Source organism: Ferrovibrio sp. GW821-FHT12F09 (assembly GCF_058806775.1).
This window is the reverse complement of the sequence record NZ_JBXAPZ010000001.1, coordinates 2,465,507-2,522,002: the sequence shown is the minus strand read 5'-3', so window position 1 is coordinate 2,522,002 and position 56,496 is coordinate 2,465,507. Positions and strand designations below refer to the sequence as shown.

The window sequence follows — 56,496 nt, the reverse complement described above, 5'->3', positions numbered from 1 at the left end:
TTACCCGGGTATCATTGAAGACCAGCAGGTCGCCGGCCTTCAGCAGCCGCGGCAGGTCGGCCACCGTATAGGCCACAGGGTCGATGCCGCCAGCCACATGCAGCAGCCGCGCCGCCTCTCGCGGCACGGCCGGCCGCTCGGCGATCAGATGCGCCGGCAGGTCGAAGTCGAAATCGGAAACCAGCATGTCCCTGCCCTCACCCCCCAGAAATCCGGGGCGGGCCGCGATCAGTCGGCGTCGGTGGCGACGCGCATCGTGATGATCTTGTCGGGATCGGTCACGCTGCCATTGCGGGCCTGGTTGCCGCGCTTGATGGCGTCGACATGCTCCATGCCCTCGGTCACTTCGCCCCAGACGGTATACTGGCCATCGAGGAAGCGGGCGTCGGCGAAGCAGATGAAGAACTGGCTGTCGGCGCTGTTCGGATTCTGAGCGCGCGCCATCGAGCAGGTGCCGCGCACATGCGGCTCCTTGGAGAATTCCGCCTTCAGGTTCTCGCCCGAACCGCCGGTGCCATCGCCCCGCGGATCGCCGGTCTGCGCCATGAAGCCTTCGATCACGCGATGGAACTTGAGGCCATCGTAGAAATGCTGGCTCGCCAGCTCCTTGATGCGCTTCACATGGTTCGGCGCCAGATCGGGGCGCAGCTTGATGGTGACGCGACCGTCCTTCAGCTCGAGATAGAGGGTGTTGTCCAGGTCGTCACTCATGGGAAGTCCTTTTACTTGGCGTCGGCTGCAACGCGCAGGCGAACAATCTTGTCAGGGTCGTCGACGGCGCCGCTGCCCGGCGCGCCCTTCTTGATGCGGTCGACGAATTCCATGCCACTGACGACGCGGCCCCAGACGGTGTACTGGCCGTCCAGATGCGGGGCGTCGTCGAGGCAGATGAAGAACTGGCTGTCGGCGCTGTTCGGCTGGTTGGAACGCGCCATCGATACGGTGCCGCGCTTGTGCGGTTCGCGGCTGAATTCGGCATTCAGCTTCTGGCCGGAGCCGCCGGCACCGGTGCCGGTCGGATCGCCACCCTGGGCCATGAAACCGCGGATCACGCGATGGAAGACCGTACCGTCATAGAAATTCTTGCGGACCAGTTCCTTGATGCGCTTCACGTGGTTCGGCGCCAGGTCGGGGCGCATCGCGATCACCACCTGACCGAACTGCAGGTCGAGAAGCAGGGTGTTTTCCGGATCGGTCCGACCCTGCGCTCGGGCGGCGAATGGCCACGAGAGCGCGGCGGCCAGACCCAGACCGAGCGTGATGAACTGACGCCGCAGAAGACGATTGGGGATCATGCTTCGCCTTTTTCCTTGAGGGCCGCGATGCTCACCCGCATGCGTTCGGCCACGCGCGGCGATACGAACGGCGCGATGTCGCCACCCAGCATGGCGATCTCCTTGACCAGGCGGGATGCGATGAACTGATGATTGTCAGAGGCCATCAGGAAAACAGTCTCGATCTCGGAATTCAGCCGGGCATTCATGCCGACCATCTGGAATTCGTATTCGAAATCCGACACGGCGCGCAGGCCGCGGATGATCATCACTGCGCCCAGGTCCATGGCGAAATGCATCAGCAGGTTGGAAAACGGCTTGACCTCGAATTCGGTGGCGCCGGGCATCAGCGGGCCGATTTCCTCGCGCACCATATCGACGCGCTCTTCCATCGAGAACAGCGGGCCCTTGCCGACATTGACCGCGACGCCGACCACCAGCTTGTCGACCAGCTTGGCCGCGCGCTTGATGATGTCGTAATGACCCTTGGTAACCGGATCGAAAGTGCCCGGGTACAATCCGATCCGCTGCTTGGTCATTCGCTCTCCCCAGATTACTCCGGCGTATCACCCGCCGTGTCGCCCGTTTCCTCGGCCGGACCTTCGTCCTGGCCGGCTTCATTCGGGCCACTTTCCGGCAAATGGGCGACTGACGCAACCTTCTCGCCATCGCCCAGCTTGAAGATGATAACGCCCTGGGTGCTGCGGCCGGCAATGCGGATATCGTCGACCGGGCAACGGATCACCTGGCCGCCATCGGTGACCAGCATGATCTGGTCGTCATGCTCCACCGGGAAGGCGGCGGCCACATTGCCGTTCTTCGGCGTGGTCTCGATATTGATGATGCCCGAACCGCCGCGGCTGGTGATGCGATATTCGTAAGCCGAACTGCGCTTGCCGTAGCCCTTTTCGGTGGCGGTCAGGATGAACTGCTCGGCGGCCTGCAATTCGGTTATGCGCTGCATGGGCAGGTCGGACGCCAGCTCGACGCCGGTTTCGCCTTCGCGGATACGGCGCTGGGCCGTGGCATATTTGAGATAGGCCTCGCGTTCCTCGGCCGAGGTCTCGATATGGCGCAGCACCGACATCGAGATCACATGATCCTCGTCGGCCAGCTTCATGCCGCGCACGCCGGTGGAAGCACGGCTCTGGAAGGTGCGGACATCATCGACCGGGAAGCGCACGCATTTGCCGGCATAGGAGGCCAGCACGATATCGTCCTGCTCGGTGCAGGGCAGCACGCCGATCAGACGGTCATCGGCATCCTCGCCCTCGAACTTCATGGCGATCTTGCCATTGGCATTGATCGAAACGAAATCGCTCAAGTCATTGCGGCGGACATAGCCCTTGGCGGTGGCGAACATGACATGCAGCTCACCCCACTTCGCCTCGTCCTCAGGCAGCGGCAGCACCTGGGTGATCTTTTCGCCGTCAGCCAGCGGCAGCAGGTTCACAAAGGCCTTGCCGCGCGACTGCGGCGTGCCTTCCGGCAGGCGATAGACCTTCAGCTTGTAGACGCGGCCGATATTGGAGAAGAACAGCACCGGCGTATGGGTGCTGGCGACCAGCACACGGGTGACGAAATCCTCGTCCTTGGTGCTCATGCCGGTGCGGCCCTTGCCGCCGCGCTTCTGCAGGCGATAGGTCGACAGCGGCGTGCGCTTGACATAGCCGCCGAAGCTGACCGTCAGCACCATGTCTTCGCGCTGGATCAGGTCTTCGTCATCCTGCTCGAACTCCATCTCGGCGATCTGGGTCCGGCGCGGCACGGCAAAGCGCTCGCGCACCGAAACCAGCTCGGCCCGCAGAATGCCCATCAGCTTGTCGCGGTTGCCGAGAATGGAGAGATATTCGTTGATCTCGACGGCGAGCGTCTTCATCTCGTCGACGATCTCGTCGCGGCCGAGCGCAGTCAGGCGCTGCAGGCGCAGGTCGAGGATGGCGCGGGCCTGGGTTTCCGACAGCTTGTACTTGCCATCGATCACCTTGTGGCTCAGATCGTCGATCAGGCTGATCATGTCGGCCACGTCGGAGGCCGGCCATTCGCGGGTCATCAGCTGTTCGCGCGCGGTCTGCGGATCGGGCGCGGCGCGGATGGTCTTGATCACCTCGTCGATATTAGCCACCGCAATGGCCAGGCCAACGAGGACATGGGCGCGGTCGCGCGCCTTGTTCAGCAGGAATCGGGTGCGGCGCAGGATCACTTCCTCGCGGAAGTTCACGAAGGCGCCGATCAGCTGCTTGATGTTCAGCAGTTCCGGCTTGCCGGCATTCAGCGCCAGCATGTTGACGCCGAAGCTGCTCTGCAGCGGGGTGAAGCGGTAGAGCTGGTTCAGCACCACGTCGGCCATGGCGTCGCGCTTGATCTCGACCACCACACGCACGCCGTCGCGGTCGGACTCGTCGCGCAGGTCGGAGATGCCTTCGATCTTCTTGGCGCGCACCAGTTCGGCCATCTTTTCGATCATCGAGGCCTTGTTCACCTGGAACGGGATCTCGGTGATGATGATGGCTTCGCGGTCCTTGCGGATCTCCTCGAAATGCACCTTGCCGCGCACGATCACCGAGCCGCGGCCGGTCCACATGGCCGACTTGGCACCGGCCCGGCCCAGAATAATACCGCCGGTGGGGAAATCGGGCGCCGGCAGGATTTCCAGCAGCTGCTCCAGCGTGATGTCCGGATTGTCGACATAGGCGCAGCAGGCGTCGATCACCTCGCCCATGTTATGGGGCGGGATGTTGGTGGCCATGCCGACGGCGATGCCGTTGGCGCCATTCACCAGCAGATTGGGAAACTGGGCCGGCAGCACCGTGGGTTCGCGGGTGCTGTCGTCGTAGTTCGACTGATAATCGATGGTGTCCTTGTCAATATCCGTCAGCAGCGCTTCCGCCGCCTTTTCCAGACGGATTTCGGTGTAACGCATCGCGGCGGCCTTATCGCCGTCCATCGAACCGAAGTTGCCCTGGCCGTCGAGCAGCAGCTGGCTCATCGAAAACGGCTGCGCCATGCGCACCATGGCGTCGTAAATCGACTGGTCGCCATGGGGATGATATTTACCCATCACGTCACCGACCACGCGGGCCGATTTACGATAGGCCTTGTCGGAGGTGTAGCCGTTCTCGTGCATCGAGAACAGGATGCGCCGGTGCACCGGTTTCAGGCCATCGCGCGCATCGGGCAGCGCGCGCGACACGATCACGCTCATGGCGTAACCGAGGTATGAGCGCTGCATCTCCTCTTCGATGGAGATCGGCTGGATGTCCTGCGTCTTGGTCTGATCGGTCACGAAACGGGCGTCCGGAAATGAGAGTGCTGCGGGCGATTTTGCGGGCGAATCACACGGCCCGCACGGGCCGGATTCGGCCCTGGAATCAGGCCGGAAAAACTACCATGTCGGGGGGCGTTGCAGCAATGCCGCGGGGCCTGTTTCAGACCCCAAAATCAGGGGTCGAAAATACCGGTTTTCTGCCACATCCACTGGTCTTCGCCGCAGGCGGCCACCAGCGGGCTGATGAAGGGCTTGTCGGTGGCGCGATAGAAGCTGCCGTCGAGCCGTTTGGCGATGCCGCCGGCCTCTGAAATCAGCAGGCAGGCGACGCCGAATTGTGGCCGGCCTGCACCAGCAGGTCGCCGACCGCCTGCATGTCGATAGTGTTGGTCATCTAAAGAAGCATTCTGCTAAATCTTGCGGCGTATACATGCCCTCTGGCTGGTAGCTGCCATGAAAAATAAAACTGCAATAGTCGCCATAATATGCACTGCCGTTGTAACCGGCATTGGTGGGTTTTATCTGGCGCAGTTGGATGAAGCGAGCCAGCTGAATGCGGCCAAAAATGCTGCCAAAACCATTCTTGCTGAAAGGAATCTTCAGTATTCCGACTTCTTTGGCCCGCAGCTACAGAAAGCGGAAAAGTGGAATACATTTTCCTCATATTCTTGGATTAACAAATCCAACGCACCCAATTTGCTCTTAGATGTTAGCGTTAGCGGCCTTGCCTGCTTATATGAAGTCCAACCCGAAAGACTGAATCAAATACTCTGCCGCGAGCTATAGCAGATCAGGCGTCGAAGATGTCTTTCTTCAGCCAGCTCCACTGGTCTTCGCCGCAGGCGGCCACCAGCGGGCTGATGAAAGGCTTGTCGGCGGCGCGATAGTTGTCGCCGTTCAGGCGGCGAGCGATGCCGCCGGCCTCTGAAATCAGCAGGCAGCCGGCGGTGTGATCCCAGGGCATGGCGCGGTTGTAGACCGCGTAATGGAAATGGCCGTCCAGCATGGCGAGGTATTCCTGGCCGGCGCAGCGCAGGATCATCACGCCGGCGGTCTTGTCCATGCGATGGGCAATGCGCGCGGCAAAGTCGCGGTCGCCGTAGCGCAGATTGGGCGCGCCCGAGAGATGCGCCAGCGATGGCGGTTTCGGCATGTTGATCTTGCGTAGCGTGCCATCGGCCTCGCGGATCACGGTGCCCTTGCCCTTCTCGGCCATGGCGCAGATGTTGCGGATCGGATCATAGATCCAGGCGGCGACCGCATCGCCATCCTTCACTAGCGCCACCATCACGGCGAACAGCTGGCTGCCGACGGCGAAATTGGCGGTGCCGTCGATGGGATCGATCAGCCAGGCATATCCAGGGCGCCGCAAGGCATCCATGATGCCCTCGTCGGCGCTGCTGGCCTCCTCGCCCACTACGGTGGATCCGGGCACCAGGGCCTGCAGGCGCGGCGTGAGAAACGCTTCCGAGGCCTTGTCGGCCACGGTCACCACGTCATGGGGCCCGGCCTTCTGGTCGATATCGCCGGCCTTGAGCTTGCGGAAATGCGGCAGGATGGTGGTGCGCGCCGCCTCTTCCATCAGCAGCCGAACGGCGTCCATGTCGATCTGTACAGCCATTACACGGCTTTCCCTTCCTGGCGCTTGAGCCATTTGCCCGCTTCCGCCTGGCTCAGGGCGACCGAGAGCTTCAGATGGCCATCGGCCTCCTGCATGTCCAGCACCTCGCCATGGCGATGCAGCCAGGCGATGGCCGCGCCGTCACCGGCATTCAGCGTGACATCCAGTTCGACCCGGTCGCTGCCCAGCATGTCATCGATGCGTTGCAGCAGTGTGTCGCAGCCAGACCCGTCCAGCGCCGAGATCAGCACCACATCCTCCTGGCGGTCGGCCTGGTTCTGCAGGGTCTCGCGTTCATCCACCGGCAGCAGATCGGCCTTGTTCCAGGCTTCCAGCCGGCGATGGCCGCTGGTCTCGCCGATGCCCAGCGAAGTCAGCACATCCTGCACATCGGCGGCCTGGGCCTCCGTGTCAGGGTGCGACAGATCGCGCACATGCAGCACCACGTCAGCCGAGATCACCTCTTCCAGGGTGGCGCGGAAGGCGGCGACCAGATGGGTGGGCAGTTCGGAAATGAAACCGACTGTGTCGCTCAGGATGATGTTGCGCCCGGACGGCAGGCGCAGGTCGCGCATGGTGGGGTCCAGGGTGGCGAACAGCAGGTCCTTGGCAAAGACTTCGGATTGCGTCAGCCGGTTGAACAGCGTCGACTTGCCGGCATTGGTGTAGCCGACCAGCGCCACCACCGGATACGGGATTTTCTGGCGCGCGCGTCGGTGCAGCGAGCGGGTGTTCACCACCTGCGCCAGGTCTTCCTTGATACGGATGATACGGTCGCCGATCAGGCGACGGTCGATTTCGAGCTGGCTTTCACCGGGACCGCCGAGGAAGCCGAAACCGCCGCGCTGGCGTTCAAGGTGGGTCCAGGACCGCACCAGGCGCGAACGCTGGTAATTCAGATGCGCCAGTTCGACCTGCAGGCGGCCTTCCTTGGTGCGGGCGCGGGCACCAAAGATTTCGAGGATCAGCCCGGTGCGATCGATCACCTTGGCTTTCAGGCCGCGTTCCAGATTGCGCTGCTGTACCGGCGTAACCGCCGCATCGACGATCACCACATCGACCGGGTTCTCGACGATCCAGGCGGCCAGCTCTTCCACCTTGCCTGGCCCCATCAGGGTGCCTGGACGCCAGTTGGACAGCGGCACGGCATCGCTGCGCACGACATCCAGGTTGATGGCGGCTGCCAGGCCAACGGCCTCGTCCAGACGCGCCTCCGGACGGCGGCGCTGGCTGGCGGCCACGGCCTTGGCATGGGCGGACTTCAGAAACGGATGAAGGACGAGCGCGCGGCGGGCGCGCTCGTCTTCCAGAGTGTCATGATCAGACATCAGGCAAACTTACACGATGCACCGGCCCCAATGCACTAAGCTGGGGGCACCGTTCCGGGGGATAAAACCCGCCTGGGTCAGCCCTGTTCCCCGGCGCTGGTCTTTTCGCCGGCCGCGGCCGGGTCGAAGAGCTGGATCGGGCCCGACGGCATCACGGTCGAGATGGCATGCTTGTAGACCAGCTGCATGTGACCGTCGCGGCGCAGCAGCACCGAGAAGTTGTCGAACCAGCTGATGATGCCCTGCAGCTTGACGCCGTTGACGAGGAAGACGGTCACCGGGGTCTTGGTCTTGCGGATGTGATTGAGGAAAACGTCCTGGACGTTCTGAGGCTTGTCGGCGGCCATTGTTATGGACCTTTCTTTTCTTATGTTGTTGTATTTATTTTATTTTTTTACCAGTCGGCCCATACGCACCGAACCGGTCCTGCGGGGGCGGCGGCCGCTGCCCCTCACGCAGGAATTAAAGCACTATTCGGCGAAAGTGGCAAAAGAATGGCGTGCACTGCGGCATCGGGTCACGCCAGCCATGGATGGGCTGCGCACCACTTATACGGCCAATCTGCAGAGCAGAATTCAGGGGGCCAGGAAGGGTGCGTCCCAGTCGGCCTTGCCGCCGCCATGGCTCTCGGCATGAGCCTCGTAAAGGCTCCGCAGCTTCGATGCCACCACGCCCGGACCGCCATTACCGATCGGCTTGCCGTCCAGTGTCACGATGGGCATGACATAGGACGTGGTCGAGGACACGAACGCCTCTTTGGCATCCAGAGCCTCGGCCACCGTAAAGGCGCGTTCCTCGAATTTCAGCCCCTCGCGCTTCGCCAGTTCGATCACCGCGTTGCGGGTGATGCCGCCCAGGATGTTGGTGCCGAGCTTGCGGGTGACCAGCACATTGTCCCTGGTCACGATCCAGGCATTCGACGAACTGCCTTCGGTGACAAAGCCGTCGCGGTCAACCAGCCAAGCCTCATAGGCGCCGGCCTCTTTCGCGGCCTGCTTGGCCAGAGCCGCCGGCAGCAGCCCGACCGTCTTGATGTCACAGCGGCCCCAGCGGATATCGGGCTGCGTGATCGCCGCAACGCCCCTGGCAGCCTTCTCACCGGCTTTTTTCATATCGGCGTGGCGGCCGATGGCGATCAGGCTGGGCGGGGTGTCGACGGGGAAGCTGAATTCGCGCCGCGCCGCACCGCGGGTAACCTGCAGATAGACGCTGCCCTCGCGCACGCGATTGCGCCGCACGGTTTCGTTCAGCACCACCTTCAGCGGGCCGCGCGCCATCGGCCGGTCGATGCGCAATTCATCCAGGCTGCGGTCCAGCCGGTCCAGATGACCGGTGAGATCGACCAGACGGCCGTTGATCACGGCAATCACTTCATACACACCGTCGGCGAACTGGAACCCGCGGTCTTCCACATGAACGGCGGCCTGCCCGTAGGGCACATACTGGCCATTGACATAGACGACACGCGACATCCGTTGCTGCCTTTCGAAATCAGTTAGCGTTGCGATCCAGATTGACGACGCCAAGAGCCTTCAGCTTGCGATGCAGCGCCGAACGCTCCATGCCGATGAAGCTCGCGGTGCGCGAGACATTACCGCCGAAGCGGGTGATCTGTGCCAGCAGGTATTCGCGCTCGAACATCTCGCGCGCTTCGCGCAGCGGCAGCGCCATCACTTCCGTGGTGGTTTCCGGGCGCAGCGCCACCGGCGGCGTGGCGCCCAGATCGGCCGGCAGCATGTCGGCATGGATCATGCCCTTCTGCTCGGCCGGCAACATGATCAGCAGCCGCGCCACGGCATTGCGCAGTTCGCGCACATTGCCGGGCCATTCCGCCGACTGCATGGCCAGCAGCGCATCTTCCGCCAGCTCACGCGGCGGCACGCCCTGGCGCTGCGCCTCGACCTGAGTGAAATGCCGGACCAGCAGCGGGATATCCTCGCGGCGGTCGCGCAGGGCCGGCACTTTCAGCGGCACGACATTCAGGCGATGGAACAGATCCTGCCGGAACTGGCCCTGCCCCACCCGCGCGGTCAGGTCATGGGCCGTGCCCGACACGATACGCACATCGACCTGCACGCGGGTGCGGCCGCCAACGCGCTCGAAACTCTGTTCGGTCAACACGCGCAGCAGCTTGGCCTGCGCCTCGCCCGACATTTCGGCGACCTCGTCCAGGAACAGCGTGCCGCCATGGGCCTCTTCCAGCACGCCGATCTTGTGCTGCCGCTGGCCGTTCACCTGCTCCTCGATGCCGAACAACTCCTGCTCGAGGCGGTCTGGCGTCACGGTGGCAACATTGAAGACCACGAAAGCGGCCCCGGCCCGGCGCGAACGCTGGTGCAGCTGGCGGGCGATCATTTCCTTGCCGGCGCCCGGGGGACCGGAGATCAGCACGCGGCTGTTGGTCGGCGCCACGCGGTCGACAGCCTGGCGCAGTGCCGTGATTGCCGGCGATGCGCCGATCAGGTCGATTGCCGTGCCCGAGCGCTGGCGCAGGTCAAGATTCTCGCGCTTCAGCCGTGCCTGTTCCAGCGCACGCTCGACCAGCAGCAGCAGCCGGTCGCTCTTGAACGGCTTCTCGATATAGTCATAGGCCCCGCGCTTGATGGCGGAAACCGCGGTTTCGATATTGCCATGGCCGGAGATCATCACCACCGGCACGGTGCTGTGATCGCGGATGATGCGATCGAGAATCTCCAGGCCGTCCAGCTTGCTGCCCTGCAGCCAGATATCCAGGATCACCGCATTGGGCCGGCGTGCCTCGATCTCGCGCAGGGCGCCATCTGAATCACCGGCCATGCGTACTTCATAGCCTTCATCCTGCAGGATGCCGCCGACCAGATTGCGGATATCCGCCTCGTCATCAACAATAAGAATGTCACGCGCCATGACGATCCGAACCCAACAATCTGCGTAGCGTTTCCTGGCTCTTCAGCGGCCCGCCATTCTGACCGGCGCCATCGGCCTCTGCGGTATCGCCGATAATGACGCCCGGCAGCCTGATGCGCGCCAAGCTACCATTTTTGGCCGCCGGATCAAACAGGGCGGCATCGCTGAGCGAAATGGTGCCGCCATGCTCCTCGATGATCTTCTTGACGATGGCGAGGCCCAGGCCCGTGCCCTTGGTGCGCGTGGTGACATAGGGCTCGAACAGTCGGTCGCGGTTTTCGCTGGGCAGGCCGCGGCCATTGTCCATCACCGTGATATCGGCCGCCGTCTCATTGATCCGCAAACCGATTGAAATATGGCCCTGCGGCATTGTCACGCCAGCCGGCCGTTCGCGGCCATCGATCGCGTCGACGGCATTCTGCAGGATATTGGTCAGCACCTGCGCCACCTGCCGCGCATCACAGTTGATGCGCACCGGCGTGACCGGCAGATCGGTCTCGAAGCGGATATCGGGTCGCGCCACCTGCTGCAGGAAGACGCCCTGGCGCACCAGCTGTCCCAGGTCTTCCTCGCGATAGACCGGACGCGGCATGCGGGCGAAGGTGGAGAACTCATCAACCATGCGGCCGATATCGCCAACCTGACGGATGATGGTGTCGGTGCACTGGGCAAAGATCTCCGGATCGGTCTGCACTTCCTTCATGTATTTGCGCTTGAGCCGCTCGGCCGACAGCTGGATCGGCGTCAGCGGATTCTTGATTTCATGGGCGATGCGGCGGGCGATATCAGCCCAGGCCGCATTGCGCTGCGCCGCCACCAGTTCGCTGACATCGTCAAAGGTGACGACATAGCCCAGCAGCTCGTTGCCGGTGACCTCGCGGGCAATACGCACCAGCAGCGTGCGGGCGCCATCGGCACGCTGCACCACCACCTGGCCGCGCTCGACCGCCTCGGCCGGGCGATCGCTCAACTGCTGGAACAGCTCGGCCATCTCGGGCGCGGCCTCAGCAAAGGGACGGCCCACCATGTCATCGAAGCTCTTCTGCAGCATCGCCTGGGCCGACGGATTGGGCAGCGTCACCAGTCCCTGCGGATCGACGCCGATCACGCCGGCCGAAACGCCCGCCAGCACGGTTTCGGTGAAACGGCGTCGTTCATCGAGCTGGCGATTGGCCGCGATCAGTTCGGACTGCTGGGCGGCAAGCTGGCTGGTCATGCGGTTGAAGGTGCGGCCCAGCGTCGCCAGCTCGTCATCATCGGCGCGTTCAGTGACGCGCGCGGTCAGGTCGCCGCTGCGGATGCGCTCGGCCGCCGTCACCACTTCGCCGATCGGCGCGATCAGGCGGTTGGCGATCAGCAGACCGAACCAGATCGCGGCCAGCAACAGCAGCAGCGACACCAGCATGAACAGGATGGCGAAATTGATCTCCAGCGCCGAACGCGCCTGTTCCAGCCGGCTGTACTGGATCGCCGCGTTGCGGGCGCGCTCCAGATCGCTCAGCACCTTCGCATCGAGGAAGCGGCCGACATAGAGATAGGCATCCAGATAGCCATCCAGCCGCACCAGGGCGCGCACCCGGTCATCGGTCTCGGCCGTGATGATGACCACCTGGCCTTCATTGGCATCCTGGATCGCCCGCGTCGGGATACGGTCGAACTCCATCAGCAGGCTGAGCTCGTTGCGCGCCAGCAGCTCGCCGGTGGAGGTGAAGACAATAGCCTCGCCCAGGCCGCGCAGGCGCGAGAGCTGGCGCACCGCCTGCTGGAAGGCGAAGGGATTGCGGGTCAGGCGCGGCGCTTCGCGATTGAGGTCGACCGCCATGGCCAGCACATCGGCGCGGATGGTCTTGCGATGCTCCTGGATGTAGGCTTCGGCCACCGCGACCGAAGCCGTCACGGCTGTGTTCACGCGCTCGCTGAACCAGGTCTGCAGGCCGAGATTGAAGAACAGCACGGCAAACACCGTCATCATTACGGTGGGCAGCGCCGTAACCGCGGCGAACATCATCACCATGCGGGCATGCAGCCGCGAGCCGGCGACGCCACGCCGGCGCTGCATCCACAGCACCACCAGGCGGCGGGCAACCAGGCTGGTCAGGCTGAGCAGCACGATCAGGTCGCTGAGCAGCAGGACCTGCACCTCGCGCGGCGTCAGGTCGCGGTTGGCGCCCGGCGTCATCGCCAGATAGGTCAGGGTGCCGGCCACCACGGCGGCGACCGCCAGGGTGATTTCCAGATGCCGGATCAGGTTATGGCGCCGGAACCAGTCCTGGGCGCGCCGCCACAGCCGTACGCCCGGGGCAACGGGAGTTTCCGGGATCGTATCGTCGGTCATGGGGCGTGAATCGGTGCTGAGCCGGCCATCGGCCGATCATAGCTCAGCCGGCCCTCCGGGGCACCCCTCGGGGGCCGCCCGATTGGCCGGTCAAAGCCGGCCGGCCGGCCGCGCGCCGCAGTCTACTTCAGACCCCGGATGACCTGGATATTATGGTCGCGGATCTTTTTGCGCAGCGTGTTGCGGTTCAGGCCCAGCATATGCGCGGCCTTGATCTGGTTGCCGCGCGTGGCCGCCAGGCTGAGCGAGATCAGCGGGATTTCCAGCTCGCGCAGCATGCGGTCATACAGGCCGGGCGGCGGCAGATCGTCACCCTGGGCGGAGAAATACTTGGTCAGGTGCCGCTCGATGGCGCCGGTCAGCGTCTCTTCTTCGCTCGGCTCGGCGCTGCGCGGCGCCTGCGGCGGTTCGGCCAGCTCGTTGTCGATCACTTCGACGCCGATGACGTCATCGGCATACAGGGCCGCGAGGCGGCGCACCAGGTTTTCCAGTTCGCGCACGTTGCCCGGCCAGCGGTAGCGGCGCAGACGGTCCATCGCTTCGGAGGACACGGTCTTGAGCGGCAGGCCCTGCACGGATGCCTGGTTGAGGAAGTGGCGGACAAGGTCCTGGATATCGTCGCTGCGTTCGCGCAGCGGCGGCAGACGCAACGGCACGACATTCAGACGATAGAACAGATCTTCGCGGAACAGACCCTGGTTCACGGCCTGGCGCAGATCGCGATTGGTGGCGGCGACAATCCGCACGTCGGTACGGATCGGCGTGCGGCCGCCGACGGTGGTGTATTCGCCCTGCTGCAGGACGCGCAACAGACGCGTCTGCGCCTCGATCGGCATGTCGCCGATCTCGTCGAGAAACAGCGTGCCGCCTTCAGCCTGCTCGAAGCGGCCCGCATAGCGGCTGGCGGCGCCGGTGAAGGCGCCCTTCTCATGGCCGAACAGCTCGCTTTCGATCAGTTCGCGCGGAATGGCGGCCATGTTCAGCGCAACGAACGGTCCGTTGCGACGCTTGCCGTAATCGTGCAGCGCGCGCGCCACCAGCTCCTTGCCGGTGCCGGACTCGCCATAGATCAGCACGGTGAGATCCGTACCCATCAGACGCGCCATCACGCGGTAGATTTCCTGCATCGCCGGCGAGCGGCCGATCAGCGGCAGCTTTTCCTCGTCGGCGGCCTGCTCCTCGGCTTCCGACGGCATCGCCTTGGGCTGGCTCAGCGCACGTTCGACGACGCGCAGCAGTTCTTTCAGGTCAAACGGCTTGGGCAGGTAGTCATAGGCACCGCGTTCGGCGGCCTTGACGGCGGTGAGCAGCGTCTTCTGCGCGCTCATCACGATGATCGGCAGTTCCGGGCGGATACGCTTGATGCGCGGCAGCAGGTCCAGGCCATTCTCGTCGGGCATCACCACATCGGTGATGATCAGTTCACCCTCGCCTTCCGATGCCCAGCGCCACAAGGTTGCGGCATTGCCGGTCGAGCGCACCTGGTAGCCGACGCGGCCGAGCGCCTGATCCAGCACGGTGCGGATCGAGCGATCGTCGTCGGCGACGAGAATGGTGCCCTTATTACTCATTCTAACTCTCCGGATTCATCCGTCGCCGAGGTATGGACCGGCAGGCGGGCACTAAAGATGGTACGGCGGGGGCGACTGTCACACTCGATAACGCCCCCGTGATCGCCAATGATCTTGGCAACCAATGCAAGACCGAGGCCAGAGCCGCTGGCCTTGGTTGTCACGAACGGATCGAACAGATGGAGGCGGATATCCTCGGGCACGCCGGGACCGTTATCCTGCACCGTCACTTCCAGCGGCAAATGCAACCTGTCGCGCGAGCCGCGCACCGCGAGTCGCACGCCATGCCTGTAGGCCGTGGTCAGCACGATTTCGCCACCCGGATCGTCACCGATGGCTTCTGCTGCATTCTTCACCAGATTCAGGAAGATCTGGACCAGCTGGTCGCGGCTGCCATTCACCGGCGGCAGCGACGGATCGTAGCGCTCGACGAAACGCAGGTGCTTGGCAAAGCCAGCTTGGGCCACCTTGCGCACATGCTCCAGGACCTGGTGAATGTTCACCGGTCCGCGGTCGATGCGCTTGTCGGAAAAGACTTCCATGCTGTCGACCAGCGCGCAGATGCGGTCGGTCTCGTCGCAGATCAGACGGGTCAGCTCGCGGTCGGCCTGACTGCAATTGGCTTCCAGCAACTGCGCCGCGCCGCGAATGCCACTGAGCGGATTTTTCACTTCATGGGCAAGGATGGCGGCCATGCCAGTCACCGAACGCACCGCGCCGCGATGGGTCAGGGCGCGATCGATCTTGGCCGCCATGGTGCGCTCGTCGAAGCGCACGATCACATGATCCTCGGCTTCGGGCACCGGCGAAACCTGTACGTCGACCAGGCGCTCGCCCAGACGTGGCGAACCGAGATCGACATCGTATTCCGCCACGCTGTAGCGCTCGCGGAATACCTGAGCAAACAACTGCAGCACCGGGCTGCCGAAGGGCACGAGATCGCGCAGATTCTGGCGGCACAACACGGCGGCGCCGGAATCGAAGAACTGTTCGGCCGCCGGATTCACATAGGCGATATCGCCCTGCCGGCCGACGACGAGGATGGGATTGGGAATGGCGCCCAGGACCTGGGCCGCATCGATGCTGCTCATTTCAATTTCTATATTGTCAGCTGGCTGCATCAAGCCGCCATCCGGTCGAGCTGCGGCGCATAGAAATCGCGAATGGCCTGGCGCACCTGGCCCGGCTCCTCGATTTGCATGATGCGCGTGCGGAACTCGGCCGAACCCGGCAGACCCTTGGAATACCAGGCCACATGCTTGCGGCCGATCTTCACGCCGGTCTGCACGCCGTAATGCTCCAGCATGGCGTCATAATGTTCCAGCACGATGGCTTCCTGCTCATCCAGTGCCGGATCGGGCAGACGCACGCCGGTCTTCAGGAATTCGATGACCTGGCGCAGGAACCACGGGCGGCCATAGGCGCCGCGACCGATCATCACGCCATCGGCACCCGACTGCTCCAGCGCATCCTTCGCTTCATCCAGCGTGGTGATGTCGCCATTCACGATGACAGGCAGCGACACGGCTTCCTTCACCTTGCGCACGAAGCCCCAGTCGGCACGGCCATTGTAAAGCTGGTTGCGTGTGCGGCCATGGACGGTGAGCATCTTGATGCCTTCACCCTCGGCGATGCGCGCCAGTTCCGGCGCATTGCGATTGGCGTCGTCCCAGCCGGTGCGCATCTTCAGCGTGACGGGCAGCCTGACGGCCCTCACGGTGGCCGTGAGCAGGGTTTTCGCATGATCCAGATCGCGCATCAGCGCCGAGCCGGCATGGCCGTTGACCACCTTCTTCACCGGGCAGCCCATGTTGATATCGATCAGGGCAGCGCCGCCATCTTCATTGAGCTTCGCGGCCTCGGCCATCACATGGCCCTCGCAGCCGGCAAGCTGCACCGACATCGGGAATTCTTCCGGCAGGTTCTGCGCCATCTTCAGCGACTGACGCGAGCTGCGCACCATGGCTTCCGAGGCGATCATTTCAGACACGACCAGACCGGCGCCGCTGCGCTTCACAAGACGGCGAAATGGCAAGTCCGTGACACCTGACATGGGAGCCAGGATGACGGGTTCTGCGATAGAGACGGGACCGACGTTTATGCTCATTTTTTACACAATTCCCTGGAATGCCCAGTTGTTGGTCACGATAAAGGCTTTCCTACTGCGCTGCAACATACTTCCGCAGTCGGATCATATCCGGCTCTGCCGCCCGGCCTTTGCCTGATCCGGCAGCCTCGGGTAGGTTGCCGGATATGGAAAACGCCGCGCTGATCGTCGCGGCCGGTCGCGGCAGCCGCGCCGGCGGAGAAATACCTAAACAATACCAGATGCTTGGTGGAAAATCTCTGCTGCGGCACAGCATCGAGATATTCCTGCGCCACGGGGCAATAGCACGGGTCGTGGTCGTGATCCACCCCGATGATTCCGCCGCTTATGCCGCCGCGATACAAGGCCTGGAAAATGAGCGACGCCTGGGCCCGCCCTGCCTCGGCGGTGCCGCCCGGCAGGATAGCGTACGCCTGGGTCTTGAGGGTCTGGCTGTCGAAAAACCCGCTGCCGTGCTGATCCACGACGCAGCCCGCCCATTTTTACAGCACAAACACATCGATGCCCTGCTGAAAATGCTCAAACAAGCGCCAGGTGCCGTTCTTGCCATCCCGGTTGTCGATACCTTGAAACGCGACGACCAGGGCAAGGCCCGTAGCGGCGTTGAGCGCCAGGGTCTTTGGCGGGCCCAGACCCCGCAGGCCTTCCGCTTTCCCGATATCCTGACCGCCCATCGCCAGAGCGCCGGCCTGGCGCTGACCGACGACGCCGCCGTGGCCGAGCAGGCCGGGCTCGCCGTGCGGTTGGTGCCGGGCTCCGAGGAGAATTTCAAGGTGACCGAGCCCGAAGACTTCGCCCGCGCCGAGCGACAACTGATGATCCGGCGCAGCGACATCCGCACCGGCACCGGCTTCGACGTGCATGCCTTCAGCGACGAGCCCCACCGCAAGCTGACCATCGGCGGCATTGTCGTGCCGCATGATCGCGGCCTCGCCGGCCATTCCGATGCCGATGTAGCGCTGCATGCGCTGACCGATGCGATCCTCGGCGCTTTGGGCGATGGCGATATCGGCCAGCATTTCCCGCCATCCGACCCGCGCTGGAAGAATGCCGACAGCGCCGCCTTCCTGAAACATGCCGCCGATCTGGTGGCGCAACGCGATGGCATGATCGGCCATTGCGACATCACCATCATCTGCGAAGCGCCGAAGATCGGACCGCATCGCGAGGCGATGCGTCAGCGTATCGCCGCAATCATCGGCATCGGCCTCGACCGCGTCAGCGTGAAGGCAACGACAACAGAGCAGCTCGGATTCACCGGGCGGCGCGAAGGCATCGCGGCACAGGCCATCGCCACCATCCGGCTGCCGGGCTAGGACGCACAATCCCGCATGCTGTATTTCCTGCCCTTCATGATTTCCACCTTCTTCGGCGTCGGCAAGTTGCGTCCCGCCGCCGGCACCTGGGGCTCGGCGGCCGCCCTGCCCTTTGCCTGGGGCCTGCAGATGCTGGGTGGCCCATGGCTGCTGATCGCCGCCGCCGTGGCCGTTTCTGTTGTCGCACTCTGGGCGATCAGGCTCTTTCTTGTACGCTGGCCTGGCGACGATCCCGGCGAGATCGTGATCGATGAAGTCGCCGGCCAGTGGCTGACACTCGCCTTCGTGCCGCTCGATCTGTGGCATTATGCCGTCGGCTTCCTGGTCTTCCGCTTTTTCGACATCACGAAAATCTGGCCGGCCTCCTGGGCCGACCGCACGCTGAACGGTGCGCCGGGTGTGCTGGTCGACGATCTGTTCGCCGGCCTCTATGGCATGCTGGTGATGTTCGCGCTTTCCTACGTCTGGTGACCGCTATGGACGATACGCTGCTGCGCCTTGCCGAAGACCTGCTCGCCCGCTGCCGCGCCAAAGGCGCGATGCTGGCGACGGCGGAATCCTGCACTGGCGGTCTTATCGCTGCGACACTGACCGAGATCGCCGGCTCATCGGATGTGTTCGAGCGCGGCTATGTCACCTATTCCAACGAAGCCAAGACCTATGCCATCGGCGTACCGGCCGAGATCATCGCCGGCCATGGCGCCGTGTCGGAGCCGGTGGCACGCGCCATGGCGGAAGGTGCCTTGCGCAAGAGCAATGCCCATATCGCGATTGCCTGCACCGGCATTGCCGGGCCCGGTGGCGGTTCGCCCGCAAAGCCGGTGGGCCTGGTGCATATCGCCGTCGCTGGCCAGGGCCAGGAAACCATGCACCAGCGCATGACCTATGGCGAGATCGGCCGCAACGCCGTGCGCAGCGCCACGGTGGAAGACGCGCTGACGCTGGCTGGCGAGATGCTGGAACAGATGGCGGCGGCCGCCGAGAGCTAGAGCCCGGCCAGCCGTTTCACGTCTCCCGAGGCGGCAATCGTCCCGTCGCGCACGAGGCGTTCGTGATTCTGGTCGATATCGTCCAGGCGGTAGAGATAGTTCACCATCAGGCCGGCCGACTGCTTCATGCCGTTGCGCGAGCGGTCGCCCATCCAGTTCAGACGATGCACCTGGGAACCGTTGCTCAGGTGGAACCGCGCCACCGGATCGAGCGGTTTGCCCTTGTCGGTGCTCAGCAGATAGCGCGCAGCCAGCCGCGTCAGCACCGGCTTCAAGGCCTCGACCAGCGCGGCATTGTCGGCCCAGGCATGATCTTTCAGCAGCGCCGGCAGCATACCCTTGGAGAAGCGCTGCCCCAGGGCATGGCTCAGCTCTTCGCGCGCCTTGCTTTCGACCAGATCCGGCGTGCCTTCGGCCACCGCTTCTTCCAGCCATTTGCGAAAACCCGGGATCGGTGACAGCGTCGAGAACTGCTTCAGGTTCGGCAGGTCGCGCGTCAGGTCGTCGACCACGCGCTTAATCAGGAAGTTGCCAAACGAAATGCCGCGCAGGCCGACCTGGGTATTCGAGATCGAATAGAAGATCGCCGTATCGGCTTCGCGCGGGTCCAGCACCGGCGTGGCCTGATCGAGCAGCGCCTGCACATTGCCGGCAATGCCCTTGACCAGCGCGACCTCGACGAAGATCAGCGGCTCCAGCGGCATGCGCGGATGGAAGAAGGCATAGCAGCGCCGGTCGGCATCAAGCCGGTTGCGCAGGTCGTCCCAGCTTTCGATGGCATGCACGGCTTCATAGGCGATCAGCTTTTCCAGCAACGCCGCCGGGCTGTTCCAGCTGATGCGCTGCAGCTCCAGGAAGCCGATATCGAACCAGGCGACGCACAGGTCTTCCAGATCGGCATCGATGATCGCCAGTTCCGGCACTTCCTTGCGCAGACGCAGGGCATCGGCGCGCAGATCGACCAGGAATTTCACGCCCTGCGGCAAAGCCGTGAACTGGGTCAGCAGCCGCTGGCGCGGCGGCGTCAGCGCCATGCGCAGCTTGCGCTCCGCCTTGTGGCGGGCAATCGGCGCCTCGGCCTTCTGCAATTCGCGGATCGCGGTTTCCAGCGCCGCATCATCGGCAGCAAAATCGTTGGCCAGAACCTGCAGGAAGCTGCGCTTGCCGGCATCGTCGAGCGCCAGGTAGAGCCGGCCAAGAGCCGCTGCCCGCGCGCGCGCCGCCACCTCGCCGCCGCGCGCCTCCAGGCATTCGGCGAACAGGCCGCGCAGCCGTTCGACATCCTTGGCGTCCTTCAGGCCCTCGCGGACCAGATGGGCGGTCTCGTCGCCGCCGGCGATGCCGCGCCAGGCGCCGACCAGACTGCGCAGGCCACGCTCCAGCAGGGTGCCGGAAATCGACAGATTGGGAAGGGTTGGCAGGGCGACCATGCAGAACACTCCAGAAAAGGCTCAGGATAACGCCCGAACCGGGTCAGAGTGCCGTGATCGTAGCACCAGGCGCCAGGGATAATCCATTCTCGCCATAGAGCTGGCGCGCCCGCGTCTCGAAGGCGCCGACCATGCGCTTGACCGCTTCGTTGAACAGCAGCTCGATGGTTTTCTGCAGCAGCCTGGAGCGGAACTCGAAATCGACATAGAAGTCGATCTCGCAGCCGGTCGGGTGGGCCGAGAAGATCCAGTGGTTCTTCAGGTATTTGAACGGGCCGTCGGTATATTCCACATCGATCCGCCGGGCTTCGGGACTGAGCGTCACCCGGCTGGTGAAGCGTTCGCGGAATACCTTGAAGCCGATGATCAGGTCGGCCACCACGACGGTTTCGCTGCGCTCGCGGATACGCGCGCCGATGCACCAGGGCAGGAATTTCGGGTAATGCTCGATCCCGGCGACCAGCGCATAAAGCTGGTCGGGGCGATAGGGCAGGATGCGTTTTTCCGCGTGGGTGGGCACTAGACGGCTTTGGCGGCGAACTTGGCCTCGCGAGCCGCGCGCAGGCGGGCGAAATCGTCGCCGGCATGATGCGAGGAGCGGGTCAGCGGCGAGGCCGAGACCGTGAGGAAGCCCTTGGAATTGGCAATCGTCGCATAGGCGGCAAACTCGTCCGGCGTGACGAAGTGCTTCACTTCGGCATGCTTGCGGGTCGGCTGCAGATATTGCCCGATGGTAATAAAATCGACATCGGCGGCACGCATGTCGTCCATCACCTGCATGATCTCGATCTTTTCTTCACCAAGACCAACCATAAGCCCGGACTTGGTGAACATCTTCGGATCGAGTTCTTTCACCCGCGCCAGCAGCTGCAGCGAGGCGAAGTAGCGCGCGCCGGGACGGATGGTCGGGTAAAGCCGCGGCACGGTTTCCAGATTGTGGTTATACACATCGGGCCGTGCGGCCACGACCGCCTCGATGGCGCCGGGCTTGCGGATGAAATCGGGCGTCAGAATTTCGATGGTGGTGGTCGGCGAGGATTTGCGGATTTCCTCGATGGTGCGGACGAACTGCGACGCGCCGCCATCGGGCAGATCATCGCGGTCAACCGACGTAATGACAACATGATGCAGACCGAGCTTGCCCACGGCTTCGGCCACATGGGCCGGCTCATGGCGATCGACATCGCCGGGCTTGCCGGTGGCGACATTGCAGAAGGCGCAGGCGCGCGTGCAGACGGCGCCCAGGATCATCACGGTGGCATGCTTCTGCTTCCAGCATTCGCCCAGGTTCGGGCAGGCCGCTTCCTCGCAGACGGTGTTCAGGTTCAGCTCGCGCATCAGCCGGCGCGTCTCGGCCACCTCCGGCGAGGTCGGCGCCTTCACGCGAATCCAGTCCGGCTTGCGCAGCATCGGCGTGTCAGGCTTGTGGGCCTTCTCGGGATGGCGGACCGGGAGGGGATGAACGTTGATGACCACGGCAGTCTCTAATCCTGTTGGCGACCTCTGGGGCTGAGGTAGCGCAGGAGCAGTATACAGAAAAGCCCCTGCCCTCGCATCTGCCCGCAAAAGCCTAGAAATTCAGCGCCTTGCCATAGGCGTCCAGTACCGACTCATGCATCATTTCGCTGAGCGTCGGATGCGGGAAGATCGCGTGCATCAGCTCGACCTCGGTGGTCTCCAGGGTCTTGGCGATGCCGAAGCCCTGGATCAGCTCGGTGACTTCCGCGCCGATCATATGGGCGCCCAGCAGCTCGCCGGTCTTGGCGTCGAACACGGTCTTGACCAGGCCTTCCGGCTCGCCCAGCGCAATCGCCTTGCCGTTGGCGAGGAAGGGGTAGCGGCCGACCTTCACCGCATGGCCCTTGGCCTTGGCGGCGGCTTCCGTCAGGCCGACGCTGGCAACCTGCGGCGTGCAATAGGTGCAGCCCGGGATGTTGCTGACATTGAGCGGATGCACGTCCTTCTCGCCGGCGATCTTCTCGACGCAGATCACGCCCTCATGGCCGGCCTTGTGCGCCAGCCAGGGCGGACCGGTCAGGTCGCCGATGGCATAGATGCCCGGCTCCGCCGTCCGACTGTATTCATCCGTCACCACATGGGTCTTCTCGACCTTCACCTTGGTGGTCTCAAGTCCGATATTCTCGACATTGCCGACGATGCCGACAGCCAGGATCACGCGTTCGACGGTGATCTCGCTCTCCTTGCCGGCCTTGTCCTTCAGCACGGCGGTGACGGTGTCGCTGCCCTTCTTGAGCGCGGTGACCGTCGTGCCGAGATGAATCTTCATGCCCTGCTTCTCGAAAGCCTTCTTGGCCAGGCCGGAGATTTCCTCATCCTCGACCGGCAGCACGCGGTCCATCACTTCAACGACCGTGACCTCCGAGCCGAGCTGGCGGTAGAAGCTGGCGAATTCGATGCCGATGGCACCCGAGCCGATGACCAGCAGCGACTTCGGCAGCGCCGGCGGCACCATGGCTTCCTTGTAGGTCCAGACCAGCTTGCCGTCCGGCTCCAGGCCGGGCAGCGAACGCGCGCGTGCGCCGGTGGCGAGGATGATGTGCTTGGCGGTCAGGTCGGCGACGGCCTTGCCGTCCTTGCTCACCTTGACCTTACCGGGACCATTGAGCACGCCGACGCCGTCGAAGACGGTGATCTTGTGCTTCTTCATCAGGAACTTCACGCCATTGGACAGTTGCGCCGCCACTTTACGCGACCGCTCCACCACCTTGGCGGTGTCGATGGTGACCTTGCCCTCGACCTTGAAGCCATAGGCTTCGGCATGCTTGATGTTGGTGTAAATCTCGGCCGAACGCAGCAGCGCCTTGGTCGGGATGCAGCCCCAGTTCAGGCAGATGCCGCCCAGATGCTCGCGCTCGATGATCGCGGTCTTCATGCCGAGCTGGGCGCCACGGATGGCGGTGGTGTAGCCGCCCGGGCCGCTGCCGACCACGATCAGATCGAAACTGGTATCAGCCATGCTGGCCTCCTTAAATCAAACTGACCGCGTAATGCCGCCGTCGACGCGGATATTCTGTCCGGTGATGTAGCTCGCCTGCTCCGACAGCAGGAAGGACACCGTATCGCTGATCTCGCGCACCGTGCCGTAACGTTTCATCGGGATGCGGGCGATGCGCTCGTCCTTCGATGGCAGGCTGTCGATAAAGCCGGGCAGCACATTGTTCATGCGGATGCCCTGCGCCGCATACTGGTCGGCATAGACCTTGGAGAAGGCCGCCACCGCCGCGCGCACCGGACCCGAGATGGGGAAATCGCTTTCCGGCTCGAAAGTGGCATAGGTCAGCAGATTGACGAAGGCGCCACTGCCCTGCTTGAGCATCACCGGCGTCACCAGCCGCACCATGCGGATGACGGCCAGATGCACCAGCTCGAAACCGGTGGTCCAGGCGGCATCGTCCAGGTCGAGCAGCTTGCCCTTGGGCGGATGGCCGGTGTTGTTCACCACCGCATCGATGCGGCCGTACTTATCCAGCGTCAGGTCGACCAGCGCCTTGACGTCGTCTGCCTTGGCATTGGAGCCGGCCGTGCCGACGCCGCCGAGCGATTCGGCAAGTGTCTTGGCCGCACCCGAGGGCGACATGGCGGCAACGCGATAGCCATCGGCCGCCAGCTTTTTCAGAATCCCCGCACCCATGCCCTTGCCGGCACCGGTGACGATGGCAACCTTTGCTTCAGCCATCGTCAATGCCTCACAGCAGCATGGTCAGCGGGTCATCGATGAAGCCCTTGAAGGCCTGCAGGAACTGCGCGCCCACGGCGCCGTCCACGGCGCGATGATCGACCGACAGCGTGCAGGTCATGATGGTGGCCGGCACGATCTGGCCATTCTTCACGATTGGGCGCTGTTCGCCGGCACCGATGGCGAGGATGCAGCCCTGCGGCGGGTTGATCACCGCTTCGAACTGCTTCACGCCAAACATGCCGAGATTCGAGATCGAGAAGGTGCCGCCCTGGAATTCCTCCGGCTTCAGCTTGCCGTCCCGCGCCCGTGCAGCGAGATCTTTCATCTCGGTGGCAATCTGGGTCAGGCCCTTGCCTTCGGCCTGCTTGATGATCGGCGTGATCAGGCCGTTCGGGGTGGCCACGGCGACCGAGATATCGGCATGCTCGTAATACATCATGCCGCTGTCATCGAAGCTGGCATTGGCGGTCGGGACCTTCTTCAGCGCCAGCGCCACCGCGCGGATGACGAAGTCGTTGACGCTGATCTTGGCGTCGGTCTTGTCGTTCAGCCGCTTGCGAAGCGACAGCAGCTCGTCGATCTCGGTGTCGATGGTCAGGTAGAAATGCGGCACGGTCTGCTTGGACTCGGTCAGGCGGCGCGCGATGGTCTTGCGCATCCCTGACAGCGGCTCCAGCTTGTAGGGCATCTTGAGCAGGTCGGCGAGCTGGCGCGCGCCCGGGCCGCTGGCCACCGGCGCAGCCTTGCCGGCAGCAGTCGGAGCCGCAGCGCCTGCCTTGGCGCCCGCGGGCGCCTTCTCGATATCGGCCTTGACGATACGGCCATGCGGACCGCTGCCCGACACGGCCTTGAGGTCGATACCGGCCTGTTCGGCCATGCGGCGCGCCAGCGGCGAGGCGAAGACGCGATCACCGGACTTGACCGGCGCGGCGGTCGGAGCAGCGGCCGGCTTCGGCGCCGCTTCGGTTTTCGGCACTTCGGCTTTCTTCTCTTCCGGCTTCGCGGCAGGCTTGGCAACCGGCTTCGCATCCGAGGCGCTTTCGCCCTCTTCCAGCAGCACGGCAATCGGCGTGTTCACGGCCACGCCCTCGGTGCCCTCGGCCACCAGGATCTTGCCGATCTTGCCTTCATCGACAGCTTCGAATTCCATCGTCGCCTTGTCGGTCTCGATCTCGGCGATGATGTCGCCGGACTTGACCGCGTCGCCTTCCTTCTTGTGCCACTTCGCCAGCTTGCCCTCGGTCATCGTGGGCGAGAGCGCCGGCATCAGGATTTCGATCGGCATCCTTCAGGCCCTCCCTTACTTGCGGTAGCAGACGGCTTTCGCCGCCGCGACGATTTCCGGCACCGTGACCAGCGCCAGCTTTTCCAGGTTGGCGGCATAGGGCATCGGCACGTCCTTGCCATGCACGCGCACCACCGGCGCATCCAGGTAATCGAAGGCCTCTTCCATGATGACGGCCGCGATCTCAGACCCGATGCCGGACTGCGGGAAGCCTTCCTCGATGGTGACGAGGCGGTTGGTCTTCTTGACAGATTCGACAATGGTGGCGCGGTCCATCGGACGGATGGTGCGCAGGTCGATCACTTCGGCGTCGATGCCCTCTTCGGCCAGCTTTTCGGCCGCCGCCAGCGCATGGCCGACCGCAATCGAATAGCCCACCAGCGTCACATCCTTGCCCTTGCGGGCAATGCGCGCCTTGCCGATCGGCACGATGTAATCGTCCAGCTTCGGCACCTCGAAGCTGCGGCCATAGAGGATTTCGTTCTCCAGGAAGATCACCGGATTGGGATCGCGGATCGCCGCCTTGATCAGGCCCTTGAAATCGGCAGCGCTGTAGGGCGCCACCACCTTGAGACCCGGAATATGCGAATACCAGGCAGCGTAATCCTGGCTGTGCTGGGCGGCGACGCGCGCCGCCGCGCCGTTCGGACCACGGAAGACAATCGAGCTGCCCATCTGGCCGCCCGACATATAGAGCGTCTTGGCCGCCGAATTGACGATCTGGTCGATGGCCTGCATCGAGAAATTGAACGTCATGAATTCGACGATCGGCTTCAGGCCGTAGAAGGACGCGCCGACACCCAGGCCGGCAAAGCCCTGCTCGGTGATCGGCGTATCGATCACGCGGTCGGGGCCGAACTCGTCCAGCATGCCCTGGCTGATCTTGTAGGCGCCCTGGTACTGGGCGACTTCCTCGCCCATCAGGAAGACCTTCGGGTCGCGGCGCATCTCTTCCGACATGCCTTCGCGGATCGCCTCGCGCACGGTCATGCTGACGAACTGCGTGCCTTCGGGAATGGCCGGGTCCTTCAGCTCGGGTGCCGGAGTCTTGGCCGCGGTGACGGCAGACTCGACAGCCTTCTCTTCCTTGGGGGCTTCGGCCTTCGCAGCCGGCGCTTCCGCCTTCTTTGCCGGCGCCGCACCGGCCGCCTCGCCTTCGCCGCGCAAAGACGCGATCGGCGTGTTCACGGCGACGCCCTCGGTGCCTTCGGCGACCAGGATCTTCTCCAGCACGCCCTCGTCGACGGCTTCGAATTCCATCGTCGCCTTGTCGGTCTCGATCTCGGCGATGATATCGCCGGCCTTGACCTCTTCGCCTTCGCGCTTATGCCATTTGGCCAGCTTGCCTTCGGTCATCGTGGGCGACAGGGCAGGCATCAGAATCTCAATGGACATCGTTAAATCCTCCTGCCCGCTTCACGCTTCGACATAGACGTCGGTCCACAGCTCCGACGCATCGGGCTCGGGACTGCTCTGCGCGAAATCGGCAGACTTCTGCACGATGTCCTTGACCTCTTTGTCGATGGCCTTCAGCGCATCCTCGTCGGTCATCTTGTTGTTCAGCAGCAGCGCCCGCACCTGGTCGATCGGATCGTGCTCCGAGCGCATCTTGCTCACTTCGTCCTTCGAGCGGTATTTCGCCGGATCGGACATCGAATGGCCGCGATAACGGTAGGTCATCATTTCCAGGATGACCGGGCCCTTGCCGGCGCGGCAATGGGCGACGGCTTCCTCGCCGGCTTCCTTCACGGCCGTTACGCTCATGCCATCAACCTGACGGCCGGCGATGCCGAAGCTTTCGCCGCGCTTGTACAGCGCCGGCTGGGCCGAAGAGCGGGCCACCGAGGTGCCCATCGCATACTGGTTGTTCTCGATCACATAGATGACCGGCAGCTTCCACAGCTCGGCCATATTGAAGCTCTCGTAGACCTGGCCCTGATTGGACGAGCCGTCGCCGAAGTAGCAGAAGGTCACATTGTCGGTCTTGTTGTACTTCTGGGCGAAGGCCAGACCGGTGCCCAGCGGCACCTGGGCGCCGACGATGCCGTGGCCGCCATAGAAATGCTTCTCGCGGCTAAACATGTGCATCGAGCCGCCCTTGCCCTTGGAATAGCCGCCGGCGCGCCCGGTGAGTTCGGCCATCACGCCGTTCGGGTCCATGCCGGTGGCCAGCATATGGCCGTGATCCCGGTAGGAGGTGATGACGGCATCGCCGAGTTTGGCGCAGGCCTGCAGGCCGACGACCACCGCTTCCTGGCCGATATAGAGGTGGCAGAAGCCACCGATCAGGCCCATGCCGTAGAGCTGGCCGGCTTTTTCCTCAAAGCGGCGGATCAGCAGCATGTCGCGGTAATAGTTGAGCAGGTCCTTGGCAGGCGGCAGTTTGCCACCCTTGGCCGCATCCGCGGCCTTGCCCGGTTTCGCCATCGTTTCTCTCCCGACTGAAGCTCAGACGGCCCCTTTTACGCAGGGGCATTGGCCGGTACCGTAACACCGGCCGGGAGCGAAGATGACGGCTAAATTCAGTTAAAACAACGGCTTTTGGCTGATTAACTTGATTTCAGTTAATCAGCGCAATTCCGTTACCGGAAAGGGCCGTTTCAGCGTCCGAGAATTACCAGCTCGCCCGGGCGCAGCAGGCCCAGAACCCGTTTGCCCTGCTCGTCCAGCATGTCGGCATCCAGCTTGTCGGTGCGCAGCAGGGCAACCCGGCGCTCGATGGTCTTGCGCTCGGCCGTCACCTCGGCCAGCGCCGCCCTGGTGTCCTGGATCTGCAGGGTCAGCCGCGTATAGGCGTTGATGCCATGTTCGCCTTCCATCGCGTGGTAGGCGAAGTAACCAATGGCGGCAAAACAGATAACCGGCACAATGGCCGCCAGCGAATGGCGGCGTATTTCACGAACAGCGCTCATGATTCGAATCGAATCATATCCGAGTCGCCGGGTCAAACCTTTTCCGAGTCGAACTCAAGATTCTCACACAAGAATCAACAGATTAGGCTGAATTCCGGATCTTGGCCCCGAACTGCCTTCCCCGCTGCCGGGCAGAAGGTTATGCTGCGGTTATGCGCAAATCGAAAATGATCCGTCTGGCCCTGCTGGGCACCGTGGGTTTGGTCGGCCTCGCCGGCTGCGACAACAGCGACGATCCGCTGGCCGGTCATGACGTGCTGCGCGACCAGAAAGAATGCGCGACCAAGCCCGATCCCGATGGCTGCCGCACCGCCCTGGCTGACGCCCGGGCACAGCATCTGCAGACCGCGCCCCGCTTCACCACGCGCGAGGAGTGCGAGGCGCAGTTCGGCCTCAGCAACTGCGGCACCCCCAATCAGGTGCTGGCCGGCGGCAACGACGCCTTCTCGGCCGCCACCCCGGCCGGCGACCTCACCAATAGCACGTCCGGGCAGCCGGCGCCGCTGAACCAGCAGACGCAGCAGGCCAGTTCTGGCGGCATCTTCATGCCCATGCTGATGGGCTACATGATCGGCCGCACGCTGGGCGGCGGGTTCGGCGCCCAGCCGCTGTATCGCGATCCGTCCAACACCGCCTATTCCGGCGGCAAGCCGCTCGGCCAGCTCAGCGCCAACCGCTTCCCCGATGCGCCGGCGGCTTCGCCGAACTCTGTGTCGCGCGGCGGCTTCGGCCGCACCGGCAGCGCCATCTCCTCCTCCGCCGGCTCCTAACACCGATGGAGCGGCTGACGGTCGAGCCGCGCCCCGACTGGCGCGAGCGGGCCGAGAAGATCGGCTTCGAATTCCATACGATCAACGGCGAGCCCTACTGGTGCGAGGACGCCGCCTATCGCTTCACCGCGGCCGAGGTCGATGTGATCGACGATGCGGCCCAGCGGCTGGAGGATATGAGCCTCGAACTGCTCGATGGCATCATCGCCAGGGGCGACTACAGTGCGTTCGGGATTTCGGATCGCGCCTGCAGCCTGGTCGAGGACAGCTGGCGCCGCCAGGACAAGAATCTCTACGGCCGCTTCGACTTCGCCTGGTGCGGCACCAAACCTCCCAAGCTGCTCGAATACAATGCCGACACGCCGACCGCGCTCTATGAAGCCAGCGTCGTGCAGTGGGAATGGCTCGACAGCTACTGCAACCACTGCGACCAGTTCAACGGCATCCACGAGACCCTGATCGAGGCCTGGAAGCATTTCGGCCTCTGGGGCCATCGCGTGCATTTCACCTGCGTGCGCGACCATGCCGAAGACCTCGGCACCACCGAGTATCTGCGCGATACCGCCGTGCAGGCTGGGCTCGACACCGACCGACTGTTCATCGACGAGATCGGCTGGACCGGCAAGCGCTTCGTCGACCTCGCCGCCAAGCCGATCACCACGCTGTTCAAGCTCTACCCTTGGGAATGGCTGCTGCAGGAAGATTTTTCCGCCAACATCCAACCCAGCGGCGTCAAGATGATCGAGCCGGCCTGGAAGATGCTGCTCTCCACCAAGGCGATCCTGCCGCTGCTGTGGCAGGCGCATCCCGAGCATGAGAACCTGCTGCCGGCCAGCTTCGATGCGGCCGACATCAAGGGGCCGCGCATTGCAAAACCCTTCTGGGGCCGCGAGGGCGGCGGCATCACGCAGTATGACGCGGCCGGCCAGATCGTGGCGCAGACGCCGGCCAGCGGCGATCCGGCGCCCGAGAAGCTCGTGTATCAGCAGGCCATCGAGATGCCGGCATTCGACGGCTTCTATCCGGTGCTCGGCGTCTGGGTGATCGCCTCGCGCGCCTGCGGGCTCGGCATCCGCGAAGACAAGAGTCCGATCACCCGCAACACCAGCCGCTTCGTGCCGCATCTGTTTGAGTGAGAGAGATCATGACCGTCAGCCGCTACCTGATCACCCTGCCCGACTTCGCGCTCTACTTCGTCAGCGCGGTGCTCCTGCTCGCCCTGTTCCTGGCGATCTACACGCGCCTGACGCCACAGCATGAATGGACGCTGATCCGTCAGGGTAACACGGCGGCGGCCATCTCGCTGGGCGGCGCCCTGCTCGGCTTCGTGCTGCCGCTGGGCAGCGTGATCGTCGGTTCGCTCAGCCTGATCGACATGCTGGTCTGGGGCGCGGTGGCGCTGATCGTGCAGGTTCTGGTGTTCAGTGTACTGCGTTTGCTTCTGCCCAACCTGCCGGCCCGCATTACCAACAACGAGATGGCCGCCGGCACCATATCGGCAGTATTCTCGGTCGGCATCGGTGTGCTTAACGCCGCATGCATGACGTACTGAGGGGGAAAGCAATGAAAGCGATTGTCTGGATTCTGAAAGTCTTCGGCGTGCTTTATGTCGTCATCGCCCTGTTCAATCAGTTCAGCTACCTGATCGAGTCTCCGGCCCAGATGATGAGTACGGTATCGGGCATGCTCTCGGCCATTCTGCACGGTGTCGGCGCCATCGCGCTCGGCATTCTGCTGGAGCGTCACACCGCCAGCTGATCGGCCGGTCAGCGGCACCGCACCAGGCGGCGGTCGCTTTCGATGGTCTCGTCGAAAGCGACCAGCCGCGTCGGCGTGTAATCCAGGATCATCAGCGCCAGTTCGCGGTCGGGCTCGTCCTCGTCGATCAGGATGATGCGGTCGCGGCCGAGGCGGTATTTGCCCTCGCGGGTCTCGCGTTCGTCCAGGGTCGAATGGAACTTGCCATCGGCGCTGAATTCCAGCACCTCGTCCTCGCAGCGGCTCTGGCTCACCGCCCATTTGCCGACGATATTCATCGACTGGGCAAAAGAGTCCGCCGCCGCGCCGGCAATGCACAGCGCGGCGGCGAGTGCGATGATGATTACCCCCCGGCTCATCATCGACTGTCTGCTTAGCGGCCCTTGAGGGCCGAGAGGCCCGGATAGAAGGCTGCGCTGTCGAGCTGCTGCTCGATGCGGATCAGTTGGTTGTACTTGGCCATGCGGTCCGAACGGGCCAGCGAGCCGGTCTTGATCTGGCCGCAGTTGGTGGCGACCGCGAGATCGGCAATGGTGCTGTCCTCGGTTTCGCCCGAGCGATGCGACATCACGGCGCGATAGCCGTTCTTGTGCGCGAGCTCGACGGCTTCCAGCGTCTCCGACAGCGTGCCGATCTGGTTGACCTTCACGAGAATGGCGTTGCCGACACCCTGCTTGATGCCATCGGCCAGCCGCTTGGGGTTGGTGACGAACAGATCGTCGCCGACGAGCTGGCACTTGGCGCCGATCACGTCGGTCAGTTCCTTCCAGCCCTTCCAGTCGTCTTCGGCCATGCCGTCCTCGATCGAGACGATCGGATAGTCGCCGACCAGCTTGGCCCAGTATTTCACCATGTCAGACGGCGACAGCTTCAGGTTCTCGCCGTCGAGATGATACTGGCCGTCCTTGAAGAATTCGGTGCTGGCGGCATCCAGCGCGATCATCACGTCCTTGCCGGCCTTGTAACCGGCTGCCTCGATGGCCTGCATGATGAAGTCGAGCGCGCCGCGCGTGCTCGGCAGGTTCGGCGCGAAGCCGCCCTCGTCGCCCACATTGGTGTTGTGGCCGGCATCCTTCAGCTTCTTCTTCAGCGTATGGAACACCTCGGCACCCATGCGCACGGCATCGGCGATGCTCTCGGCCGCCACCGGCATGATCATGAATTCCTGCACGTCGATGGGATTGTCGGCATGAGCGCCGCCGTTGATGATGTTCATCATCGGCACCGGCAGCACATGGGCCGCAGCCCCGCCCACATAGCGATACAGCGGCAGATCGGCTTCGGCCGCCGCCGCCTTGGCCACGGCCATCGAGACGCCCAGAATGGCGTTGGCGCCGAGACGCGCCTTGTTCGGCGTGCCATCGAGGTCGATCATGGTACGGTCGATGCGCAGCTGCTCGCTGGCCTCGAAGCCGGCCAGCGCGTCATAGAGTTCGGTATTCACGGCTTCGACGGCCTTGAGCACGCCCTTGCCCAGGTAGCGCTTCTTGTCGCCGTCGCGCAGTTCGACGGCCTCATGGGCACCGGTTGAGGCGCCCGACGGCACGGCAGCGCGACCGAAAGCGCCGGATTCCAGCACGACGTCCACTTCCACAGTCGGGTTGCCACGGCTGTCGAGAATTTCGCGCGCCAGGATATCGGTGATGCCGCTCATGTCAGGGGGTCCTCTTAAGGGCCGGAAGGCAGGAAAAAGGTGGTCGCATGGATAGCCCGGCAGGGCGGTTCCGGCAAGGCCCGGACCGCCCGGAACCCGTGGCTAAACAGGAGCAAATGCTGTGGAAAACCGGGGTCGCGTGCTTGCGTCCGGCCGGTCACCGGCCGCGCTGTACCCGCGCGGTGAAACCGTCATGGCGTTCGGGGCCGGTATAGGCCTGCAGCCGGCAGGGGCGGTTCGCCGCCTCGGCAGCAGCCAGCACCGGCAGGAAATCCTTTGCGATCTCCTGCAGCGTCAGCCGCACCGCCTCGGCGAGCTTCGCCATCTCCTCCGCCGTCATGCTCTTTGCCTGCTCCTCCAACACCGACTGGCTGCCCGACATCATGGCGGCATACTGCCGGCGCGCTTCGTCCATGCGCCCCATCTGGATGTAGTTCAGCATCAGGTCGGTGCGGTTCTCCAGGAAATCGCCAACGCTCTGGCGCTCGTTGCGGCTGGCGATGCTGGAGAGGCCGAAGGCGAGGCGCTGCTCGTAATAGGCCGGAACGGCATCGCAGGCCTCGACATAACGGTCTTCGCGGCGGGTCAGCACCACAGGCACCAGCGGACCGCACTGGCCGCAACCGCGGTAGTAATTGCCCCAGCGGTCGTTGGACGCCACCATGACGAAACGGGTCTGTCCGGGCAGCCAGTCGGACAGGATCAGGCGGCCGTGCCCCTGCGGCGTGATCTCGGTCAGGTCGTCATCCAGCCGCAGGACGGACTGGCCGTAGCCGCTGTAGCCCGAACCGCCGGACCCGATATCGACGAACATCAGCCCAACGCCTTCGTTGAAGGGATCGGCGCCGCTCGGCTCGACGATCCGGACCATCCATTGGCTGGTGCTGGCAACGCGGTCGGCCTTCAGGGCTCCGCCGCTGCGGCTCAGACTGTAAACGACCAGATACTCGCGCCCCTCATCGGAATCCTCGACCTTCTCCATGTCCCATACGATGGCCAGATACTGCGGCTGGCCGTTGCGCTGGAACCAGGCCTGCTGCTGCAGCACCGCGCCCTTGGGCATGCCCGCCTGCAACTGCTGCAGGAGCGCGGCGCTGCCGGCCGGCAAGGCATTCATCGACAGGCGATAGGGATGCGGGCTTTGCGCCGCGACAGAGTCGCCCGAAACCTCGCCGAGATACTGCAGGCTGCGCGGATCGCGCGCCGCCGCCGGCGCGCTCATCACCAGACCCGCGGCCACCCCATACGCGGCCATGGCCGCCATCATGATCCGAAGCATTCCCCGTCCCCCGTCATGCCCGCCGCCCGCGGCAGGCCGTCTTCTGCCTGACGCTATTTAGACACGAGGATCGTGGCGGGATGAAGGCGTTCCATGCATCGCCAACGCATTCTCCTTGTCATGCCCGGGCTTAACCCGGGCATCCACGCCTACTGTCTCCGCCTGCGCCCTTTATGGTCCGTCGGCTCCATACCCGCCAGTTCCAGAAACAGTAGACCGAGATCGAGATAGCTGCCGGGCTCGGGGCTCCACCGATCAACAACGTGGTAAGCCTCACCGCGCCGGCCCTCGACAATCCACCGAGTTCCATCTGGACCGAGGCGGTCGTCAATCACGGGTAGCTTCCAGAATTTGCTATCCGCAAGCGCGTCCTCCAGACGGCGCCACTCCGCACCAGATAATGTGCGCTTGACTTGGCTCAATACTTCACCGGGGTCATAGCCACCGGCACCGGATAATTCGATGACTTCCAGCTCCGCACGCCCCTCATGACGTGTCGCCCGAATAACCACCGGCCGTCCCCAAGTTCGCAACCACAGAAAGCGATATACTTCACCGACAACCACATCGCAGGAAATCGATGGCTCGCCCATGGCCGCCAAATGCCGCGAATACCAAGACCGAACGAAAGCATCGTGCCCCGGGTAAAGGCCCGCAAATGTGTCACGCGGGAAGAAATACTCGTCACTTACCGGTGGACACGAGCGTGGTTCAGTAGCCCAAGCCACTCCACTCTGCACAACAGTTCCAAAGAACATAACCAAAATCGCGGCAAACTGAAAAACGTGGATGGCCGGGACAAGCCCGGCCATGAAAATTCGCAGAAATGAGCCAGCATGCATCATTCGCTGGCACTAGCCTGAACGCCCAAGAGGACCGCCAATTGCGCAGCCAGGTGCGGCACATCGCCAAGCATCAGCAGTATCGATGCATCCTGCTCGGGCGATGTACGGCCATCGAGAATGGCTGAGATATAGCCGACGATACGGTGCACCATCTCGTTGCTGTGACGCAGCATCTCCTGCTGATCTGGTGCATCATAGGCATCGCGAGCCTGTATCGTCTCAGTGTGCACGAGGCGCGTCAGCAATGCCACTTTAGCAATGGGCGACAGCGCGGAGAATTTCTCCGATGTCGTCATGCCTCAATGTCCCTGCTTCGCCAGCCGGTCGAATTCGAGCAACTGCTCCAGCACGCCTTCCATCTGGTCGAAGGGCACCATGTTGGGGCCGTCGGACGGCGCGCTGTCCGGGTCCTTGTGCGTCTCCATGAATACGGCGGCGACGCCGATCGCCACGGCGCCGCGCGCCAGGATCGGCACGAAGCGGCGGTCGCCGCCCGAGCTGGAGCCCTTGCCGCCCGGCTGCTGCACTGAATGCGTGGCGTCGAACACAACAGGGCAGCCGGTCTCGGCCATGATCGGCAGCGCCCGCATGTCGTTGACCAGCGTATTGTACCCAAAAGAGACGCCGCGTTCGCAGAGCAGCACGTTCGGATTGCCGGCATGGTCGAATTTCTCGACGATGTTCTTCATGTCCCAGGGCGCCAGGAACTGGCCCTTTTTCACATTCACCGCCTTGCCGGTCGCCGCCGCGGCCAGCAGCAGGTCGGTCTGACGGCTCAGGAAGGCCGGAATCTGCAGCATGTCGACGCTGTCGGAGACCAGCAGGCACTGTTCCTCGGTATGCACATCGGTCACCACCGGCAGGCCGAGCACGGTGCGGATTTCATCGAAGACCGGCAGCGCATTCTCCAGCCCAAAGCCGCGGTTGCTGCGGATCGAGGTGCGGTTCGCCTTGTCGAACGACGACTTGTAGATGAAGTTGATGCCGAGCTTTCCGGTCAGTTCCTTCAGCGAGCCGGCCATATCGATGGCATGGTCATGACTTTCCATGGCGCAGGGCCCGGCCAACAGCGTGAACGGCAGGTCGTTGCCGATCTCGAAATTGCCGATCCTGATATGGCGGATGGGATTGGGGGCTTCGCTCACGGCCAAAGGCTCCATGACTTAAATAACAACTGTCATGCCCGGGCTTGTCTCGGGCATCCACGCCTTACTTAGGGTCGTTCCATTACAAAGACGTGGATGGCCGGAATAAATCCGGCCATGACACTCTATGGTCAGACCAGTCGCGACTGCTTCAGCGCAGCTTCGATGAAGCTGGCGAACAGCGGATGCGGCTCGAACGGCTTCGACTTCAGCTCCGGATGATACTGCACGCCGATGAACCAGGGGTGGTTGGGGAATTCCACGATCTCGGGCAGCAGGCCGTCGGGCGACATGCCGGAAAAGACCAGGCCGCAGCCTTCCAGCTTGCCGCGATACTTGGTGTTCACTTCATACCGGTGACGATGTCGTTCCGACACGGTCGTGTTGCCATAGACCTCAGCCACGCGGCTGCCGGGCTTCAGCGCTGCATCGTAGGCGCCGAGCCGCATGGTGCCGCCCAGATCGCCGGCCTGGCTGCGCTGCTCCAGTTCGTTGCCGCGCATCCATTCGGTCATCATGCCCACGAGAGGTTCTTTCGCGGGTCCGAATTCGGTGCTGCTGGCGTCTTTCAGGCCGGCGAGATTGCGCGCCGCCTCGATCACCGCCATCTGCATGCCGAAGCAGATGCCGAAATAGGGAATGCGGCGCTCGCGCGCGAAGGTGACGGCGCGGATCTTGCCTTCCGAGCCGCGTTCGCCGAAGCCGCCGGGCACCAGGATGGCATGCACGCCCTCCAGCGCCTGCAGCGCGGTCTCATCTTTCTCGAATATCTCGGACTCGATCCATTCGATATCGACGCGGGCGTTGTTGGCGATGCCGCCATGCACCAGCGCCTCGGCCAGCGACTTATACGCATCCTTCAGGCCGGTATACTTGCCGACGATGGCGACCTTGACCTTGTTCTCGGGCGCGATCACGCGCTGCACGACATTCTGCCAGCCGCTCAGGTCCGGCGCCTTGCCGGCATCGATGCCAAAGGCTTTCAGCACCTGCACGTCCAGCCCGGCCTCGTGATAGGACAGCGGCGCGGCATAGATGGTGCTGACGTCCAGCGCCTCGATCACGGCCTCTTCGCGCACATTGCAGAACAGCGCCATCTTGCGGCGGTCGCCCTGCGGAATCTCGCGGTCGGCACGGCAGAGCAGGATATCGGGCTGGATGCCGATGGAGCGCAGCTCCTTCACCGAATGCTGGGTCGGCTTGGTCTTCAGCTCGCCGCTGGCGGCAATGAACGGCACCAGCGTGCAATGGATATAAACCGCCTGGCCGCGGCCGGCTTCCAGGCCGAACTGGCGGATGGCTTCCAGGAAGGGCAGGCTTTCGATATCGCCCACCGTGCCGCCGACTTCGACCAGCATGAAGTCAACGCCTTCGCGGTCGTCGGCGATGAAGTCCTTGATGGCGTCGGTGATATGCGGGATCACCTGCACGGTGCCGCCCAGATAGTCGCCGCGGCGTTCCTTGGCGATCACGGTCTGGTAGATGCGGCCGGTGGTGATGTTGTCGGTCTTGCGGCCGGGCACGCCGGTGAAGCGCTCGTAATGGCCGAGATCGAGATCGGTCTCGGCGCCGTCATCGGTGACGAAGACCTCGCCATGCTGATACGGGCTCATGGTGCCCGGATCGACGTTGATATAGGGGTCGAGCTTGCGCAGGCGGACGGTATAGCCGCGCGCCTGCAGCAGGGCGCCGAGCGCCGCCGAAGCGAGACCTTTTCCGAGGGAGGAGACCACGCCGCCGGTGATGAAGATGTACCGCGTCATGGGAGACCTGTCTAACCTATCCATCCGACACAAAAAAGGGTCCGTTCGCGCCGACTCGCGCGATTTCACAAAGACGAAAAGAGTCTTTCAGTTCAGGCGATTAGAAACGCTTACTGCGACAGCGGCACGGCCGGCTTGGGGGCTTCGGCCGGGGCCGAGGTGGCCGGCGCGTCGAGAATCGAGCGCGGCTTGGAGTGACCGCCGGCGAGAATCGCCAGCGTGATGCTGGTGATGAAGAACAGCACCGCCAGAATCGCCGTGGTACGGGTCAGCAGGTTGGCCGAGCCGCGCGCGGTCATGAACCCGCCGCCGCCACCGCCGCCCATGCCCAGCGCGCCGCCTTCCGACCGCTGCACCAGAATGACGCCGATCAGCGCCAGGGCCAGCAGGATATGCACCACCAGAAGGAAGGTCATCATGGGTCGAATCTCTCCAAAGTCCGGGGGCTTTTACACCCTCCCCTCAGATAGGGAAAGACCCTGCCGACGCAAAGGGATCGGGGAATTGACTTTGGGCAAATGTTCCCATAATGTTCACGATTGCCTTGTCCCTGTCGATCCACCGCCCGGTCCTACAACGCCTTGAGGCGCAATGGAGAAGTATTGGCCGGGCCTGACGCCTCAATCGGATTGAAGCGGCCCGCACGAAATAAGACCGAATAAGCCGCAATAAGGATCGAATAAGCCCGGATAAGACTCAAATAAGGAGAAATAAGACTCGAATAAGCGCGAATAGCGCCAGCCAAGACTGCTTCAGCGGGCGGTTCAGCGCTCCGGGAGGCCCGGATCGTCATACGCGTGTGTGCAGCCCCAGGGGTCGGTGACCTGCCAGGACCCATCCGCCTGCGGCTCGATATATGCCGGCCCGACCGGCACTTTGCCGTGCCCGCCGGGGATGTCGAGGATATAGGTCGGCTGCAGCAGGCCCGAAGTATGGCCGCGCAGCCGGCGCATCAGCTGCTGGCCCTCTTCCAGGCTGAGCCGGAAATGGCTGGTGCCGCGCGCCAGGTCGCCGTGATGCAGGTAATGCGGCTTGATGCGGTTGGCGACCATGGCGCGGAACAGGTCGGTCAGCGCCGCCGGGCTGTCGTTGACGCCGCGCAGCAGTACGGATTGCCCCAGCATCGGCACACCGGCCTCGACCAGTTTGCGGATCGCACCCCTGGCCTCGCTGACGAATTCGCGCGCATGGTTGGCATGCAGCAGCAGCCACACGGCCTTGTCGCTGCTTTTCAGCGCGTCGATCATCGCGTCGTTGATGCGGGCGGGATCGACCACCGGCACGCGGCTGTGGATGCGGATGACGCCCAGATGCGGGATCGCGTTGAGTTTGGCGATCACCTCTTTCAGGCGGCGCGGCGCCACGATCAGCGGATCGCCGCCGGTGAGGATGACCTCCCAGATGGCGGGATGCTGCGCGATATAGTCGATGGCGGCATCGAGCTGGTCGGTGTTCAGGCCCTTCGAGCCTGGCCCCACCATCTCGCGGCGGAAACAGAAGCGGCAGTAGACCGGACAGACATTGACCAGCTTGAGCAGCACGCGGTCGGGATAGCGATGCACGATGCCGGCCACCGGGCTGTGGGCGTCATCGCCGATGGGATCGCCGCGCTCGTGGTCGTGAATCGCCAGCTCGGCCGCATCGGGCAGGAACTGCCGCGCGATCGGGTCCTTCGGATCGGAAGCGTCGATTAAAGACTGAATATGCGGCGTGACGGCCACGGCGAACTGTTCGGCCACCTGTTTCAGGGCCGCGATCTGTCCGTCGCTGTCGCGTTCCACCTTGCCCATGAGGGTTTACTTGAAGCCTTTCGCCTCGATGATCGGCCAGAAATCCGCGGCCTTCAGGCTGGCGCCGCCGACCAGCGCGCCGTCGACATCGGCCACGGCCATCAGGGCCTTCGCATTGTCGGGCTTGACCGAGCCCCCGTAGAGCAGGCGGAAACCGTCGCCGCTATCGAAGCGCGCCTTCAGATGCTGGCGCATCGCCGCATGCACCTCGGCCACCTGGGCCTCGGTCGGCGTGCGGCCGGTACCGATGGCCCAGACCGGCTCGTAGGCGATCACGGTATTCGCAGCCGTGGCGCCATCGGGCAGCGAGCCATGCAGCTGCGCCGAAACCACCTTCAGCGTCTCGCCCGCGTCGCGCTGCGCCAGCGTCTCGCCCAGGCAGATGATGGCCACCAGGCCGGCACGATGGACGGCCTCGGCCTTGGCCCGCACCTGGGCATCGGTCTCGCCATGATCGGCGCGGCGTTCGGAATGGCCGACGATCACCAGACTGGCGCCGGCATCCTTCAGCATCTCGGCGCTGATATCGCCGGTATGGGCGCCGCCGGATTTGGCGTGGCAGTCCTGGCCGCCGACCATGATGCCGGACTCTTTCGCCGCCGCCGCCGCCATCGCCGCCACCAGGGTCGCCGGCGGGCAGAGGCCCAGTTCGGCCTGCGGCGCCTGTGCCTTGATGCGGCCGGCCAGAGCGGCGACCTCGCCAAGACTGGCGGCCAGGCCGTTCATTTTCCAGTTGCCGACGATCAGGGGGCGTCGCGCCACCATGGGGGACCTCGTATGCCGCTAAAAGGATGCAGGGTGAAAAGCCCGGGTTTCGTAGCAAGTTCCGACCGGAAAGGCAAAGCCGGCGCCTTGCCGCCCCCGGGCCCGGGCTTTAGTATGCGCGCCCACCCGCCCGGGGTCATGTGATCTGGCGGGAGCCTTTGTTTCGCTTCACTTTTTTGGGTGTTTTATGCTGCAGCAGATGCGTTCCGGCGCGGCCTCCTGGATTGCCAAGGGTCTGATGGTGCTCCTTATCTTCAGCTTCGGCATCTGGGGCGTGGCCGACTATGTCGGCGGCTTCGGCGGCAGCGGCGATGTCGCCAAGGTCGGCAGCACCGCCATCGGCCAGGGCGAATTCGCCGAGGCCTTCCGCCGTGAGGTGAGCAATCTGCGGCGCCGCTTCGGCAACGCCTTCTCCGCCGACCAGGCCCGCCAGCTCGGCCTCGACGAGACCGTGCTGAACCGTCTGGTGGAAGACAAGCTCTATGTGCAGGCGGCCAAGGGCATGGGTATCCAGGTCACCGACCAGCAGGTGCGCGAGATGATCATCGCCGCGCCGGCCTTCAAGGGCATGGCCGGCCAGTTCGACCGCATGGCGTTCGAGACCTATCTGCGCAACGAAGGCTACAGCGAAGGCATGCTGGTGGCGCTGCTGCGCGACGACATCGCGCGCACCCAGCTGGTCGGCAGCCTGTTCGGCAGCGTGACCACCGTGCCAAAGCCGATGGTCGACGCCGTGCTCGCCTATCGCCTGGAACGCCGCCTGGCCGAATATGCCGTGATCGACGCCGCCAAGCTGCCGGCCCCGCCGGTGCCGACCGATGCCCAGGTGGACGAATACTATAAGGCCAATCCCGTCGCCTATACCGCAGCCGAGCGCCGCAGCGTGAGCTGGATTGCCCTCGATGCCGCTCAGCGCGCCAGCCAGATGGCGGTGAGCGACGCCGAGATCCGCGAAGAATACGATGCCAACAGCCGCGCCTATGTCACGGCGGAAAAGCGCGCCGTCGAGCAGGTGGTGTTCGCCACCGAAGCCGAGGCGAAAGCCGCCGCCGAGGCCATCGCCAAGGGCGAGAGCTTTGCCGCCATGGCCGAACGGCTGCTGAAGCTGAAGCCCGATGATCTCAAGCTTGGCACGGTCACGCGCGAAGAGCTGCCGGCCGGCATCGCCAATGCCGCTTTCGCCCTGCCCAAGGACAAGGTGAGCGACCCGGTGCAGTCGGCCTTCGGCTTCCATCTGCTGCGCATCACCGACATCCAGCCCGGCAGCACCCGCAGCCTGGATGAAGCCAAGGCTGAGCTGCAGCAGCAGATCGCCCTGCGCAAGGCGCTTGAAGGCATGGTCAAGCTGCGCCAGCAGATCGACGACCAGATCGCCGGCGGCGCCACGCTGGAGGAAATCGCCAAGGCGCAGAGCCTGACGCTGCAGCAGGCGGCCGATATCGACAACCAGGGCCAGGATATGGCCGGCAAGCCGGTGGCCGCCCTGCCCAAGCTGCCGGCCTTCTTCACCGATGCTTTTGAACTGGGCCCGGATGCCGAACCGCATATTCTGGACAGCGAAACCGGCCTGATCGTGCTGAAGGTGACCGAGGTCAAGCCGGCCGCCCTGAAGCCGCTGGATGCCGTGAAGGCTGATGTGGTTGCGGCCCTGGAGCAGCGCGCCCGCAGCACTGCAGCCGAAGACCGCGCCAAGCAGATCGCCGAACGCCTGCGCGCCGGCGGTGACCTGGCCAAGGAAGCCGCCGGCATCGGCGCCACCGTGCAGCTGAGCGCGCCGCTGACCCGGGGCCAGCCGGCAGAACGCAATTTCTCGCCGGTGATCAATGGCGCGCTGTTCAACGCCAAGGTCGGCGAGGTCGTCACTGGTCCGGCCGCGACAGCTGGCCCTAGCGGCGGGGCCAATGCCATCGTCGCCCGCCTCACCCGTATCGAGCCGGCCGATGCGGCCTCGATTGCACGGCAGCAGGACCAGACGGCACAGCAGCTCGCCGGCGGCGTTGCGCAGGACCTGGTGCAGCAGTATCGCCTGACCCTGCAGAAAGAGATCGGCGTGACCGTGAATGCCGCGGCCCGCGCCCGCGCGATCAGTGCCGGCGAGCAGTAAACCCCAGACAGCGTCATGAAGATCACGCCCGACTATGCCAGCTTCGCCCAGCGCTACATGGCGGGCGAAGCCCAGGTGCTGTCGACCCAGCTGGTCGCCGACCTGGAGACGCCGGTTTCCGCCTTCCTGAAACTGGCCGACCGGCCGTGGTCCTGCCTGCTGGAATCGATCGAGGGCGGCGCGGTGCGTGGCCGCTATTCGATCATCGGGCTGAAGCCTGACCTGCTGTGGCGCTGCCACGGCCAGAAGGCCGAGATCAACCGCAAGGCGCGCTTCGACACCACCGCCTTCGAGCCCTGCAAGGAGCCGACGCTTGAGTCGCTGCGCGCCCTGCTGGCCGAAAGCCATATCGACCTGCCGGTGAACCTGCCGCCGATGGCCGCCGGCATCGTCGGCTTCATCGGCTATGACATGGTGCGGCTGGTCGAACCGAAGGTGCCGGATTCCAACCCCGATACGCTCGGACTACCGGACGGCCTGCTGATGCGGCCGACCGTGATGGCGATTTTCGATTCCGTGCTCGACATGATCACGCTGGTGACGCCGGTGCGGCCGCAGAGCGGCATGGATGCGCGGGCGGCCTATGCGATGGCGAGCGAGCGGCTGTCCGATATCGTCGCTGATCTCGACCGCCCGCTGGGTGCGGTGCGCGACCAGATCGCCGATCTGGATGCCCTGCCCGAGCCGCAGTCGAACATGTCGCCCGAGGATTACATGGCGATGGTGCTGAAGGCGAAAGAGTACATCGCCGCCGGTGACATCTTCCAGGTCGTTGTGGGCCAACGCTTCAGCCTGCCGTTCCGTCTGCCGCCATTTGCGCTCTATCGCGCGCTCCGCCGCACCAACCCCTCGCCCTTCATGTTCTATCTCAATCTCGGCGGTCCCTGTCTCGTCGGTTCGTCACCTGAGATTCTGGTGCGCCTGCGCGACGACACAGTGACCATCCGGCCGATTGCCGGTACGCGCAAGCGCGGCGCCACCCCGGCCGAGGACCAGGCGCTGGCCGATGACCTGCTGAGCGATCCGAAGGAACTGGCCGAGCATCTGATGCTGCTCGATCTCGGCCGCAACGATGTCGGCCGCGTGGCGCAGATCGGCACGGTGAAGGTGACCGAGCGCAACCTGATCGAACGTTACAGCCACGTCATGCATATCGTCTCGAATGTCGAGGGCAAGATCCGCCCCGATCTCGATGCGCTGGACGCCATGTTCGCTGGCTTCCCGGCCGGTACGGTCTCGGGGGCACCCAAGGTGCGGGCGATGGAAGTGATCGACGAGCTGGAATCCGTGCGCCGCAGCTTCTATGCCGGCGGCGTCGGCTATTTCTCCGCCAACGGCACCATGGATACCTGCATCACGCTGCGCACCGCGCTGGTGAAGGACGGCACCATGTATGTGCAGGCCGGCGCCGGCATCGTCGCCGACAGCGACCCGATGTCCGAGCATGTCGAATGCGTCAACAAGGCGAAAGCGCTGATCCGCGCCGCCGAGGAAGCCGAACGCTACGCCAGCCGCACAGGCCGCGGGCAGTAGACCTTACGCAGCGATCCGGTTCGCCAGCGGGAACTGCAGGGTGATCGCCGTGCCGACCTCGGGACCGGTGGCGATGCTGAGCGCGCCGCCATGCATCTCCACCAGCTTCTTGACGATCGGCAGCCCGAGCCCGAGCCCGGCACTGTGATCGGCCAGCATCGACTGGCCGCTGCCGAAGGGTTCAAACAGATGCGACAGCTTGTCGGGCCGGATACCCGGACCGCGATCCTGCACGCTGAGTGTCAACCCGCCCTCGGTCACCCGTCCCACGACCGTCACCACCTGACCCGGCGGGCTGAATTTCAGCGCATTGGAAATCAGGTTCAGCAGCATCTGTCGCAGCATCATCGGATCGGCCAGCAGGTGGCGGGCATCCGGGTCGATCTCGAAACGGACGCTGTTATCCCTCGCATCGGCCAGCGGCCGCAGAATTGCCGTCACCTCTTCGGCCATGACGTCCAGATCGACCGGCCCCGGTTCCACCTTCAGGGCGCCAGCTTCGATGCGGGTGATATCCAGCACCTGGTTGATCATCCCCAGCAGATGATCGCCGCTGCGATGGATGTCGCGTCCGTAATCCTGATAGGTCTTGGCCAGCGGCCCGACCATGGCGCCCGAGATCAGCTCAGAAAACCCGAGGATGGCGTTCAGCGGCGTGCGCAGTTCATGACTCATGCGCGCCATGAAATCGCGCTTGGCCTGGTTGGCTGCATCCAGTTCGGCCAGCGCCTCGGTCACGCGTTTCATGGCAGCATCACGTCGTACCATCAGCACAGACAGCCAGCCCGTTAGCAGTGCAATCACAAGCGAACCGAACGACATGCCGACCAGCTTGGGCCAAGCCTGCGCGTGCCAGGCCATTTGCAGCGATTCTTCACGCAACGCCGCGGCAACGATAATCGGATACGGCGTTACCGGCGCATAGCTGGCCTTGATGCGAAGACCCAGATCACCCGTACGGTCCTGTCTGAAGGCCGTCACCGGCTGGTACTGCCGGCTGAGCGCATCGAGATCGAAACCCGCCAGTATCTTGCCGATCCGCTCTTTCGGATCGGGCGTCAGATGCAGCACCAGCCCATCCTTGCGCAGCAGGCCGATGGCCGAGGGCGCCGAGATCAGCAGATCGCGATAGGCCTCCTCGAAGCTGGCCACCGGTATGGCGGCGAGAATGACCCCGATATCAGAAGGGTTCTTGCGTGCTTTCATCACCATCGGGATAACGGCACGGCCACTGGTGCGGCTCGACAGGGGCTCACCCATATGCAGCGTACCAGGTGTCGCATCGCGAATGGCCGCCATATATTCGCGGTCGCCGACAAAGACATTGCCGCCGCCGCCTTCGATGCGGATCAGCCGCTCGCGGCCGTCGATAATGGCAATGCCGATCGGATCATCATCGCTGCTCTGCATCCTGAGCGCCAGTTCGCTCAGGCGATGCAAGCTGACATCCTCTACATCCGCCTGCAGGGCCTCGTCGATCGCCACCAGAATTGCATGGGCCGTATCCAGGCTCCGCCGGGCATGGATTCGCAACACCGGGATGGCGCCGGTCAGTTCAGCCTCGGCCGACTGATAGATGCGCTTGCGGTCTTCCACGATCAGCGCAATCGTGACGGCCCAGGCGACGATCAGAACGAATGCCATCAGGACAAGAAGGAGTCTGTGTGGAGATCGAATGGCTCTCCCCATCCAGCCGACACCAGGTATGACTTTCGAGTCCAAGGTCTGAGCACCGATAACAGATGACATGCTGTCAGGCAGAAAGTATGGTCAGGAACAATTATCTGCGACAACTAAAAATTCGTCAGTCTACCCCGCTATTCGAAGTCCAGACCGCCATCATGCCGACCGCCTTCAAAACCATTCGCGCCCGCGCGGAAAAGCGCAAAGGCGGCCCGGCCGCCCTCAAAAAACTGCTGCCGGCAGTGCCGGACCAGAAGGCGCTGCTGAAGCTGAAGGACGATCGCGCGTTGGCCGAGATGGCGAAGCGGGTCTTCTCGGCTGGCTTTGTCTGGAGCGTCATCGAGAACAAGTGGGACGGCTTCGAGACCGCCTTCCAGAAGTTCGAGCCGCGCAAGCTGGCGCACAAGCCGGATGAATTCTGGGAGAAGCTCGCCTCCGACAAGCGCATCGTGCGCAATCCGCAGAAAATCCGCAGCGTGCGCGACAACGCCCAGTTTGTGGTCGACATCGCCGCCGAATACGGCAGCTTCGGCAAACTGCTCGCCACCTGGCCGAAGGACGATCAGGTCGGCCTGCTGGAGCTGCTGGCCAAGCGCGGATCGCGACTCGGCGGCAATACCGGCCAGTATCTGATCCGCTTCCTTGGCCGCGACAGCTTCATCGCCTCGCGCGACGTGATCCTGTGCCTGCGCGATGCCGGCGTCGCGCTGACCGACAAGGCCGCCTCGAAAGGCGACATGAAAAAAATCCAGGCGCAGTTCAATATCTGGGCGAAGGAAAGCGGCCTGCCGCTGATGCATATTTCGCGGATTTGCGCGATGTCGATCGGCGAAAACTACGAAGCCGAGCGGCTCAAGCGCGCGATGGGCGAGGCCGAGTAAGACATAATCCTGCCGGTTATGGTTATCGACCCGTAAACGCCGCTGCAAATAAACTCAATTATATCGTTGGTCCGGATACGGCATCCGCCGCTAGCTTGGCCTGATGCAACACGATCTTTCACTCGACGCCGTCAGCTGGGAACAGCGCGGCATCCAGGCCCGCGACGCTGGCCAGCATGCGGAAGCGGAAGCCTGCTTCGCGCAGGCCGTGGCGCGTGACGAACGGCCGCTGTCCTGGCTTGGCCTCGCCCTTTGCCAGATCGATCAGAAGCGCCCCGACGACGCCGTGAGCAGCCTGCGCCGGGCGCAGGTCCTGTCGCCCAAATCCGGTGTCGTGCGCCACCTGCTCGACTCCCTGACCGGCACCAATACGCTGCGCGCACCCGATACCTATGTCACCTGGCTGTTCAACACCTATGCCAGCGAATTCGATGCGCATCTCACACGGCTCGGCTATCAGGGTCCGCAGATGCTGCACAGCCTGGCCGAACGCGCGCAGTGGCCGGTGCAGCCGACCGCCCGCATTCTCGACCTGGGTTGCGGCACCGGCATGAGCGGCCAGCCCTTCCGCCCCTATGCCGCCCGGCTGGACGGCATGGACCTGTCGCCCGGCATGCTGCGCCAGGCTGGCAATCGGGGCATCTACGACACGCTGCAGCTCGGCGAAGTGCATGAGCTGCTGCGCCAGGCGCCGGAAGCGGCCTATGACATGGTGATAGCCGCCGACACGCTGATCTATATCGGCGATGTGGCCGATCTTTTCCGTCTGGTGACTCGCGCGCTGAAACCCGGCGGCAGTTTCCTGTTCACCGTGGAAACCGGTGAGGCCGGCTTTGCACTGACCGCCAGCGGCCGCTACAGCCATGCCGATGCCTATCTGCGCCGCTGTGCCGACCGGCTGCTGCGCCATGCCGACTGCGTGGACGGCGTCATCCGCATCGAGGCCGGCAAAATCACGCCGGCACGCGCCTACCGCTTCGTCAAGACCGTCAACTGATCCGGTAAATTGTAAGGTTCAGCGTTCCTGCTGCTGACGACGCAGCAGCACCGTGCTGACCGGCACCAGGCTGAAGCCGCGCTCTTTCGCCGTCGCAATCCAGTTTTCCATAGCGGTCAGCGTGGCGGCATGGGGATGCCCGATGGCGATGACATCGCCGCGCGCCCTGGCGATGCGTTCCATCGCCGCCAGTTCATGGCCGATGCCCGGCGAGCGCTCATCATCGAGGAAGAGATCCCGTTCGGCCGCATCCAGACCGCGCTGGCGCGCCAGCGCCGGGCCGGCCGAGCTGGGACCCGACAGGCTGTCGAGCCAGAAGACCTGACGACGGTTCAGTTCGTTCAGCACCGCGCCCATGCCGGCGGCATTGGCCGTGAAGCGGCTGCCCATGTGGTTGTTCACGCCGACATAGTCGCTGAAGCGATCCAGATGCCAGGCGATCCGGCGCTGCAGCTCAGCCTCGTCGAGGCCGACATACAGCGCATTGGGACCGGGATTGTTGCGTCGGGCATCCAGCGGCTCCATCGGCAGATGCAGCATCACCTCATGGCCGGCAGCACGCGCCGCCGCACTCTGCTCCGACAGATCGTTCGCGTAGCTCATGAACGACAGCGTCACCGGCCCCTGCAGCCTGGTGGCGCGCTGGGTACCTTTGCGGTCGAGGCCGGCATCGTCGATCAGGAAAGCCACGAAGGGCGGCTTGGCCACAGCAGGCGGCGCCACGGCGCGCGCGCGCCAGGCAGGCGCTTCGCCGGGATTGCGCGGAGCAAGCGACGGCGGCGGCGCGGGCGCAGCCGTCAACTGGACCGGTTTATCGCTGGCCGGTGCCTTTTTGGCCACCGCCGGAACAGCAGCCTGAGTCACCGGAGCCGGGAGTGGCGATGCCGGATTTGCCGGCACGGCAGCAGGCGCGGCCGGAGCCGCAGCGATCTCAGGCTTTGGCTCGGGCTTCACGGGTTCGGTGACCGTCGCCGGTGCGCTGGCCATGATGGCCGGCGTCGGCACCGGATCGACCTTGATCGGTTCAGGCAGCGGCGGCATGACGGCGGCCTGCTGGGCGAATTCGGAAATCGGACGCCAGCCCCGTTCGGGGCGAATCTCGGGCGCAGCCGTGGGAGCAACGGGCGCAGCTTCTGCCGGTTGCGGCTGCAGCGGCGCCACGGCGGCGACGGCAACGGGCTGCGGTCGCGGCGCGTGGCCCACCGCCATGCCCATGGCCACACCGCCAGCCAGCAGCGCGGCTGCGGCTGTCATCAGCGGCCAGTTGACCGCCAGGAAACCACGGGTCTTCTGCGGAGGAGTTGCAGCCGCCGGAGCAGCAGCCGGGATCGGGTGGCCCGGGACGCTACGCGTCTGCATGGCGCCATAGGCACCGGCGGCAGCCTGTGCCGAAGCGGTGCGGCGCGTCTTCAATCTGAGGGCGGCAGGATCGCTCATCTGACCCGGTTAAAGGATTGCGGCGGACACGGCAAGGGCGGTGTGCAACGCGTTGCCGTCATTGTCGTTTCGGCATGGTTAGCGAAGCGTAAAGACAGCCCTGCCCGTCGACTCGGAAAGGCATTAAACTTTGGCTATGGGCGAGGCAGCAAAGATCGACATTGTTACCGGCGACATCACGCGTCTGGAGGTCGACGCCATCGTCAATGCCGCCAACGAAAGCCTGCTGGGCGGTGGCGGCGTCGATGGCGCCATCCACCGCGCGGCCGGACCGGGACTGCTGGCGGAATGCCGCGCCATTGGCGGCTGCCCCACCGGCGAGGCTCGCATCACGGCGGGCTACACTCTGCCGGCCCGCTATGTGATCCATACCGTCGGGCCGGTCTGGCATGGCGGCAGGCGCAACGAAGCGGCACTGCTGGCACGCTGTTATCGCAACAGCCCAGCCCTGGCGGCGGAATACCGGCTGGCGGCGATTGCCTTTCCCGCGATCTCGACCGGCATCTACGGCTACCCGCTGCAGCCGGCCACCACGATTGCCGTGGCCGAGACCCGACAGCACCTGCAGGGCAACAACTGGCCGCAGCGGGTGATCTTCTGCTGTTTCTCCGCAGAGGCGGCGGCCGTCTATTCGGCCGCCCTGGCCAGCGGCTCCTGATCGAGCCGGAAGAAGGTGATCGAGGTGGCCAGTTCGCGCGCCTGATCGGCCAGCGACTGGGCCGAAGCCGTGGTCTGCTCGACGAGGGCGCCGTTGCGCTGGGTCATCTCGTCCATCTGCGTCACGGAATCGTTGATCTCGTCCAGTCCTGACGCCTGCTCCTGGCTGGCGATCGAAATCTCCTCGATGATGCCGGCGACCCGCTTCACGGCATCGACGATACCGGTGAGGCTGCCGCCCGCCTCGTTGACCAGCGCAGCACCAGATTTCACCTGCGCATTCGAGGCCGAGATCAGACCCTTGATCTGCTTGCTGGCATCGGCCGAGCGCTGGGCCAATGTACGCACCTCCTGCGCCACCACGGCGAAGCCCTTGCCGGACTCGCCTGCCCGGGCGGCCTCGACGCTGGCATTCAGCGCCAGAAGATTCGTCTGGAAGGCGATCTCGTCGATCAGGCCGACGATATCGACGATCTTGCGGGCGCTCTCCTCGATCTCGCGCATCGCCTCGACGGCACGACCGACCACGGTGCCGCCGCGATCGGCGGTGTCGCGCGCCGTGACGGCCAGCTGGCTGGCCTGACGCGCATTGTCTGCGTTATGCCGCACGGTGGCGGTGATCTCTTCCATCGACGAGGCAGTGCGCTGCAGGTTGGCGGCCTGCTGCTCGGTGCGCTGGGCCAGATCGCCGCTGCCGACCGAGATTTCGGCCGAGGCATCCCGCACATTGCCGGCGGTCTGCGACAGGCGGCCAACGATATCGGCCAGCTTTTCCGCCAGCGTATTGGCGTCATCGGAGAGTTGTTCGAACACGCCACGATGGCCGCCGGCGATGCGATGCGTCAGATCGCCCTGGGCCAGCGCCCCCAGCATGCTGCCCAGATCGGCCAGCGCCTTGTCGACGGTGCCCAGCAGATCGTTCATGCCCAGACCCAGGCGCTGCATCACGCCCTGCAACGCGTCAGCGTCGATACGGCGCGTCAGGTCGCCGGCGGTGGCCGAGGCGACGATCTGGCCGATGGCGTCTTCCAGCAGCTTTTCCTGTGTCTTACGCTCGGCCTCGAAATTCTCGCGGTCGCGCTCGACCTGCTGCTGCAGCTTTTCATTCTCCTGGCCGTTGGTCTTCAGCACCTCGACGGCGCGCGCCATCTCGCCGATCTCGTCCGAGCGGCCGGTCTCCTGCAGTTCGACCGACCAGTCGCGGTCGGCCAGACGCCGGGTCACCGCGGTCATGCGCAGGATCGGCGCCACGATCTGCGGCCCGATGAACATCAGCCCGATCAGCAGCGCGATGACCAGGCAGATCACGGTGATCGCCACCAGCACCAGCTGCGCCGTGGTCGCCTGCCCGGCTGCCGAAGCGGACGCGGCATCGGCTGCTGCGGTGGCGGCTGCCACCAGTGCCCCGACCTTGGTGCCGAGTTCGGCAGCGGCATCGCGCGCCTGCGTCAATGCCAGGCCGGCTGTGGTCATGGTGCGGATCTCGCCGCGCCGGATCTGGAAGATGCTTTCCGAACCCTGCCCGTAGCCCAGCAGCTTGTTAGTGGTGTTCTGCAGTTCGATGACGTCGAACTTCTTGCTGGCCCAGTCGAGCTCTTCAAGCGCGCTACTGTTCAGCTTGACGAATTCGCTGAACAGCTTGTCGAGCTCAGGGTTGCTTGGCGCCTGCGCTGCCACCGCCATCACCGCCACCAGCTGGTTCACCGCATTGCCGGCGGCGATCAGGGCATTGGCCGCATCGGCGGCCTCCGATTTCGCATTGGGCTGGCGCAGTTCGTAGATGGCGCGGTCCAGCGCCGGCTGCATCAGCGACTGGAAGGTGATGTAGTCGGCGCTCATCCTGGTCTGCAGCTCTTCACGCTGCTTCACATAGCCCAGCCGCGCATTCACCGAACGGTTGATCTGCGCCACCATGGTGTTGAGGAAATCGACCGATTTCTCGATCGCCTCGATCTGCTCGGTCTGGCCGGCCGGCGCCGCCACCTTCACGGTTTCCACCGACTGCTTGAGCTTGGCCTGCTTGGCCCTGAGCGCGGTGAGCGCCTTTTCGCGATCCTCGTCGCTGGTGGCATTGGCCAGCACCGGCGCGCCGGCCGCGAGGTCGGCGCTGGTGCCCGAAAGCTCCAGCGCCGTGATCACCGCTGGCAGGTTGGTGGTGGTGATGCCGGCATAGCTGTTCTCGACGCGGCCGAAGAACAGGCCGCCGATGACATTCGAGACCAGCGTCAGCGCCGCAAGGACGCCAATGGCCAGATAAAGCTTCTGACGGATACCCATACTTTCCTCCCCCTGCGGACGTCCTTCTGGGCGTCCGGCTCTGAAGCCATGCCGGCTTTTCTTGCTTACCGACATACTTTCCCACTGGAGCCATCGCCGTAAAGGGGGAGAGAGATACGGGTGTATGTTCGGCGACAACTCAACCTATAGGAAGCTCTTTTCGTTCTCCTACTAGATGTGGGCCCTAGCCTGTGGAAAAATACTTGACCCGAATACAGAACCTCATTAGAACATTTCGTGGGTTTCATGTTCGTTCTGGTTTGTCGCCGGCCTGTCCCACTCCCCGGCCCCGACCGCCCAGGACCTTAAATCGAGGAGGCTTCCATGCTGACCCGGAAACAGCACGACCTGCTGCTCTTTATTCACGACAAGCTGGAGAATTCCGGCGTGTCGCCGTCCTTCGAGGAAATGAAGGAGGCGATGAAGCTGAAATCCAAGTCGGGCATCCATCGCCTAGTGACCGGCCTGGAAGAGCGCGGCTTCATCCGCCGTCTCGCCCATCGCGCCCGCGCCCTGGAAGTGCTGCGCCTGCCCGATTCGGCCGTGCCGGTTCGCGGCGGCGTCGGGGCCCCGGCCCGCAGCGCCACCCCGCGCAACCGCCTGATGCCGCGCGCCATCGAAGGCGGGGCCGGCGGCAACAGCCCCATGGCCGGCACGCCGGTGAACGTCAATCCCTATAACGCCCGCGACATCGTCACCCTGCCGCTCTACGGCCGCATCGCCGCCGGCACGCCGATCGAGGCGCTGCGCGACATGAGCACGCAGATCGATGTGCCGATCGGCCTGCTGGGCAATGGCGAACACTACGCCCTGGAAGTCGCAGGCGATTCGATGGTCGATGCCGGCATCATGGATGGCGACACCGTCATCATCCAGCGCAGTGACAATGCCGAAAACGGCACCGTCGTCGTCGCCCTGGTCGACGATCAGGAAGTGACGCTGAAGCGCCTGCGCCGCAAAGGCAACTCGGTGGCGCTCGAAGCCGCCAACCCGGCCTACGAAACGCGCATCTTCGGCCCCGACCGGGTCAAGGTGCAGGGTCGCCTGGTCGGCCTGCTGCGCCGCTACTGAGTTTCAGCGGATTGAATACCAAACGGGGCGCCCTTCGGCGCCCTGTTTTTTATGAGCCGCGCTCGGGCCCGTGCCCCTTGGGCACGACCCAGGGCCGGCGACCGCGCTGCTGTGCCACGGTGAGCAGGCGGATGGCCCCGGTTTCGCGCGCCAGGAATAGCGCATGCGTGCCGCCACGCCACAGGTCGTTGCGATCGATGACGATTCTTGCGGCCGGACAGCGATAGCGGATCGGCATCTGGGCCGCGATCACCACATCGGCATGTTTGCAGTCTTCGGTGATCGCCTTCGGCTGCCGCGGCAGCGCCACCAGAAAACCGTCACGCCGCCAGGAGCAACCCTCCGGATCGCAGCGCAAGCTGCCATCGACGCCGGATCGGCCTTCGGTGTCGTTGCGTCTGAGCGTCGGCCAGGGATAAAGCGGTGGCGCCCCCAGCCGCTCCCACCAGGTTTCGGCGGCAAAGCCGCGCGGCGGCGTGGAGGTCAGATAATACCGGTCATCCTGCGCCCGGGCTGCAATCAGGCGACCATCGCCGCTGACCAGAAGATCGGGCTGCGGCACCAGCCAGGGTGAAGCCGTACCGATCAGGAGACCGGCCAGCCCGAGCCAGCGCCAGCGCTGCTGCCACAGGCATAACCACAGACCGCCACCGGCAATGGCACCCAGGCCCCATAATGGCATCGCCGGTACCACGCCAACGGCATCGGGCCAGCCGGCCACCCATTGCGCCAGCGCGATCAGCAGATCGATGCACCAGACCATCGGCACCAGCGCGAGGGCTTCGAGGCCCAGCGGCATCAGCAGGAAGGCCAGCACGATCAGCGGCATGATCAGGAAATCCACCAGCGGCGCGGCCAGCAGGTTGGCGATCAGGGCATAATCGGCGACGCGATTGAAATGATAGGCGGCGAAAAAGGACGAACCCAGCCCGGCCACGAAGCTGGCCGCCATGGTGCCGAGCAGCCAGAGCATGGCGATCTTTACTGGTCCCGCCTCGCTGCGCCAGCGCGTCAGTCGCGGTGCGAATTGCTCGAATGCCGCCACCAGCGCGGTGACGGCGGCAAAGGACATCTGGAATCCGGGATCGAGCAGACTGTCGGGCCAGAGCACCAGCAGCAGCAAGGCTGCCCAGGCCACCGCGCGCAGCGTGATGGCGCGACGGTCCAGCATCACGGCGATCAGCGCCAGGGCGATCATCACCAGCGCCCGCAGCGTGGGCAGTGCCGCGCCCGACAGCAGCGTATAGGCGGTGGCGCCGAGCAGGGCCGCGACCGCCGCCCATTTCTTGATCGGGTAATGCAGGGCCAGATGCGGACTGAGCGCCAGCAGGCCGCGCACGAGAAAGAACAGCAGGCCAGCCACCAGGGTGAGATGCAGGCCCGAGATCGAGAGAATATGTGCCAGGCCAGAATCGCGGAATGCTGCATCCACGCTGTCGGGGATCGGTCCGCGCACACCGGTCATCAGCGCCGCGGCAATCGCGCCGCCGGCGCCCTCGGTCTGCGCGGCGATACGGCGCGTCCAGTCCTGCCGCAGGGCACTGAGCGACAGCAATGCCGCATCGCGCCAGTCTTCGGGTTCGGTCTCCGGCATGGCTTCGGGCGTGCTGATCGCATAGCCCACGGCGCCAATCTGGCGAAACCAGGCATAGCGCGCAAAGTCGAAGGCGCCGGGCATCGCCGGCTCCGGCGGCGGCAGCAGCATGACGCGCAGGCGGATACGGTCGCCCGGCCACAGAATGCTGCCGTCACGGTTGAGCGTGATCCGCACGCGACGCGGCGTTTCCGGCTCGCCAAGGCCGCTGAAGCTGACGCGGTCCAGCAGCAGGCGATGACCGGCATCGCGCGGCTCGGCGTCCAGGACCCGACCTTCGAGCCAGACCGCGCCGCTCATCCGCTGCAGGACCGGCGCCGCCACGCTGGCGCTGCGTTCCGCACCAAGCCACACCCCGGCCGTAACGGCCAGAGCCATAATCAGGGGCAGTCGCCACAGCGCCCGGCGTGCGAACAGCACCAGCGCCAGAACCAGCGCCGCGACACCCAGCCGCAAGGGCAGCAGCGGCGGTTCGGCAGGAAGAAGGAAATATGCAGCAATGCCGGTCCCCAGCAGGGCCGGCAACCAGAGAAACCAGCGTTCGCGCTCGGCCAGCAACGTGGCGATGGCATCGAAATCGCGCAGATCGCGCCAGCCTGCCGCCATGCCTGCGACAAGCCCCGAAACCAACCGCTGCCATAATAGCTGTTGCGCCAGACGGGCCATGGCGGAAAACTCTGCATACCTGCCCTGCGGTCGCCAATCCGTGCAAATCGGGAACGCGGCTTGCCCGCCTGCACCCGTATGCTAAAACCCTGCGGCAATCGTCATTTCCGCTCTCGCGTCTGGATCGTTCCATGAAGGTCGTTACCCGCTTCGCCCCCTCGCCGACCGGCTACCTGCATATCGGCGGTGCCCGCACGGCCCTGTTCAACTGGCTGTTCTCGCGCCACCACGGCGGCACCTTCCTGCTGCGCATCGAAGACACCGATCGCGAGCGTTCGACCGACGATGCCGTGCAGAAGATTTTCCAGGGCCTGAAGTGGCTGGGACTGGACTGGGATGGCGAGCCGGTGATGCAGTTCGCCCGCATGAACCGTCATGCCGAGGTGGCGCATCAGCTGCTGGCCGAGGGCAAGGCCTATCACTGCTACTGCTCGCCCGAAGAGCTGGAGGAGATGCGCAACAAGGCCAAGGCGGAAGGCAAACCGATCCGCTATGACGGCCGCTGGCGCGACCGTGATCCGAAGGATGCGCCGGCCGGCGTTAAACCCGTCGTGCGTTTCAAGGCACCGCAGACCGGCAGCACTGTGATCAAGGATCATGTACAGGGCGGTGTCACCTTCCAGAACGAGCAGCTCGACGACCTCATCATCCTGCGCTCGGACGGCACGCCGACCTATAATCTCTCGGTCGTCGTCGACGACCACGACATGGGCATCACCCATATCATCCGTGGCGACGATCATCTGACCAATGCCGCGCGTCAAAGCCAGCTTTATCTGGCGGCCGGCTTCGCCGTGCCCGACTTTGCGCATATCCCGCTGATCCATGGCAGCGACGGCGCCAAACTGTCCAAGCGCCATGGCGCGCTGGGCACGGAAGCCTATGCCGATATGGGCTATCTGCCGGCGGCGATGCGCAACTACCTGCTCCGCCTGGGCTGGAGCCATGGCGATGACGAAATCATTTCGACCCAGCAGGCCATCGAATGGTTCGGCCTCGATCATGTCGGCCGTTCGCCGGCGCGTTTCGATTTCGTCAAGCTGAACAATCTGAACGGCCATTACATCCGCCAGTCGGCGGATGACGAGCTGATGACGGCCGCCCTGCCCTTCATCGAGAAGAAGATCGGCCGCGCGCCGAACCAGGCCGAGGCCGCGCAGATCAAGGCGATCCTGCCCGCCGTGAAAGAGCGCGCCAAAGACCTGAACGAGATCACGGAATCTCTGCAGTTCCTGTTCGCTGCCCGCCCCATCGCGCCCGATGCCGCCGCCCAGAAACACCTGGACGATGCCGCCAAGGCACGCCTGAAGACCATGATCGAAACGCTGACCGGCGTTGCGGACTGGACGGCAGCGAATACCGAAGCCGCAATCCGCGCCTTGAGCGAGACGCAGCAGGTGAAACTCGGCCAGCTGGCGCAGCCGCTGCGCGCGGCACTGACCGGCCGCACCGTGTCGCCACCGATCTTCGATGTGCTGGCCGTGCTGGGCCGCGAGGAAACGCTCGCGCGTCTGGCCGACGCTGCGGCTTAAGCCATGTCGCGGGTGCGGCCTCCGATCCTGATCGTGCCCGGCCTGGGCAATTCCGGGCCGCAGCACTGGCAGAGCCACTGGCAGCAGCGCAATCCCGACTATATCCGCGTCCAACAGGCCGACTGGGACCAACCGGATTTCGCCGACTGGCTGGCACGGCTGGATGCGGCGATTGCCGCCTGCCCGAAACCGCCGGTGCTGGTGGCGCACAGCCTGGCCTGTTCGCTGGTCGGCCACTGGGTGACGCGCCATGACGGCGAACTGCATGGCGCA

53 protein-coding genes (2 of these 53 only partly in view) are annotated in these 56,496 nt (G+C 64.3%); 16 read left to right on the top strand and 37 right to left on the bottom strand.

What is annotated here, in order from left to right; genetic code table 11:
* The 5 genes in view from queA to gyrA are tightly spaced (at most 41 nt apart) and all read right to left on the bottom strand, a layout consistent with a single transcriptional unit that may run on beyond the window.
* Nucleotides 1-187 carry the 5' portion of a tRNA preQ1(34) S-adenosylmethionine ribosyltransferase-isomerase QueA gene (gene queA, locus AC1ROB_RS12540; RefSeq protein ID WP_492970830.1) on the bottom strand. The gene continues 863 nt to the left of window position 1, outside the view, so the window shows 187 of its 1,050 coding nt (coding positions 1-187); its start codon is at nucleotides 185-187; its stop codon lies beyond the left edge, outside the window.
* 41 nt (nucleotides 188-228) lie between these two features.
* Entirely contained in the window at nucleotides 229-711 is a 483-nt protein-coding gene (locus tag AC1ROB_RS12535) for a peptidylprolyl isomerase (RefSeq protein WP_492970831.1), read from the bottom strand.
* Nucleotides 712-722: 11 nt separating this feature from the next.
* A complete protein-coding gene (locus tag AC1ROB_RS12530) occupies nucleotides 723-1,295 on the bottom strand; it encodes a peptidylprolyl isomerase (RefSeq protein ID WP_492970832.1) in 573 nt (190 codons plus the stop codon).
* Nucleotides 1,292-1,813 (bottom strand): pantetheine-phosphate adenylyltransferase, encoded by a 522-nt coding sequence (gene coaD / locus AC1ROB_RS12525; RefSeq protein ID WP_492970833.1) that lies wholly within the window; start codon nucleotides 1,811-1,813, stop codon nucleotides 1,292-1,294. The genes AC1ROB_RS12530 and coaD overlap by 4 nt, the downstream gene beginning before the upstream one ends.
* Nucleotides 1,814-1,827: 14 nt before the next feature.
* Nucleotides 1,828-4,560, bottom strand: a complete 2,733-nt coding sequence (gyrA, locus tag AC1ROB_RS12520) for a DNA gyrase subunit A (protein ID WP_492970834.1) — start codon at nucleotides 4,558-4,560, stop codon at nucleotides 1,828-1,830.
* 435 nt (nucleotides 4,561-4,995) lie between these two features.
* On the opposite strand from gyrA, the gene AC1ROB_RS12515 reads away from it, so the two are divergent.
* The gene (locus tag AC1ROB_RS12515; protein ID WP_492970835.1) at nucleotides 4,996-5,328 is read left to right on the top strand and encodes a hypothetical protein; all 333 of its coding nucleotides are present in this window, start codon (nucleotides 4,996-4,998) and stop codon (nucleotides 5,326-5,328) included.
* A 4-nt stretch (nucleotides 5,329-5,332) separates the two neighbouring features.
* Here the strand turns inward: AC1ROB_RS12515 and AC1ROB_RS12510 are convergent, their stop codons facing one another.
* The 9 genes from AC1ROB_RS12510 to dusB form a co-directional block, all read right to left on the bottom strand.
* A complete protein-coding gene (locus AC1ROB_RS12510; RefSeq protein WP_492970836.1) occupies nucleotides 5,333-6,163 on the bottom strand; it encodes an inositol monophosphatase family protein in 831 nt (276 codons plus the stop codon).
* Nucleotides 6,163-7,491, bottom strand: coding sequence for a GTPase HflX (gene hflX / locus AC1ROB_RS12505; RefSeq protein ID WP_492970837.1), 1,329 nt, complete (start codon nucleotides 7,489-7,491; stop codon nucleotides 6,163-6,165). Before hflX ends, AC1ROB_RS12510 begins: the two co-directional genes overlap by 1 nt.
* Before the next feature lie 77 nt (nucleotides 7,492-7,568).
* The gene (gene hfq / locus AC1ROB_RS12500) at nucleotides 7,569-7,838 is read right to left on the bottom strand and encodes an RNA chaperone Hfq (RefSeq protein ID WP_492970838.1); all 270 of its coding nucleotides are present in this window, start codon (nucleotides 7,836-7,838) and stop codon (nucleotides 7,569-7,571) included.
* A gap of 228 nt (nucleotides 7,839-8,066) precedes the next feature.
* Nucleotides 8,067-8,963: a D-amino-acid transaminase gene (locus tag AC1ROB_RS12495; RefSeq protein WP_492970839.1), complete on the bottom strand. Its 897-nt coding sequence runs from the start codon at nucleotides 8,961-8,963 to the stop codon at nucleotides 8,067-8,069.
* A gap of 19 nt (nucleotides 8,964-8,982) precedes the next feature.
* Complete coding sequence (gene ntrX / locus AC1ROB_RS12490) at nucleotides 8,983-10,377, bottom strand: nitrogen assimilation response regulator NtrX (protein WP_492970840.1); 1,395 nt, start codon at nucleotides 10,375-10,377, stop codon at nucleotides 8,983-8,985.
* A complete protein-coding gene (locus AC1ROB_RS12485) occupies nucleotides 10,367-12,712 on the bottom strand; it encodes a sensor histidine kinase NtrY-like (protein ID WP_492970841.1) in 2,346 nt (781 codons plus the stop codon). Before AC1ROB_RS12485 ends, ntrX begins: the two co-directional genes overlap by 11 nt.
* A gap of 122 nt (nucleotides 12,713-12,834) precedes the next feature.
* The gene (gene ntrC / locus AC1ROB_RS12480; protein ID WP_492970842.1) at nucleotides 12,835-14,283 is read right to left on the bottom strand and encodes a nitrogen regulation protein NR(I); all 1,449 of its coding nucleotides are present in this window, start codon (nucleotides 14,281-14,283) and stop codon (nucleotides 12,835-12,837) included.
* Entirely contained in the window at nucleotides 14,280-15,374 is a 1,095-nt protein-coding gene (locus AC1ROB_RS12475) for a two-component system sensor histidine kinase NtrB (RefSeq protein WP_492970843.1), read from the bottom strand. The genes ntrC and AC1ROB_RS12475 overlap by 4 nt, the downstream gene beginning before the upstream one ends.
* 29 nt (nucleotides 15,375-15,403) lie before the next feature.
* On the bottom strand, nucleotides 15,404-16,390 hold the full coding sequence (gene dusB / locus AC1ROB_RS12470; protein ID WP_492970844.1) for a tRNA dihydrouridine synthase DusB: 987 nt from the start codon (nucleotides 16,388-16,390) through the stop codon (nucleotides 15,404-15,406).
* Nucleotides 16,391-16,536: 146 nt separating this feature from the next.
* Here dusB and AC1ROB_RS12465 point away from each other — a divergent pair, with 146 nt between their 5' ends.
* The 3 genes from AC1ROB_RS12465 to AC1ROB_RS12455 are packed head-to-tail and all read left to right on the top strand — an operon-like array spanning nucleotide 16,537 to nucleotide 18,695.
* Entirely contained in the window at nucleotides 16,537-17,706 is a 1,170-nt protein-coding gene (locus AC1ROB_RS12465) for a bifunctional 2-C-methyl-D-erythritol 4-phosphate cytidylyltransferase/2-C-methyl-D-erythritol 2,4-cyclodiphosphate synthase (protein WP_492970845.1), read from the top strand.
* A gap of 15 nt (nucleotides 17,707-17,721) precedes the next feature.
* Nucleotides 17,722-18,177, top strand: coding sequence for a phosphatidylglycerophosphatase A family protein (locus AC1ROB_RS12460; protein ID WP_492970846.1), 456 nt, complete (start codon nucleotides 17,722-17,724; stop codon nucleotides 18,175-18,177).
* A 5-nt stretch (nucleotides 18,178-18,182) separates the two neighbouring features.
* Nucleotides 18,183-18,695 carry a CinA family protein gene (locus tag AC1ROB_RS12455; RefSeq protein ID WP_492970847.1) on the top strand — a complete coding sequence of 171 codons (513 nt, stop codon included), beginning with the start codon at nucleotides 18,183-18,185 and terminating at the stop codon, nucleotides 18,693-18,695.
* On the opposite strand, the gene AC1ROB_RS12450 is transcribed toward AC1ROB_RS12455, so the two are convergent.
* The 9 genes from AC1ROB_RS12450 to AC1ROB_RS12410 form a co-directional block, all read right to left on the bottom strand.
* Nucleotides 18,692-20,125: a malonyl-CoA decarboxylase gene (locus AC1ROB_RS12450; protein ID WP_492970848.1), complete on the bottom strand. Its 1,434-nt coding sequence runs from the start codon at nucleotides 20,123-20,125 to the stop codon at nucleotides 18,692-18,694. The two genes, AC1ROB_RS12455 and AC1ROB_RS12450, sit on opposite strands and share 4 nt — an antisense overlap.
* 43 nt (nucleotides 20,126-20,168) lie before the next feature.
* Complete coding sequence (locus AC1ROB_RS12445) at nucleotides 20,169-20,645, bottom strand: type II toxin-antitoxin system RatA family toxin (RefSeq protein WP_492970849.1); 477 nt, start codon at nucleotides 20,643-20,645, stop codon at nucleotides 20,169-20,171.
* Nucleotides 20,645-21,601, bottom strand: a complete 957-nt coding sequence (gene lipA / locus AC1ROB_RS12440) for a lipoyl synthase (RefSeq protein WP_492970850.1) — start codon at nucleotides 21,599-21,601, stop codon at nucleotides 20,645-20,647. Before lipA ends, AC1ROB_RS12445 begins: the two co-directional genes overlap by 1 nt.
* 94 nt (nucleotides 21,602-21,695) lie before the next feature.
* A complete protein-coding gene (gene lpdA, locus AC1ROB_RS12435; RefSeq protein ID WP_492970851.1) occupies nucleotides 21,696-23,102 on the bottom strand; it encodes a dihydrolipoyl dehydrogenase in 1,407 nt (468 codons plus the stop codon).
* Nucleotides 23,103-23,117: 15 nt separating this feature from the next.
* Entirely contained in the window at nucleotides 23,118-23,822 is a 705-nt protein-coding gene (locus tag AC1ROB_RS12430) for an SDR family oxidoreductase (RefSeq protein WP_492970852.1), read from the bottom strand.
* A gap of 10 nt (nucleotides 23,823-23,832) precedes the next feature.
* The gene (locus AC1ROB_RS12425) at nucleotides 23,833-25,110 is read right to left on the bottom strand and encodes a pyruvate dehydrogenase complex dihydrolipoamide acetyltransferase (protein WP_492970853.1); all 1,278 of its coding nucleotides are present in this window, start codon (nucleotides 25,108-25,110) and stop codon (nucleotides 23,833-23,835) included.
* A gap of 15 nt (nucleotides 25,111-25,125) precedes the next feature.
* Entirely contained in the window at nucleotides 25,126-26,505 is a 1,380-nt protein-coding gene (locus tag AC1ROB_RS12420) for a pyruvate dehydrogenase complex E1 component subunit beta (RefSeq protein ID WP_492970854.1), read from the bottom strand.
* A 21-nt stretch (nucleotides 26,506-26,526) separates the two neighbouring features.
* The gene (gene pdhA, locus AC1ROB_RS12415) at nucleotides 26,527-27,537 is read right to left on the bottom strand and encodes a pyruvate dehydrogenase (acetyl-transferring) E1 component subunit alpha (RefSeq protein WP_492970855.1); all 1,011 of its coding nucleotides are present in this window, start codon (nucleotides 27,535-27,537) and stop codon (nucleotides 26,527-26,529) included.
* Nucleotides 27,538-27,710: 173 nt separating this feature from the next.
* Nucleotides 27,711-28,022, bottom strand: coding sequence for an FtsB family cell division protein (locus tag AC1ROB_RS12410; RefSeq protein ID WP_492970856.1), 312 nt, complete (start codon nucleotides 28,020-28,022; stop codon nucleotides 27,711-27,713).
* Nucleotides 28,023-28,174: 152 nt separating this feature from the next.
* Here AC1ROB_RS12410 and AC1ROB_RS12405 point away from each other — a divergent pair, with 152 nt between their 5' ends.
* The 4 genes from AC1ROB_RS12405 to AC1ROB_RS12390 are packed head-to-tail and all read left to right on the top strand — an operon-like array spanning nucleotide 28,175 to nucleotide 30,550.
* Complete coding sequence (locus tag AC1ROB_RS12405; protein WP_492970857.1) at nucleotides 28,175-28,792, top strand: DUF1190 domain-containing protein; 618 nt, start codon at nucleotides 28,175-28,177, stop codon at nucleotides 28,790-28,792.
* Between the two features lie 5 nt (nucleotides 28,793-28,797).
* A complete protein-coding gene (locus AC1ROB_RS12400; protein WP_492970858.1) occupies nucleotides 28,798-29,928 on the top strand; it encodes a glutathionylspermidine synthase family protein in 1,131 nt (376 codons plus the stop codon).
* A gap of 8 nt (nucleotides 29,929-29,936) precedes the next feature.
* A complete protein-coding gene (locus AC1ROB_RS12395; protein ID WP_492970859.1) occupies nucleotides 29,937-30,344 on the top strand; it encodes a DUF350 domain-containing protein in 408 nt (135 codons plus the stop codon).
* 11 nt (nucleotides 30,345-30,355) lie between these two features.
* A complete protein-coding gene (locus AC1ROB_RS12390) occupies nucleotides 30,356-30,550 on the top strand; it encodes a hypothetical protein (protein ID WP_492970860.1) in 195 nt (64 codons plus the stop codon).
* Between the two features lie 8 nt (nucleotides 30,551-30,558).
* Here AC1ROB_RS12390 and AC1ROB_RS12385 read toward each other — a convergent pair whose 3' ends face one another.
* From AC1ROB_RS12385 to tpiA, 10 genes are all read right to left on the bottom strand, one after another.
* Nucleotides 30,559-30,912, bottom strand: a complete 354-nt coding sequence (locus AC1ROB_RS12385; RefSeq protein WP_492970861.1) for a hypothetical protein — start codon at nucleotides 30,910-30,912, stop codon at nucleotides 30,559-30,561.
* 11 nt (nucleotides 30,913-30,923) lie between these two features.
* A complete protein-coding gene (gene eno / locus AC1ROB_RS12380) occupies nucleotides 30,924-32,204 on the bottom strand; it encodes a phosphopyruvate hydratase (RefSeq protein WP_492970862.1) in 1,281 nt (426 codons plus the stop codon).
* 157 nt (nucleotides 32,205-32,361) lie between these two features.
* Nucleotides 32,362-33,459 carry a hypothetical protein gene (locus AC1ROB_RS12375; protein WP_492970863.1) on the bottom strand — a complete coding sequence of 366 codons (1,098 nt, stop codon included), beginning with the start codon at nucleotides 33,457-33,459 and terminating at the stop codon, nucleotides 32,362-32,364.
* 173 nt (nucleotides 33,460-33,632) lie between these two features.
* Nucleotides 33,633-34,328 carry a hypothetical protein gene (locus tag AC1ROB_RS12370; RefSeq protein WP_492970864.1) on the bottom strand — a complete coding sequence of 232 codons (696 nt, stop codon included), beginning with the start codon at nucleotides 34,326-34,328 and terminating at the stop codon, nucleotides 33,633-33,635.
* A complete protein-coding gene (locus tag AC1ROB_RS12365) occupies nucleotides 34,325-34,624 on the bottom strand; it encodes a hypothetical protein (protein ID WP_492970865.1) in 300 nt (99 codons plus the stop codon). The genes AC1ROB_RS12370 and AC1ROB_RS12365 overlap by 4 nt, the downstream gene beginning before the upstream one ends.
* 3 nt (nucleotides 34,625-34,627) lie before the next feature.
* Nucleotides 34,628-35,473, bottom strand: coding sequence for a 3-deoxy-8-phosphooctulonate synthase (kdsA, locus tag AC1ROB_RS12360; RefSeq protein WP_492970866.1), 846 nt, complete (start codon nucleotides 35,471-35,473; stop codon nucleotides 34,628-34,630).
* 131 nt (nucleotides 35,474-35,604) lie between these two features.
* Nucleotides 35,605-37,236 carry a CTP synthase gene (gene pyrG / locus AC1ROB_RS12355; RefSeq protein WP_492970867.1) on the bottom strand — a complete coding sequence of 544 codons (1,632 nt, stop codon included), beginning with the start codon at nucleotides 37,234-37,236 and terminating at the stop codon, nucleotides 35,605-35,607.
* 110 nt (nucleotides 37,237-37,346) lie between these two features.
* Nucleotides 37,347-37,655 carry a preprotein translocase subunit SecG gene (gene secG, locus AC1ROB_RS12350; protein ID WP_492970868.1) on the bottom strand — a complete coding sequence of 103 codons (309 nt, stop codon included), beginning with the start codon at nucleotides 37,653-37,655 and terminating at the stop codon, nucleotides 37,347-37,349.
* Nucleotides 37,656-38,000: 345 nt separating this feature from the next.
* The gene (locus AC1ROB_RS12345; RefSeq protein ID WP_492970869.1) at nucleotides 38,001-39,026 is read right to left on the bottom strand and encodes a lysine-2,3-aminomutase-like protein; all 1,026 of its coding nucleotides are present in this window, start codon (nucleotides 39,024-39,026) and stop codon (nucleotides 38,001-38,003) included.
* A gap of 6 nt (nucleotides 39,027-39,032) precedes the next feature.
* Nucleotides 39,033-39,791 carry a triose-phosphate isomerase gene (gene tpiA / locus AC1ROB_RS12340; protein WP_492970870.1) on the bottom strand — a complete coding sequence of 253 codons (759 nt, stop codon included), beginning with the start codon at nucleotides 39,789-39,791 and terminating at the stop codon, nucleotides 39,033-39,035.
* Nucleotides 39,792-39,978: 187 nt separating this feature from the next.
* On the opposite strand from tpiA, the gene AC1ROB_RS12335 reads away from it, so the two are divergent.
* Both AC1ROB_RS12335 and trpE read left to right on the top strand, forming a co-directional pair.
* Nucleotides 39,979-41,895, top strand: a complete 1,917-nt coding sequence (locus AC1ROB_RS12335) for a SurA N-terminal domain-containing protein (RefSeq protein ID WP_492970871.1) — start codon at nucleotides 39,979-39,981, stop codon at nucleotides 41,893-41,895.
* A gap of 15 nt (nucleotides 41,896-41,910) precedes the next feature.
* Nucleotides 41,911-43,428 (top strand): anthranilate synthase component I, encoded by a 1,518-nt coding sequence (gene trpE, locus AC1ROB_RS12330; RefSeq protein ID WP_492970872.1) that lies wholly within the window; start codon nucleotides 41,911-41,913, stop codon nucleotides 43,426-43,428.
* A 3-nt stretch (nucleotides 43,429-43,431) separates the two neighbouring features.
* Here trpE and AC1ROB_RS12325 read toward each other — a convergent pair whose 3' ends face one another.
* Nucleotides 43,432-45,072, bottom strand: a complete 1,641-nt coding sequence (locus AC1ROB_RS12325) for a sensor histidine kinase (protein ID WP_492970873.1) — start codon at nucleotides 45,070-45,072, stop codon at nucleotides 43,432-43,434.
* 197 nt (nucleotides 45,073-45,269) lie between these two features.
* On the opposite strand from AC1ROB_RS12325, the gene AC1ROB_RS12320 reads away from it, so the two are divergent.
* Nucleotides 45,270-45,992 carry a DNA-3-methyladenine glycosylase I gene (locus AC1ROB_RS12320; protein ID WP_492970874.1) on the top strand — a complete coding sequence of 241 codons (723 nt, stop codon included), beginning with the start codon at nucleotides 45,270-45,272 and terminating at the stop codon, nucleotides 45,990-45,992.
* A 103-nt stretch (nucleotides 45,993-46,095) separates the two neighbouring features.
* Nucleotides 46,096-46,989, top strand: a complete 894-nt coding sequence (locus tag AC1ROB_RS12315; protein ID WP_492970875.1) for a class I SAM-dependent DNA methyltransferase — start codon at nucleotides 46,096-46,098, stop codon at nucleotides 46,987-46,989.
* 18 nt (nucleotides 46,990-47,007) lie between these two features.
* Here the strand turns inward: AC1ROB_RS12315 and AC1ROB_RS12310 are convergent, their stop codons facing one another.
* A complete protein-coding gene (locus AC1ROB_RS12310) occupies nucleotides 47,008-48,426 on the bottom strand; it encodes a divergent polysaccharide deacetylase family protein (protein WP_492970876.1) in 1,419 nt (472 codons plus the stop codon).
* Nucleotides 48,427-48,562: 136 nt separating this feature from the next.
* Between AC1ROB_RS12310 and AC1ROB_RS12305 the strand changes: the two genes are divergently transcribed.
* Entirely contained in the window at nucleotides 48,563-49,084 is a 522-nt protein-coding gene (locus AC1ROB_RS12305; RefSeq protein WP_492970877.1) for an O-acetyl-ADP-ribose deacetylase, read from the top strand.
* On the opposite strand, the gene AC1ROB_RS12300 is transcribed toward AC1ROB_RS12305, so the two are convergent.
* The gene (locus tag AC1ROB_RS12300; RefSeq protein ID WP_492970878.1) at nucleotides 49,054-51,360 is read right to left on the bottom strand and encodes a methyl-accepting chemotaxis protein; all 2,307 of its coding nucleotides are present in this window, start codon (nucleotides 51,358-51,360) and stop codon (nucleotides 49,054-49,056) included. The genes AC1ROB_RS12305 and AC1ROB_RS12300 overlap by 31 nt on opposite strands.
* Before the next feature lie 324 nt (nucleotides 51,361-51,684).
* Between AC1ROB_RS12300 and lexA the strand changes: the two genes are divergently transcribed.
* The gene (lexA, locus tag AC1ROB_RS12295) at nucleotides 51,685-52,431 is read left to right on the top strand and encodes a transcriptional repressor LexA (RefSeq protein ID WP_492970879.1); all 747 of its coding nucleotides are present in this window, start codon (nucleotides 51,685-51,687) and stop codon (nucleotides 52,429-52,431) included.
* A 49-nt stretch (nucleotides 52,432-52,480) separates the two neighbouring features.
* Here the strand turns inward: lexA and AC1ROB_RS12290 are convergent, their stop codons facing one another.
* Entirely contained in the window at nucleotides 52,481-54,691 is a 2,211-nt protein-coding gene (locus tag AC1ROB_RS12290) for a ComEC/Rec2 family competence protein (RefSeq protein ID WP_492970880.1), read from the bottom strand.
* Nucleotides 54,692-54,822: 131 nt separating this feature from the next.
* Between AC1ROB_RS12290 and gltX the strand changes: the two genes are divergently transcribed.
* Complete coding sequence (gltX, locus tag AC1ROB_RS12285; protein ID WP_492970881.1) at nucleotides 54,823-56,223, top strand: glutamate--tRNA ligase; 1,401 nt, start codon at nucleotides 54,823-54,825, stop codon at nucleotides 56,221-56,223.
* Between the two features lie 3 nt (nucleotides 56,224-56,226).
* Nucleotides 56,227-56,496 carry the 5' portion of an RBBP9/YdeN family alpha/beta hydrolase gene (locus tag AC1ROB_RS12280; protein ID WP_492970882.1) on the top strand. The gene runs 279 nt beyond the window's last position, so only the first 270 of its 549 coding nucleotides appear in the window; its start codon is at nucleotides 56,227-56,229; its stop codon lies beyond the right edge, outside the window.

Coding starts and splice junctions, on each gene's coding strand:
- AC1ROB_RS12305 (WP_492970877.1), top strand. CDS start 48,563: ATGGGCGAGGCAGCAAAGATCGACATTGTTACCGGCGACATCACGCGT.
- AC1ROB_RS12475 (WP_492970843.1), bottom strand. CDS start 15,374: ATGAGCAGCATCGATGCGGCCCAGGTCCTGGGCGCCATTCCCAATCCC.
- AC1ROB_RS12455 (WP_492970847.1), top strand. CDS start 18,183: ATGGACGATACGCTGCTGCGCCTTGCCGAAGACCTGCTCGCCCGCTGC.
- AC1ROB_RS12510 (WP_492970836.1), bottom strand. CDS start 6,163: ATGGCTGTACAGATCGACATGGACGCCGTTCGGCTGCTGATGGAAGAG.
- AC1ROB_RS12530 (WP_492970832.1), bottom strand. CDS start 1,295: ATGATCCCCAATCGTCTTCTGCGGCGTCAGTTCATCACGCTCGGTCTG.
- AC1ROB_RS12410 (WP_492970856.1), bottom strand. CDS start 28,022: ATGAGCGCTGTTCGTGAAATACGCCGCCATTCGCTGGCGGCCATTGTG.
- dusB (WP_492970844.1), bottom strand. CDS start 16,390: ATGAGCATAAACGTCGGTCCCGTCTCTATCGCAGAACCCGTCATCCTG.
- AC1ROB_RS12460 (WP_492970846.1), top strand. CDS start 17,722: ATGCTGTATTTCCTGCCCTTCATGATTTCCACCTTCTTCGGCGTCGGC.
- pdhA (WP_492970855.1), bottom strand. CDS start 27,537: ATGGCGAAACCGGGCAAGGCCGCGGATGCGGCCAAGGGTGGCAAACTG.
- AC1ROB_RS12535 (WP_492970831.1), bottom strand. CDS start 711: ATGAGTGACGACCTGGACAACACCCTCTATCTCGAGCTGAAGGACGGT.
- AC1ROB_RS12345 (WP_492970869.1), bottom strand. CDS start 39,026: ATGGGCAAGGTGGAACGCGACAGCGACGGACAGATCGCGGCCCTGAAA.
- ntrX (WP_492970840.1), bottom strand. CDS start 10,377: ATGGCGCGTGACATTCTTATTGTTGATGACGAGGCGGATATCCGCAAT.
- hfq (WP_492970838.1), bottom strand. CDS start 7,838: ATGGCCGCCGACAAGCCTCAGAACGTCCAGGACGTTTTCCTCAATCAC.
- lexA (WP_492970879.1), top strand. CDS start 51,685: ATGCTGACCCGGAAACAGCACGACCTGCTGCTCTTTATTCACGACAAG.
- ntrC (WP_492970842.1), bottom strand. CDS start 14,283: ATGAGTAATAAGGGCACCATTCTCGTCGCCGACGACGATCGCTCGATC.
- AC1ROB_RS12400 (WP_492970858.1), top strand. CDS start 28,798: ATGGAGCGGCTGACGGTCGAGCCGCGCCCCGACTGGCGCGAGCGGGCC.
- AC1ROB_RS12365 (WP_492970865.1), bottom strand. CDS start 34,624: ATGACGACATCGGAGAAATTCTCCGCGCTGTCGCCCATTGCTAAAGTG.
- AC1ROB_RS12425 (WP_492970853.1), bottom strand. CDS start 25,110: ATGCCGATCGAAATCCTGATGCCGGCGCTCTCGCCCACGATGACCGAG.
- pyrG (WP_492970867.1), bottom strand. CDS start 37,236: ATGACGCGGTACATCTTCATCACCGGCGGCGTGGTCTCCTCCCTCGGA.
- AC1ROB_RS12335 (WP_492970871.1), top strand. CDS start 39,979: ATGCTGCAGCAGATGCGTTCCGGCGCGGCCTCCTGGATTGCCAAGGGT.
- AC1ROB_RS12495 (WP_492970839.1), bottom strand. CDS start 8,963: ATGTCGCGTGTCGTCTATGTCAATGGCCAGTATGTGCCCTACGGGCAG.
- hflX (WP_492970837.1), bottom strand. CDS start 7,491: ATGTCTGATCATGACACTCTGGAAGACGAGCGCGCCCGCCGCGCGCTC.
- AC1ROB_RS12395 (WP_492970859.1), top strand. CDS start 29,937: ATGACCGTCAGCCGCTACCTGATCACCCTGCCCGACTTCGCGCTCTAC.
- lpdA (WP_492970851.1), bottom strand. CDS start 23,102: ATGGCTGATACCAGTTTCGATCTGATCGTGGTCGGCAGCGGCCCGGGC.
- AC1ROB_RS12370 (WP_492970864.1), bottom strand. CDS start 34,328: ATGATGCATGCTGGCTCATTTCTGCGAATTTTCATGGCCGGGCTTGTC.
- tpiA (WP_492970870.1), bottom strand. CDS start 39,791: ATGGTGGCGCGACGCCCCCTGATCGTCGGCAACTGGAAAATGAACGGC.
- gltX (WP_492970881.1), top strand. CDS start 54,823: ATGAAGGTCGTTACCCGCTTCGCCCCCTCGCCGACCGGCTACCTGCAT.
- AC1ROB_RS12430 (WP_492970852.1), bottom strand. CDS start 23,822: ATGGCTGAAGCAAAGGTTGCCATCGTCACCGGTGCCGGCAAGGGCATG.
- AC1ROB_RS12420 (WP_492970854.1), bottom strand. CDS start 26,505: ATGTCCATTGAGATTCTGATGCCTGCCCTGTCGCCCACGATGACCGAA.
- AC1ROB_RS12450 (WP_492970848.1), bottom strand. CDS start 20,125: ATGGTCGCCCTGCCAACCCTTCCCAATCTGTCGATTTCCGGCACCCTG.
- AC1ROB_RS12315 (WP_492970875.1), top strand. CDS start 46,096: ATGCAACACGATCTTTCACTCGACGCCGTCAGCTGGGAACAGCGCGGC.
- AC1ROB_RS12310 (WP_492970876.1), bottom strand. CDS start 48,426: ATGAGCGATCCTGCCGCCCTCAGATTGAAGACGCGCCGCACCGCTTCG.
- AC1ROB_RS12325 (WP_492970873.1), bottom strand. CDS start 45,072: ATGGCATTCGTTCTGATCGTCGCCTGGGCCGTCACGATTGCGCTGATC.
- eno (WP_492970862.1), bottom strand. CDS start 32,204: ATGAGCGGCATCACCGATATCCTGGCGCGCGAAATTCTCGACAGCCGT.
- secG (WP_492970868.1), bottom strand. CDS start 37,655: ATGATGACCTTCCTTCTGGTGGTGCATATCCTGCTGGCCCTGGCGCTG.
- AC1ROB_RS12300 (WP_492970878.1), bottom strand. CDS start 51,360: ATGGGTATCCGTCAGAAGCTTTATCTGGCCATTGGCGTCCTTGCGGCG.
- AC1ROB_RS12515 (WP_492970835.1), top strand. CDS start 4,996: ATGAAAAATAAAACTGCAATAGTCGCCATAATATGCACTGCCGTTGTA.
- AC1ROB_RS12375 (WP_492970863.1), bottom strand. CDS start 33,459: ATGGCCGCGTATGGGGTGGCCGCGGGTCTGGTGATGAGCGCGCCGGCG.
- coaD (WP_492970833.1), bottom strand. CDS start 1,813: ATGACCAAGCAGCGGATCGGATTGTACCCGGGCACTTTCGATCCGGTT.
- AC1ROB_RS12320 (WP_492970874.1), top strand. CDS start 45,270: ATGCCGACCGCCTTCAAAACCATTCGCGCCCGCGCGGAAAAGCGCAAA.
- AC1ROB_RS12385 (WP_492970861.1), bottom strand. CDS start 30,912: ATGATGAGCCGGGGGGTAATCATCATCGCACTCGCCGCCGCGCTGTGC.
- AC1ROB_RS12290 (WP_492970880.1), bottom strand. CDS start 54,691: ATGGCCCGTCTGGCGCAACAGCTATTATGGCAGCGGTTGGTTTCGGGG.
- AC1ROB_RS12485 (WP_492970841.1), bottom strand. CDS start 12,712: ATGACCGACGATACGATCCCGGAAACTCCCGTTGCCCCGGGCGTACGG.
- AC1ROB_RS12405 (WP_492970857.1), top strand. CDS start 28,175: ATGCGCAAATCGAAAATGATCCGTCTGGCCCTGCTGGGCACCGTGGGT.
- trpE (WP_492970872.1), top strand. CDS start 41,911: ATGAAGATCACGCCCGACTATGCCAGCTTCGCCCAGCGCTACATGGCG.
- AC1ROB_RS12465 (WP_492970845.1), top strand. CDS start 16,537: ATGGAAAACGCCGCGCTGATCGTCGCGGCCGGTCGCGGCAGCCGCGCC.
- AC1ROB_RS12390 (WP_492970860.1), top strand. CDS start 30,356: ATGAAAGCGATTGTCTGGATTCTGAAAGTCTTCGGCGTGCTTTATGTC.